Genomic DNA, 57,671 nt, shown 5'->3' with positions numbered 1-57,671 from the left:
CACTTGCGCGAAAAGCTTGCCAGTGCCGCCCAGCGCATCACGCAGTGCTGGTAGTACTTCCCAGATAGATTTACCTGCTTTCGCCAGAATGCTCGGATTAGTGGTCACCCCTTGCAGGGGCAATATACGTGCCAGCCGTTTTACTGCGGCCACATCTGCGGTGTCGAGATAAAGCTCCATAAAAACCTCCGATTTGGATGAGTTAAGCGGCCAGACGGGTCAAGCTAATAACCCAACTGAACGAATAGATTAGTGATAAATCATTAGCCGCAATCATAGACCAATCAGCAATTAATAGTGTGATCCACATCAATTAACCTTCATTCGAAAGTTATATAAACTTCGAACGAAAGAAATTACCCTTTTAGTTAACCCAATATCAGCCACTCGCGGCTTTGTGGTTAGTTTCGCTTTTACCTGAGCAATAGCGCGTATTATCCTTGCTATCTAGGGTATTATTTATCGACACTGAATTGACAAATAAGTGACAGCGTCACTATTTACTCTCTTTATTCCTCTGGAGTGCCATAAGAGTGCCATGAACCCAAGACAGCAGACAATTTTACAATTGGTCAATGAGCGGCAACGGATCAGCGTCAATGAGTTAGCGCAAACCACCCATGTCTCTGAGGTGACCATCCGGCAAGATCTCAACGTGCTGGAAAAACGGGGTTTACTCAAGCGAGTCCACGGTTCAGCGGCGGCGCTGGAGAGTGACGATGTCGATGTGCGCATGATGACCCATTTTGCGATGAAGCAAAAACTGGCTAATTATGCCGCTTCACTGGTCAACGACGGCGAGACAATCTTTATCGAAAGTGGCAGTAGCAATGCCCTGCTGGCGCATCATCTGGCTCAACGACCAGAGATAACCCTGGTGACCGTGAGCGGCTATATTGCGCGCCAATTGAAAGACTCGGCCTGTGAGGTCATCCTGCTCGGCGGCATTTATCAGAAAAAGAGTGACAGCATGGTTGGCCCATTGACGCAACTCTGTCTACAGCATGTGCATTTTAGTAAGGCGTTTATCGGCATTGATGGCTATCAGCTAGATAGCGGTTTCACTGGCCGTGACATATTGCGGGCGGAGGTCATCAACAGTGTGTTAGCGAAAGGCGCGGAAAATATTATTTTGGCCGATGCCTCAAAATTTGGTCTGGTACATCAAAACCCGCTGGCACCGCTAGCGGCGATCAGTCGGGTGATCACTGATAGCCGCCTGCCCGCAGGCTATCAACAGTCGTTGATGGCTGAGGGCATTCAGGTCGATATCCTCAGCGCATAACCCGTGCAACAGTGAGCACGGGTTGCTTGATAGCTCAGCCATTACTGCCCGTAATATGCATTTTTTCCATGTTTGCGAAGATAGTGTTTATCCAGCAACTGCGACTGCATATCGCCTAATTGTGGATTCAATTGGCGGGAGAAGATCCCCATATAGGCCAGCTCTTCCAGCACCACGGCATTGTGTACCGCATTATCAGCACTGCTTCCCCAGGCAAAGGGGCCATGGGAATTCACTAACACCGCAGGTACATCTTGCGGCTGAATGCCCCGCTGCTGGAGTGTCTCGACAATCACCTTGCCGGTCTCCCACTCATAACGGCCCGCAATCTCTTCGGCCGTCATCTGGCGGGTACAGGGGATGGTGCCATAGAAATAGTCCGCGTGCGTGGTGCCCCACGCCGGGAGATCCAGCCCGGCTTGCGCCCAGATGGTGGCATGGCGTGAATGGGTATGCACAATGCCGCCCACTTGCGGAAAATGAAGGTAGAGCACCCGATGTGTATCCGTGTCGGACGAGGGCTTTTTACTGCCCTCCACCACTTTACCGGTTTCCAGCTCCACGACCACCATGTCATCCAGCGTCATCACATCATACTCCACCCCGGAAGGCTTAATGACCAACAAACCACTTTGCCGGTCAACGGCACTGACATTACCCCAAGTGAATGTCACCAGATGATGGCGCGGGAGAGCCAGGTTAGCGGCAAGGACTTGCTGCTTCAGTTCGTTGAGCATCGTCATATCCTGAATAACTGAATTTCACTCATTTTCAGCGCCACAGGTCAGAACAGGTATGGGATAAATGGCTATAAACTGCGTAAGGATCAGCTGGAAAGCGCCGTCTGAGAGACGCGCGGGCAAAAAGTAATATTTTATTTAGCACTGACAATGAGTTAATCGTGCCTTTTACCTCAGATAATGCCTAATTGCCGCGTTTCCCCAGACAAATTAAGACTATTTACCTATCAAATGATTCACGGATATTTATACTAGTTTCTATCGATGACAAAACGACTTTTCAGCATTAATCTCGAATTTAAGCCAATATGGCCATTTTTATTCTAAACACTCACAAATTGAGACGACGGCTAAAATTGATATAATGCCTATAATTAGTAAGGCAACATCAATTTGGCACCGATAGATGCGGAGATAACATTGAAGATTTATCACCTGATCTATCCCTACCAAAAGCTAACGTCAGGAGAATAGTTATGATGAACACTAAACGATTGGCTACTGCAGCATTAGCGCTAACACTCGCCTTTTCACTGTCTGCTTGTTCTAACATGTCCAAACGTGACCGTAATACCGCCATTGGTGCCGGTGCCGGTGCTGTCGGGGGCGCGGTTCTGACCGGTAGTACGCTGGGAACATTAGGTGGTGCCGCTATTGGTGGGGTTATTGGTCATCAGGTCGGCAAATAACTTTATCCTGCGTACTTGACGTTGCAGGGGTGTTAGCTACGTTTACTCACCCGAATCACTTACTTATGTAAGCTCATCGGGGCGTTCACTTGCTGCCTACCTGCAACGCCAATGACTTTGGATAACATTTTATCTAGTTGAAACTGTGCTGATGAGAAAGTGGATAATTGCAGCCCCCTTAGGGGTAATCACTCAGCCAGGCTCCAGGCAATAAATTGGGTTATCAATAACCTCATATTGTATATCAGCCCCCCGCCAGCTTAACTTTCATTCCTTTGGCTTCCAGCAGCTGCTTCAACAGGTCGCGCTTATCGCCCTGAATCTCAATAACGCCCTCTTTAACTGAGCCACCGCAACCACACTTTTTCTTCAACTCCGCCGCGAGTTTTTCTAACTCGACATCACTGACGTCAATACCTGTAATCAGGCTCACGCCTTTTCCTTTGCGGCCACTGGTTTGACGCAAAATGCGCACAGTGCCATCACCTTTAGGTCGTTCAGCCTTAACTTCCGGCTCACTGATGCGGCCAGTGTCAGTGGAGTAAACCAGGCGGCTATTATCACTACTCATTATAATGCCCCCTGACTCAGTGATGCCAGAATGTCACGTAGCGTCTTCTCTGGGTCAGCCGATTGGGTAATCGGACGCCCGATCACCATATAATCGACGCCAGCTACCACCGCCTGCTCAGGTGTCATAATGCGCCGCTGGTCGCCGGCATCGCTGCCCTGCGGGCGGATCCCTGGGGTAACTAGCTTAAAATCAGTGCCACAAACCTGTTTCAAGCGCACCGCTTCATGAGCAGAACAGACCACGCCATCTAAGCCGCAATCCCAGGTCAGTTTCGCCAAGCGCTCGGCGTGTTCAGCCGGGCTGATATTGATGCCGATATCACGCAAATCCTCGCCATCCATGCTGGTTAACACGGTAACGGCAATCAGTAAGGGGGCTTGTGACCCATAGGGCAATAGGGCTTCTTTCGCCGCCGTCATCATGCGCGCGCCACCACTGGCATGGACATTCACCATCCAGACGCCGAGTTCTGCGGCAGCGGCTACGGCGTGAGCGGTGGTATTGGGGATATCGTGGAATTTCAAATCGAGAAAAACGTCGAAACCGCGCTGTTGAAGATCACCAATCAGCTGCGGGCCAAATAGGGTAAACATCTCTTTGCCCACTTTTAATCGGCAATCACGAGGGTTTACACGATCAGCAAAGGCTAACGCAGCGTCTTTATTGGCATAATCCAGTGCGACAACGATGGGGGAAGAGATCGGGCCACTGTTATTAGTTTTAGTTGCAGACGTCATTTTTAAGCCTTTTTCAGTCAAAAAATAGTGATAACGCCGACATTCTACAGGGTGTGTCACTTAAATTACAGCGATCGGGCAGCCCGGCGTTGCCGCCGATGTGTCAGCCTTTGACAGGCTGAGTCAATTTACGTCAAGCGGGCGCCAGCATCATAGCCAGAGTTGCGTAAAATAGTTTCAAGAAGCGTAAATTGTTGATCAAATAATTTGATTTAAATAATCAGATCTTTGTGATTTTCATTCAACAGCAATGCTATATCATTCACTCCATCGCAAGGCATTGATTGTCTGGCAAGCAAATAACTCAAACCTTAACTATACAAATAATATGTAATAAATGGAGTTTCACATGAAAAGCATCAAATACATCGTTCCAGCATTGGCCCTCTCTTTCGCATCATTTGCCAGCATTGCGGCAACGCAAATCCAGCACACACCATCAACTGGATTGAATGAAATTGGCGTAGTCTCAGCCAGCAGCGCCGGTACATTAACTGATTTAGAGAGTGCTTTGGCGAAAAAAGCGGAAGATGCTGGTGCAACATCGTTCCTGATTACTTCAGCGACCGGCAATAACAAACTGCACGGCACAGCGGTTATTTATCGTTAATTCTTACCCCTCATCAGGTTAACTCTGTGTCTACCCGTAAAAGAGCGCTTTGGCGCTCTTTTGCTATTCTCGAATGTGAATTTTTTGTGACAGTCGTGTTATCCCCTAGACAGATCTTCGTCCCTCGCTTAGCTTGGTATTTTCCCTAAATTGAAGGTTATATAATGAGTGAAATATCGACATTAACCATTAAAATCCCTCTGGAATTAAAAGAGAAAATCAAAGCAGCCGCCTTAGAAAAACAGTTTTCTCTCAGTACCGAAGTCTGCGAAAGATTAGAACAAAGTTTTGAGGTTGATGTTAAAAGCACCAAAGGCGGCCGTAAAGAGGCCAAATTGCATCACAGCGAGATTGATAACCAAGGTGTAGAAGAGATTTCAGAACAGCCGCTAAGCCAAAAAGAGTTGAAGAAACTACGCCAATTGCTGAAAGCACCACAAAAGAAAAAATAAGTTTCCATCACCTTATATTGCAATATGACCAATAGATTTCGAGGTGCAGGAAAGCGGCAAACAAGTGCATCCCGATGAGCTGACATCAGTCAGTGATTCGGGTAAACGAGCGCGGCCAACACACCTGCAACTTGAAAGATGACGGGTATCATTGACCATCTAGCCCACGGATAGGCTTAATCGAAGCCCAGGCACGGCATGACGGGCAGTGCCAGTAAAGTGAGTGAGCAGTAAAACCACACTTATGGCAGCGGTAACGAGGTTTAGTCCGGATCTGTTCGCCGACCATATCCCGCAGCAGCAGTAAGCTCTCTTTTGCTCGCCCCTCCTCTGCATCAGCCAAGTGATAATCCATCAAACGATAGAAAACACGCATGGTCGGATGGCGTTGTAATTGGCGGTTAATATAAGTTTGCGCCACATCGCGGCCTTCGTGCTGCTCCAGAATTTCTGCCAGCATCAATTCAGCCGTCGCACCGGTATTATCCTCTACGCAGCGCTTAAGAAAATTAGCCCAGGCCTGGGGTTGCTGTAGGTGTTGGTAGCAATCACTCAGCATCGGCAACGCCTCGCTGACCACCTCTTTATCTTGTTCCAACACCCGTTCTAACGCTTCAACCCCTTTGGCATACTCGCCTCTGGCGATATGTACCCGGCCTTGCATGATGGAGACCCGCGCGCACTGTTTGTCAGCGGAGGCGGCTTTTTTCAGCAACCCCATCGCCTTATCCAAATCATCAATGCCCATCGCTTGCAGGGCCAGTTCGCAATAAAAATGGGCAATTTCCAAACGCTGATTATCTTTGCCCATTTTGACCAGTTTTTCCGCCACTTCAATGGCGTTGTTCCAATCACTGGTGGCCTGATGAATGACGAGTAACTGCTGCAATGCCCCTAGCCGAAAATCTTGCTCCTCAACCAATTGGTTGAACATATCTTCGGCACGATCGTAAAAACCCGCCGCCATGTAATCGCGACCGAGCTGCTGAATAGCCAGCAGCCGTTGTTCGAAAGTCAGGGAGGCGCTCTCCATCAGCGCCTGATGGATGCGGATAGCGCGGTCGACTTCGCCACGTGAACGAAAAAGATTGCCGAGTGTCAGATGTGCTTCAACCGTTGAACTGTCCTCTTTCAACATCTCAAGAAACAGATCAACCGCTTTGTCCTGCTGATTGGAGAGAAGGAAGTTAACCCCTGCCACATATTCACGTGACAAGCGGTTAGCATCCTGCTGCTTATCCTGCTGAGCGCTTCTGCGCCCCATATACCAGCCATAAGCGGCCGCGACGGGCAACAGCAGAAACAGCATTTCTAACATAGAAAATTATTCCTTGCTGACAGCAGCGGTGGGCGGAGTCGCACTGGATGCAATCGGCGGCTCTTGCTGCGATTCAAGACGTTTAATTTTCCGCTCTGCACGACCCAGTAAAATGCGGACTCGCAGATAAAAAAGCCCACAAATAACCCATCCCAGCACTAAACCCGCCGCAAAAAGCGTTGCCAATAGCGTAGATACCCGATATTCGCCCTGAGCCAATAAATAGTTAAAGGTCACAACCTGATCGTTATTCGCCCCTAACGTGACTGAAATCACGAAAATCACCAGCACTAACAAAAAAATCAGCAAATATTTCACGTTTTTTCCTAAAGGCCGAATCAACCTGATGAATTATGCCAAAAATGTGGCGTCGTTACTTGATAAATTAGCACTTCCTTACTCAGCAAAGAACCCTGCCCCAAGATAAAGCGCCGATTCAGCAGCTAATCGATACTATTTTAAACAACCGGATGGCGAATGGCCGCTAGCGGCTTACTCGTCCTTATGCTCTCGTTGTTCGATTTCATGCTGTTCTGGTGGTGCAATGGTGAGCGAACCGAACCAAAGTTGCACCAAACCACAAACCATGGCGACCAATAGTCCACTGATCAACGTCGCTGCCACCAAATCACGCGGCCAGTGCATCCCTAGCACCAAACGGCTCATCATGACCGCTTGCGCCCATAGCATCAGTATGATGACCGTTTTGTAGTGCCGCCGTGGCCATAACAAACCAACGGCTAACAGTGCCCAACTGGCAGCAAAAACCGTATGACCCGATGGGAAAGCAAAACCGGTTTCAAACTGCCAGTGACGGCTTAACCATGGCGGAATAAGAGATTGATTTTCCAATTGTTGTTTGACCAGCGCACTGCGCTCAGCGCGGGGTAACGAATAGAAATAGCTATCTTCAATATGATGCTCAGCTTCTAGCCATACCACAAATGGTCGTGGCGCTTGCACCTGCTCTTTAATCAATGATTTCACCCCCTGGCCGACAATAATGACGCCGCCCAGTATCACCAACAAGCCGATGGCTGGCTTAATCCGAAAGCGCAAGCACCACAAAAACCAGCCACCGAGCAGTGCACTGGTCAGGATCCCCCATGGCGCAGTCACGGTTTCGGTGACCCAGAACAGCCCCTTTAGCCCGCTTTCATTACCCCCAGGCTGCCACTGCCAGCCGGAAAGCCAGATAATCAGGGTTGGCAGCAGCAAGATAACTGTTCCGACACTAATGCGTTTTGCTATATTCCACATCTGAGATCCTCTCTACCCTGTCCACATCCTATCACTGATGGTGATAGCACAATTAACAACTATGCTATAGCGAACGAGTATAAGTTCTGCTATCCATTGATAATATAAACAAAATTTTATGATTATCGAAATAAGTTCCCACCTAACGCCTACTCTTGGCTTATCGCTGTTTTCTTGAACAGCAGTCCGGCGGAAGTTATGGCAATATAGCTAATAATAATCGCAGCGAAACTTTTTATTTAATCCTATCCCTAATGCGAATAGGTATAAGGTAGATCGCTAATCAGAGCGGATATCCACAGTAGGATAGCGACAACTTCCCTAAGGGTCTGAAGTTATAATATGAACAGTAAGATGCAGCTAAAACGTGTAGCAGAAGCCAAATTACCTACCCCTTGGGGTGATTTTTTAATGGTTGGTTTTGAAGAGTTGGCCACCGGCCATGACCATCTGGCCTTAATATTTGGTGATATCAGCGGCGATGAGCCGGTGCTCTCCCGGGTTCATTCTGAGTGCCTGACTGGTGATGCGCTGTTTAGTCTGCGTTGTGATTGTGGTTTTCAGCTAGAAGCGGCACTGGCACATATTGCCGAAGAGGGCCGTGGCGTACTGATCTATCATCGCCAAGAGGGGCGCAATATTGGTTTGCTCAATAAGATCCGCGCTTATGCCTTACAGGATTTAGGGGCGGATACCGTTGAAGCCAACCATCAACTCGGTTTTGCCACTGATGAACGTGATTTCACCCTGTGTTCAGATATGTATAAATTATTGGGCGTCAAGGCGATACGCCTGCTGACGAACAATCCGCAGAAAGTTGAAATTCTTTCTGCGGCGGGAATTAATATCGTCGAACGCGTGCCGTTGATTGTGGGTCGCAATCCGAAAAATGAGCAGTATATGGCCACCAAAGCCGCCAAAATGGGCCATTTATTGACCAAGTAACTGAGCGGCATCGGGAAGAGTAAGGGTGATTTCTCAATCACCCTTAGGTATTGACAAAGTGCCGGTTGCGGAGAGAACAGCTAGATCGTAAAGACGCCGTCAATCCGTCCCTGGAGGCTCGAACCGCGCCATCCCTGGCGCGGACGCTTTACTCTTCTACCCGTCCTCTCCGTTCCAGAGCGCGTCATCGGGGTTTGTCAGCAGTCTGAAGGTGATTTCTCAATCACCCTTTTTTACCGATTTAACTGGATAGTGACAGTGTCACCAAAACTACAACATTTTACGAATCACGTAATGCAAAATGCCGCCATTCTCGAAGTAAACCAATTCATTACCTGTATCGATACGGCAGTGAGTATTGACGGTTTGCTGTCGCCCATCGCCATAGCTTATCGCCACCGGCACGATTTGCCCAGGGGAGAGACTCTGTAAGCCACTGACACTAATGGATTCGTCACCCGTCAGCCCCAGAGTTTTACGGTTTACCCCCACGGGGAACTCAAGCGGCAAAATACCCATCCCGATTAAATTAGAGCGGTGAATACGTTCAAATGATTCGGCAATCACCACCCTCACCCCCAATAATCGCGGCCCTTTGGCTGCCCAGTCGCGACTGGAACCGGAGCCATACTCCTTGCCCGCAATCACCGCCAGTGGGACACTCTCCTGCTGGTAGCGCATCGCAGCATCATAGATAGCCATCTCATTTTGCGACGGAATATGTCGGGTCACCCCCCCTTCAACCCCCGGCACCATCTCATTGCGAATACGGATATTGGCGAATGTGCCGCGCATCATCACCTCATGGTTACCCCGGCGCGAACCGTAGGAGTTGAACTCATTGATTTCAACTCCGCGATCGCGCAAATAGCGACCCGCCGGGCTGTCCAGCTTGATATTACCGGCAGGTGAAATATGGTCGGTGGTCACTGAATCGGCCAAAATCGCCAAAATGCGGGCATGATGGATATCCTGAACCGGCTCCGGTAAGGCTTTCATATCACTAAAGAAAGGTGGCAAGCGAATATAGGTGGAGTCATTTTGCCAGTGGTAAGTTGGCGTACTATCGACTTGAATCGCCTGCCAATCCTGGTCGCCATCAAATACTGCGGCATACTCCTTGCGGAACATCTCAGTTTTGACCTCTTCAACGGCTTTGGCGATCTCAAGCCCGCTCGGCCAGATATCCTTCAGATAGACCGGATTCCCCTCGGGGTCGTCACCTAGCGGGTCTTGGGTCAGATTGACACTCATATTTCCCGCCAGCGCATAGGCGACCACCAGCGGTGGCGAGGCGAGCCAGTTGGTCTTCACCAAGGGGTGAATGCGCCCTTCAAAGTTACGGTTACCCGAGAGCACCGCACCGACGGTTAAATCCCCGACTTTGATGGCTTTTTCTATTGGTTCCGGCAATGGGCCAGAGTTACCTATACAGGTGGTGCAGCCATAGCCCACCAGATTGAAGCCCAAATTATCCAGATAAGGGGTTAGACCCGCAGAATTAAGGTACTCCGTCACCACTTTAGAACCGGGGGCCAGCGAGGTTTTCACCCAAGGCTTGGTTTTCAGCCCCCTCTCTGCCGCTTTCTTGGCTAATAATCCCGCCGCCATCAATACACTAGGGTTGGAGGTGTTGGTGCATGAGGTAATGGCCGCAATCACCACCGCCCCCTGCGCCAGGTTGTGGGTTTTGCCCGCAAGGGTGAAGGAGACCTGGTCAACTTTATCTTTTTGGCTATTGAACTCCAGCTCTTCAAAAGCCTTAAATGCCAAGGGGACTTTTGGCAGCGCCACGCGATCCTGCGGCCGCTTCGGCCCCGCCAGACTGGCTTCTACCGTGCTCAACTCGAGAGATAACTGGCTGGTAAACATCGGTTCATCACCGGGATGACGCCATAAGCCTTGCGCTTTGCTATAGGCCTCAACCAAGGCAATTTGTTCATCACTGCGCCCACTTAAGCGCATATAACCCAGCGTCACCTCATCAACCGGGAAGAAACCGCAGGTGGCACCAAACTCCGGCGACATATTGGCAATAGTGGCACGATCGGCGAGGGGGAGATCCGCCAGACCATCGCCGTAAAACTCGACAAACTTCCCCACCACCCCATGTTTTCTTAGCATCTGTGTGACTGTCAGCACCAGGTCGGTGGCGGTGATCCCTTCGCGCATTTTACCGGTCATTTTGAAGCCGACCACATCGGGGATCAGCATCGAGACCGGCTGGCCCAACATCGCCGCCTCCGCCTCAATCCCACCGACACCCCAGCCGAGTATCCCTAAGCCATTGATCATAGTGGTGTGGGAGTCAGTCCCCACCAGCGTATCGGGATAGGCGACCCGCTTATCGCCCTGCTGTTCGTGCCAAACCGTTTGCCCCAGATACTCCAGGTTAACCTGATGGCAAATACCGGTGCCCGGCGGCACGACGCGAAAGCGGCTAAAGGCTTTCTGCCCCCAGCGCAGGAAGATATAGCGCTCATGGTTACGTTCCATCTCTAAGCGGACGTTTTCACCGAATGCGGCTTTATCACCAAACTCATCGACAGTCACCGAGTGGTCAATGACTAAATCCACCGGTGACAAGGGGTTAACCTGCGCCACATCGCCCCCCAGCCGCGCGACCGCTTCACGCATCGCCGCCAGATCCACTACCGCCGGCACGCCGGTAAAGTCCTGCATCAATACGCGGGCGGGTCGGTAAGCAATCTCTCGATCAGCATGGCCGCTCTGTTGCCAGGCGACAATGGCTTTAAGATCCTCCTCCTTAACCTGCTCACCATCCAGATGGCGCAGCAGATTTTCCAACAGCACTTTCAGTGACTTAGGTAAGCGGTCAATATCCCCCAGCACTGCCGCCAATTGCGGCAGGCTGTAGTAGTGATATTCATTCTTCAGGGCAACCAACCTGGCCATACTCGTTTTCCGCAGATCCAACGACATAGTGCCTCCATTGTTTCTTATTAGTGTCTGAGTCCGCATTCATCTCAGGGTGTATTCCCTTGAAATTATGTGGTCTAGATTAAATATAACACAAAGAAACATTAACATTTTGGCAACAATGGCGATTCCTGCAATAGGTGACCTTAATATCGCTTTAATTAACCGCCCTATTGGCAATTAAGCCATCCAAATATCCATCCCACCTTCCAGATTCATAGATTTTATTCTCATCAATCTCTGCATGCTCTTTAAAACCATCGTCCTCAATATAAAAATCAGGATGATAGTATCCCCCTCCATTGGCGAGATAAGTATTATTTTTTATATTGTACTCTATTGATAGAGTATCTCTATTAATAGAGGGCATTACATTATTGGAAGTAAACTTATTGAGATTAAATAAGGCGACCAACAAATCTAAAAATTTGCGCATTGGCCCCCGCTTATCTAACTCTTGTTTTAGTATTTCAGAACACTGCACGTAAAAATCAAAAAAAATATTCGAATTTTTTTCATCTAATTGACAGTTTTTATCTAAAAGTAACTGACAATTCAATTTAAATAAGCTGCACCCCATATCTTTGTGGATAACAGAGTAATTCATCTTGATACCAGAGTTGCCATCAGCCTCAAATATTAGTGAGTCCTCATAGTCATGAGGTAACCCTGAGTAGATTACCCCTTTGGGATTAAGCACAATTTCTGCCATTGATTTTTCACGTAATGTTGAAATAATATGGTGTAGAGTACTACCCTCAATATTATCTGAAGGCTCTAGCCAACCCTCTCGGACTAATCTTTGATAAATTTCATTAATACTTTCATTTTTATTCGAGCACTCATCTTTAACTTGTACTTCAGTACTTACGGATTTAGAGTAATAGTCATTTAGGTCGCGCACTGTATTATCTAAATTTATATTTGATACTGGGTAGGATATTATTCTCACACTTCCTCCTTGCTAGGATTGTATAATGGTCTTCAATTCGCTCTTCTCATCAATAAAACTATCAGCATGTGTTTTGTTTTACTTTTGAATTATCACTTATTACTTCTTTTTTGGAATTAATATTAGAAACAAAAAGAAAACAAGCTATCGACGTGAGAGTGAAAAATAAAAAATGGAATGACCTATAGGACTAAGGTAATAAAAGTTTTTGAGAGGTATTTAACTTGACCCTGTTACTGGTTTTTAAATAGAGTTAAGTCAACATATAGTCTCTCTTAAGTTATTAAAATGCTATATGGAATACACCCTATATATAATACGAGATAATGATATGACTAATACCAAAAAAACTTCGGCCGCAGTAGCATCACAAGCGGCAAAAATCCTAAAAGATCCTAATGCTTCCGCTATTGAAAAGAGCCTGGCGGGATCAGCACTCTCGCAAACTAGCACTAGTAACCAGACAGGTGCGCATATGGAAGATATTGCATCACAAGTCCTGGCAAGCCCTGAATATAGCGAAAAAACCAAAACCCTGGCAGGCTCGGTACTCGCTCAAGCAAATAAGAAACGCTAAAAAAGGATAAAGCCCCTGTATGGGGGCTTTATTTAGCTAGATATCACTTGGTCGGCAGCTTAATGTCCTTGAACATCGCCTCGATATCTTCGAGTCGCTCCGCACAAGGCTTAGCGGAGTATTGAAAGTATGTACCAACGGAATTACACAGGAATTACACAGGTTTTTCGTCGTCCATCTGGTTTGTATACGTTTTGCAAGCATCATCATGGGGCAGCCATTCACATAACCCTTGGCACTAGAGACTCCTATGAGGCTGCGATAATGTCTCGTAGTTTATTGATGGTTTACTATCAGCATTCCTGCGAACCACTTGAGACAGTACGCCAGAAGCTCTACTCATGCAGAAAACAGCTCCAATTAACTGCTCTGGTGGGTTATGCCGTGCCGCCTTCCCTTCCCCAAACTATGCCAGTTGCAGAGCAACCAGTAAGGGCTATTACACCAAAGCCAAAGAAAGACAAAGAGAAGCGTTTAACACTTTTAGTTGTTCTGGATGATTACTTAAAAAGTAATAAAAATGATTGGAGGGAAAAGACGCTTAAAGTGAATGAGTCACGCTGTCGTTACTTCATCGATTTTTTAGGTAATAGACTGATAACAGAAGTGAGTAAGTCTGATATTTCTGACTTTAAGCAGCACTTAGTCGGTAAAGGATTTAGTCCCAACACCTGCAATGATTACTTTATCAAAGCATCGGGGCTGTTCACATTTGCCTGTAAGCAACGGGATTTCATTACAAGAAGTCCGTTTGATGGGATGGGATTTAAGAAAGTATCAAATGTTACCGATAAGAGAGGGATTCTCCACCTAGAGCACGAGCAAACACTTAAGGGCTTCTCTGAGCATTCACAGAATTGGTGGTTACTCCAGTTGCTTTGGTTCACTGGATGCAGGATAAGCGAGATAACGCAGCTACAGCAAGCCGACTACCGTGTAATTGATGGAGTTGAGTGTATTTCTATAAACGATGAAGGGAATAAAACACTGAAGAATGGTGCCTCTAAGCGAACCATACCTATTCATGAAGACTTGCTAAAACTCGGTGTTTTCACTGATAAACCAACATTCACTTATACCCCTGATAGGGCTTCTCAGCTTGTTTCTTCAATCTATACGGGAGTAGGCGTTACAGCCCACAGTTACCGATACGGTATGAGTGACAGACTTAGAAAATTGAACATTCCTGATTATGTCAGATTTGAAATATTAGGACATGCACACAAGACAACTACCGATAGGATTTATAAATCAGACGATGCAATTATATTATTAAAATCTGCTATAGATTTAACGTAAAAAAGGCGGGGATTAACCCGCCTAACAATATGAATCTATTTATTATTCTTTAGCCATTCTTCAACTTTCTTAGCTGAATGTCCTACAGCAATAACAGCTTTTACTAATTTGGCTTCGGTCACTCCAAATTTCCTTGCCCAGTCACGTTTTTCATAATCTTCTTTAATGCTAATAAGATCTTTGTCTGGGTGCCCTACTTTACTTTTATCATCAGCCATTTATTCGAGTCCAGAAGTACGGGGAAATTCCCATATCCAGCTATACTCTTAGGACATCACTACGTCAAAGACCTTTATCTTTAAATGGTTAATGGATCTGATAATTAAAAAAATTAACGTGCTGAAAATGATGTCATCAAGTCGTTCATCTGACGTTCTTCAAAGCTAGCAATCTTGTTATCTGCTAGTACAGAAAAAACACCCTCTAAACGCCCTACATCTGTACTGATATGCACATCTGCAGGTTTCACAGTTATATGATTAACTGGTGCTTGGTACTGACTGCTAGCTTGATATGGTGTTGGCTGTAGGCTGCTTGCTGTAGGAATCATAGCTTGTGGAGACAGTGAATTAGCATAGGGCTGATAGGCTTTCATTCCATCACGCCCAACTTCTGCAATCCACTGCCTAATTCCACCTTTTGTTAGATTCTCTTCATGATTTTTCAGGCTGTCTGCTCGAATCTCTTCCTGAGTTTTCAAGAATGGCAATTTAGATACAATCCAAGAAATCAATAGGGTAAGTTTACCTACGGCAGTTCCTAGGGCTTCGATTAATGGGGTAAGGTCTTTCAGGCTCTTGCCCACGCCCTCACTACCGCCAACGGCTGACGCCAACGCGATGCTGAACCTATCCCCTAGTGTTTGCCCTGCTTGCCCTACGGCCTGCCCGAACTCCCTAAGCTTTACTAACTGCTCAACCTCAGAAGAAGTTAATAGCTGTCCCTTTCTATCCATATCTTCCCAAGTCCCAACAAGAAGCTTCCCTTGGTCTTTAAAAGCATCCATGAATAAGCTGCCTTCATCAATACTCTCAAGGAAGTAGGTCATCTCAGCATTGGTTTTCTTCAATTGTCTCCCAGAATCCACAACTTGCACCATCAACTCTGTGGGACTCCAATTCTTAATTTGATCCATCGTCACGCCGGTAGGCTTTAGCAATTTTTCATATAGATCAACCATTTCGCCACCAGATTGAATTTCACCAGTGCGGGGATTTACCTTTCCCATTAGTTGTAACTCAGATTTTTTCTCATTGATATCTTTCAACAAGTCGATAGGGTCTTTCGTAATATTGTTCTTCTTTGCATATCTTACCAACGCTTGTGCTTCGAAACTCTCTACGTCCTGCTTCTGCATCTGCTTGATTAACATTGCACGGTCTGTACTGCTCTCGGCTGCTGAATATGCAGCAAAACCGCCGACCATTGCACCTATGCTTGCTATACCTGTACCAGCGGCTAGCCCAAATCTGCCACCCTTAGCTCCTACTGCTGGTTGTCGTGGTTGTTTACGTGCTTGGGCTTCGCTACGAGCAATAGCCTTTGTTGTTTGTAATAATCGTTTAGCTTCAAAATTTAGCTCTTTCATGTCTAAACGTTGTTCTCGGTACTGTTGACTCAAAGCTTTGGCGGCTTGTACCGCTTTGAGTTTTTCACCAGCGCTCAGCTTATCCATTCTTCCAATATCTAAAGCCATGTTCTTTAACTTCATTGTTGCTGTGATATCCCTGTCAGTGGCTTCTTTAAGAGCTTTGCGATATGCCAATCGCTTTTTATCTGCCAGTGCTGCCTCTTTTGCCTGACGGGCGGCTTCTGACTGGGATTTACCCACGCTATTCATTTGTTTCATTTGTGCTGCTGTCACCGCTGCCCAATCCTTGGTTGATTGCGTACCCACCATACCAGTGCCGAAACCTGACTTAACTTTGCTTGCTTGATTGTAGACTTTTGAAATAGCTGCCATCTGTTGATTGGCTACGGCTTTTGCACTTGCTACGGCTTTATTGGCAGAGGCTGGAGAAATGCTTCCTACTGTCCCTATTGATTCTTTCCGAAGCTTTTTAATTTGTTCTTTAACACGTTTCAAGCTTTGGATATCAGTATCATACCTGACGACGTTCCTTAGCGTAGCTGCTGTGATGATCATTGTTTATCTTCCTCTTGTTGTCCGCCTTGCGGATGCTAATAGTTATTAGCACTCACGTTAGTGAGCATTGTTGTTATTATTTCCGTTTGCTCTATTTTTTATAAAAAAATAGCCAGCGGTTTAAGGCTGGCTTATTTGTTAAGTGGTTCTGTAAGGGCGTCCTCAAGTGAATAGCCATTACGAAGGCGATAATGTAGAGTGCTCTCGTTCAAATTAAATACTTTTGCCAACGCTCTAAGATTCAGAATATCTAAGACCTGTGCATTGGTTAATCGCTTAATTACCCGTTGTGAATCACTGCGTTCAAGCGTGACAATCATAATGTTTAACCCTCTATCTTTCTATAAGTTGGATAATTAGTAAAAGGAATATTGGAGGTAAGTAGAATCCAAAATAAAATAATAGTGCAATAAATATAGTGGGATAGAGGGCTCGTAATAGCCCTCTAATATACCTCATTACGCTGTTGTGTTTGTTACCTTCACAATCACGCTCGGTAATTGGCTTACTGGCAGAAGACTATATTCATTATGAACGGATACCATTTGCATTTGGTCACGGGTGGCATAACTAAATACTTTCTGTAGGGCCATTTGTGCTACATCCATATGACGGCTTGCAGGGCCATAGATTGCACGGAATGGGTTAGCCAGTTCTGAGAACTTAGGTACAAAATAACATTCGTCTGCACCTACAGAATACACACTATCATCCGGCACTCTGATAAAGGTCATATCCATAAAGCGGAACATGGAGATACCCGGCATATTCCCAGCCTCACGGTAATTAGTGATAATATTGTTGCCATTATCTGCCGCGCTGGTGAATGTATACAATTCTTTCACAGATGGATGGAATCGAATTTTGGAATAGAAACTACTACCACAGAAAACAAGAGTGTCCGTTTGGCTAACAGCAAGGCTACCCAGTGCACTACGCAGCTTAATCATAACGCTGTCCAAAAACTCAGGCACATCCGTATTAGCATTTGCTAAATCAACAGTATCAACCTGCTGTTGTGAACCAAAAGTATCTTCCCAATTAATATTTGGGTTTCGAGTATTAGTTGCATCTACAGTGTTTTTAAAGAGTGCTTTCGCTAACAAACGTTCTCTAGTTGCGTGATAAGCAATTGAGTGAGCCTCAAGGTAGCTAATGACCACACTATTTGCGTCTAATTCGGCACTGCTACCAAATCGGCGGCGCGATTGGAAAGCTTCTGGTGTCACTTCATCTTGACGATAAAAATGAGGAATTTCAATCTCATAGTTAGTCATGCGTGGCAGGATAGAGGTGTTCATATCCGTACCGTATCGAGTTGTCTCTCGGTCTACATAGTTGTTGGTCTCTACCAAATAATCTAGGGATGTACTACGTGTGGTAGACGGATCAAATGAGAACAGTTTCAAATTCTGCAACAAGTAATTAGGGCTAGGAATCAGATGGAATGAGTTTGACAGGTCTACTACCTGATTAGGGGTCTGGGAGTTCATCGATGAAAGAATTGGCATAGGGTTATTTCCTTATTATTTTTATAATTGTTCGCTCTGCGAATGCTGACAGTTGTCAGCACTTACGGAGTAAGCATATTGTTTGTTATTGTTTTTATTATTGAATTCGTACAAAGCCGCTTGCTTGAAGCAGTTGTTTCGCGTTATCAAGGCCACCAGTTGAAGTGATTAAACTGCCTTCTTTGATAACAGCTAAAACACCTACAGTACGAATCCGTACATTGCTACCTGCTTTTGCATAGTCCAAGCTAACTACAACATCGCCTGTAGTAGCTGCTGCAACCAGTGCAGAGCCATCTGCTTTAACCACACTGCCCGGCTCTAAATCTACTGCAAGAGTAGTGAAAGTATGGAAGCCTTTTGAGAATACATCGTCGCCCTGATACGCGAGGACGTCGCCTTCATTTTTAATTTCTTTAAATGTTGGAATAGTCATTATTATTTCCTTCTATTGTTTGCTCTGCAAATGCTGACAACTGTCAGCACTCACGTTAGTGAGCATTATTGTTGTTGTTTGTATTTTGCTTTGATGGCTCGTAAAAGCTGATCATTACTTTCTTGCCGTGCTGATTTATTAAAATCCTCATGGTCTTCATTCAGTACAACAGCACTGCTTTTCAGGAGATCAGCCTTGCCAAGGGAGTCCGATTTAATATCAAACTGTTTTGCGATGAATGCCATTTTGTTTAGCAGTTCCATATCATCAGAGTAATATGTGATTTTGTACTTCTTACTACTTGTTGCCATATGGTTATTCCTTATATTTGTTATAGCACTTTGAAATTCCCCTTGTCGTTGACTTAATAAGATGTATTAGATTTAGAGAATACAATAATCATGAATAGTCAAATCAACGACAAGAAGCATTTGAAAGTGTATGAAAGTCACTTTGATAGTTACTTTGATAAGTGCATGATTTAATTGCCTGCATTTTACTGTAGTTAGAAGGTAATAAAAAACCCCACTCCAGAAAAGCAGGGTTTCTTACAACACAAACAACAAGGAAGTAAACAATGAAATCAGATTATCAGAGAAATGTACGATGGAGAGCGTATCATTTATTAAATATTCTTTCAGGGTATATATAAGAACACTTAAGAAATGTCACCTTCTGGCAATGTGGTGCTGAATCACAAGGAACTGCCCAGAAGATGATGCATTAGATTACGAAATATTAAGTTGGCACAAAACTTTCGTTAATAATTTAAGGAGAGGAATTCTTATGGCTACTTATTATTCGTGGTAATGAGTTTCAAATTATTCCTCTATATCTATATTATAGCATTTTTCAGGGGTGACTACAATATATTGTGGTGATTATTTGCAGTTATTTCTTATTTATTTTAATATTCTTCTTATGCAAGGATATTGCCCATCCCTGCTAACTCATCTTGGAATTCTTTCATAATTTTTTCTGCGGTTATGAGTGTGATACGGCCAACTAAGTTTGCTCTTGTAATTAGTTCAGGATGATGCTCTATAATAAATTTTTCTATTGGTTCAATACAAGCTGCCATAGTATCTAATTTAGTGTCAGTCCACTGCATAAGTTCGATTAGGTTGATATCACCAGTACCCTCCATGAAATAATCTGGATTAAGGTAGACACTTTCTAATTCAGAAATTACTTTATCGGCTTTCTTCAATAATCTTTTCTGTTTTTGTTTTTTCAAAAAGTACATCATAAGTAGTTTCCTTTTATTATTATTATTGTTGTTCGCTCTGCGAATGCTAACAGTTGTTAGTACCACGTCAGTGGCATTGTTTGTTGTTTTTATATCACCGCATTCTGACGGAGCGAACACGGTGTTTTAATCGAGTTAGGGTATACCCTGTAGGTTAGGGTGTCTTTATAGAGAAGTCTTCTCACAGCTTGCGTTATTGCTTCTGTAGCAAGGGCTAATCAGCATAAACAGGAGTACAGCCATTTCAAATTGACTTGTTATGATTGGTATTAGGTAAATCGGATATAAATATAAAGATACTGCAAAGCATAAAAAAATGGTGAAGAGTAAAATTAGATATTTATTAATCAATTCACCTCCTGTTCAATTCTCTTTGATTCTTGTTGTGCTACCCACACTAAATAACCACTAATTGACCACCCACGAGCATTGCACTGTTTTAGTAGTAGTTGATACTGGTAGCTTTCCAATTCTATAACTAATTTCTTCTTCATTTTATGATCCCTCTATTCGTGAACTGGAACCCATATACCTGCCTGATGTTCGTTTAACTCGTACTGGTCGCGCTTATTGAAATATAACCAGCCTAAATGAGGAATGTTTGCATAGTCTTTTTGATAGTAACCACCCTCAATATAGTCCACAGAGTCTTGAGTGATTTTTAAAGGTTTCTTCCGTTTATTCTTTATGTGCTTTATCTCTGCTGCTGTCAGTGCATAGTACAAGGAGTTTGGTTGTTTTATTTGGTTATTTACACAATCGTTATAGCTCTTAACACGTTCAATATTGCATGTACGAATAACACCCCCTATTTAGAATGGTTCAGGTATATGATCACAATTACCAGATTGATGACCTATATCTGGATAATAGTATTGTTTAGGCTCAGGCTTCTTAACAACTGCAACATACTTATAATCTGACCTTGCAAAATCCGGGAGATCGTCTTCATCTTCATTGTGCTTTGGTGAATAAATTTCTATAGGTTTTTCTTTTATCTGTTCTATTTCTTTAATGGCTATTTCTTCTACTTTTAAGCTTTCGTTCACTGCTTCATTATCAGAGACTTTGTTAGCCTGTGATTTTGCTTCTATAAAGGCACTTACAGGCTTAGGCTGTACCTTTGCATTGGTTAACTGCTTAACCTGCTCTAATGGCTGTTCTGCACGTTCATAGCGTGTGCCTTTTAGCTGGCCTGTCAGGTCTGTTTTGAATCCTACTACTTCATTAATATCTAAAACATAGTAAATGTTTGAAAGGCCTTTCCGAGATTCTTTCTTAACAAGACCGAGTTCCTCAAGTCCTTTTAAATGTTTACTGATTGTTTTGATCCCCGCACCTAAATCCTCTGCTATTCGCTTTTCACTTGGATAAACAGCACCACCAGTATTCTCTTGAAATGTTAATAAGTAGCCATAAAGAAATTTAAGTGACCAGCCGAATAACTTCTTTTCTCCGTTTATAATAATATGTTGAATAGAGCTAACATCAGTATAGTTTTTAGAAAAGGTTCTTACATTATTATTGTTGTTGTTCTCTGTCATTGTTTCCCCTATCGTTGGAGTTATCGTTGTTTGCTTTAGTCATTGCTTGTTTAATCAGATGTTTTATTGCTGCTGGTCTAGATTTATTCGGGTAGTTATCATCTAACCACTGCACCAGCTCTCTAGGCAGTTCAACTTGCATATTCATGCTCCTAATGAGATTAATTATTGTTTAGCTTCTTCTTGCAATTCTTTTAACTTTTGTTCTAACACGTGCATTTTATAAAGTACGATGGCCTGTGAGTACATGTTCCTACGCGAAGCACTAAGACCAGATCTAGGTTGAATGTAAGTTCGAAGTGCTGAGTATGCGAGTTTCCCTGAAAGGATATCCGCTAATGTTTCTTCTGCTGTATTGCGAACTGTTTGTTTAGTTTTCTTCATTATTTTTTTCCTTTATTTCAATGCAAAAAGGCCACCTCTATTGGGTGACCTCAGACGATTAATTTATTTTAATTTGACTATCTTTCTATCTTAGAAACAAACTCTCTTGCTCCTACTATTATAATACATCAGATTTGGAATAATGTCAATATATAAGTCATGTTATTTTTGTTATATATATCCAATATTACAATAACAGAAATAAAATCGTTTTACAAGAGGTCTGGGTAATTAATAGGTAAAACCTTGCACAGCTTATTCTCTCTGTATATCTCTTGTAATTCTCCCTTGTTTTAGCCCTTCATGTAGATAGGCTGTAGGTTAGGGTGTCTTTTAATAGAACTCGTCTTTTAGCCTTTAAAATTGCTTCTCAGTCTTGCCTCTATCCTTGCATATCAGATAAACCATCTGTAAGACTGTCTGTAAGATTATCTATAAGGTTGTCTGTTTCTCTGTTATTTAATAAAAGCCACTACTATAAGAGTAATGGCTGAGAACACTCTAACCAAGTGAGTATCACTTTTTCAGCCATAACAGATAAATGTGTTCCAGTAACGCTGTACCAGCTATACACCCAATCTAACTGGAAAGTATGTAATAGGCTTTTAGAAGAACGTTTTTAATAATAAGAAGAAAGAACAATAATCTTAAGCCTATGTACTAACAAACCTAAACCATGCAAGATATTTAATAATATACATACATTGTGCACCGACGGTAGCTAACAGCTTGCACAGTGTCCATAGTGTAAAGTGATTGGGGATGAAGGTTATAAGATGATAGTTAATAAGTTATAGTCTTATCATAACGTTTAACTGTTCAGATTATTACCTGTCAGTCTTGTTATCGGTGAGCGGTAGCGAGATAACAACAATAGGCACAGACCTATGGACGAAGTGTTAACGTAGTCTATAAGGTCATAATATTATGCTAAGAGACTAACTATACATTCATTAACATTCATTCCTTAGTCAGTCTTAACTGATTTAGTTAAATGATCTAGTATTAATATAGTTATAATCTAGTAGTGGTGATATGGGGGGGGAACCACCTCTCCCCCCGTAGGGATGACTACCTACCCCCATGAGGGGAGAACCGACCTCTCCCTATGGAGGGATGACCCTATATTTATCTAATCTTACTTAGTATCATCGTGCAAGCTCTTGGAATCAACCACACACAATAAAGGAAGGGTACATGCCAATCACTTATGAAATAAAGTTCATTAATGAAAGTTTTGAAACAAAAAAAGTTACTCTTGAGAATGACAGCACCACGCCCTACCTTGATGCTATTGAAGATGTGTTAGTGCAGGACTTTAGATTGGGGGGTACAGGTATTAAGTTAAAGAACCCCACCCCAATTGAAGAAATAGCGAATAAATACAGCATTAAAAGCATAAAAGAAAGCACCGACCTATGCGGCAAAGTAACAGAGCGTTATGTATACCCTATTTAACGTTCAAATAACTACTTTCATTCTGGGGGTTATTGGAACAAGCCTACGTTCAGCCAACAACCGGTAATCCAGCTCGAATCTGTCACTAAGCACGAATTCGTTACCCTCTTCATCTTGGAACTTCCTCATACCATCCCAAAAGACTTTTTTACCATCGATAATAACTAGCCGTTTGGCCCACATAGGAGCATTCATGAAGGAATCCCCTTCCCCACTTAATAGTACCCATTGCATTATCACCACCAAATAAAATGATCTAAAATTGCCTGCTTGATTGCAGGTTAGCCGTAGGCTAAGGCTGGCACACTCCAACCCAACAGAATCAATAAGTTAAAACAATAAAATATTACCCAAGGTAAGGCTAAATAAGATTAAAAGCTAGCTGGTTTAACCGATCGAACTCTCTATAATCGATCGGTTAAATCTATCGCTTATACCTATCATATTTCCTGATTTGATTGTTTGTGCCGATCAAAAACAACAGTTAATATAGGGTTTATATAGCCTTAAATAACCAATAATGATGGGGTAATGATTTGCCTGTTCAGAGTGTGCTCACACAGTGCATAGACATCTGTATGCCTCGATAAGCCCCGCCCTATCTGACCTGCATAATACTGTTGTAATAAACTGACTAAACGGGATTACCTCATAACTCTCAAAACCATGCAAAAATGAACTACAAATGAAAATTTTATTATCTCCTGTTGTTGATATGCATTCTCATGTTTAACACCTAACAAAGAGGTGTTTAGATGTTATTTCTAAGTCACACATTAGTATTCTGTGATATAGAAAACATGCGTAATCATTGACTATCCCATCATTTAGATTAAACTGACTTCATACTAAATATTCTGTGACTTAGAAAACCCAGTAAACAAAAGGAAGTGGCTAGATGAAACTCGTTGATGCAGTAAAAACCAGCGAACAAGCTGAACAGGTGGGCGAATTGCTTCTAAAGCATGGCAATCAAACCTATGCTGACATCTGGAACTTTGGCCTACAGGTAGCCTTACGTATATCTGACCTGCTATCTCTGACTTATGCAGACGTACAAGGGGACAGGTTGGTTATCATTGAAGGGAAGACCAGCAAGCCTCGTCACATCGTGCTAAACAGCAAGGCTAAAGCCATCGTAGAGCGCCGCAAAGCTGAGAACCCTACTCATGTATATCTATTTGAAGTCTCTACTAATAGAGCTAAAGGGAAGCCTATAAGCAGGGAGAACGTCTCTAGAAAGTTCAAAGAGATAGGTGAGATTATAGGTATTGCTTTAGGCACTCACAGCATGAGGAAGACGAGAGGATGGGTGATGTACAACTCAGGGATAAACATAGAAACAATTGCCAAGGTTCTTAACCACAGTAGCCCTGCTATCACTATGCGTTATATTGGATTAGACCAACAGACAGTTGATAATACTTACACTTCCTTCATCATCTAATCACACCATGCTAGCGCCCTGCTAACCATTGCATTTAGCCCCCTTGCGGGGCTTAGTCATACATACCCACAGCCTAACTCCATCGTTGCTCTATAAGCTTTCTATGTGGCTGTAAACAGCTTGAATATTTCAAAATCATAAATGCTGATAATTTGACTGATATTGATTTGCTTAGAAGGTCAGCCACTGAGACAGGATATTTTTAAGATAGGAAAGATAGGGAAGTAGCCCCTTTTAAAAGAGGCCAAAATGGGAGTGGGTTATCCTAAAAGCCAAGTTACCACGTAATTATACTTTTATTATGCAAACTTCTGTCGTGGATAAGGCTGTTGCGCTGCGCTCTAATGAAATGTGAAACAGAGGGGGTTGATCCCCTCCTCTGTTGAGTCTAAGCTCACGGCGGAAAGTTACACATAACTTACACGCAATTCACACATAGTGAGCGACCACGATTTTTAGAGGCAGATGTAAGCTATTGATTTAGATATCATTTCGTCGGCAGCTTAATGTCTTTAAACATCGCCTCGATATCTTCATTGGAGCGCAGAGCAACTGCTTTATCCACCACATCACGGGTGAGGTGTGGTGCAAAGCGCAGAATAAAATCGTACATATAACTGCGCAAGAAAGTGCTGCGACGAAAACCTATCTTGGTGGTGCTGTAGGTAAAGATATCACGGGCATCGACCGTGACCAGATCAGGGTCCTGAATCGGATCAACCGCCATACTGGCAATCACCCCCACTCCCAGTCCTAAGCGCACGTAAGTTTTAATCACATCGGCATCGGTCGCCGTAAAGACGATGCGCGGTGTCAGACCGGCGCGGTTGAACGCGGTGTCCAGCTCCGAACGACCCGTAAAACCAAAGGTGTAAGTGACGATAGGATAGGCGGCCAGCTCTTCAATGCTAACATGGGTTTTACCTGCCAGTGGATGATCAGGCTTCACCACTACCGCGCGATTCCAGTGATAGCACGGCAACATAATCAGATCGTCATATAGATGTAGCGCTTCGGTAGCAATAGCAAAATCTGCACTGCCCTTAGAAACGGCTTCCGCGATTTGGGTCGGCGACCCCTGATGCATATGTAGCGACACACGCGGATAGCGCTCGATAAAGCCTTTAATCACATTAGGCAATGCATAACGCGCCTGAGTATGGGTGGTCGCGACATACAAAGAGCCTTTATCCGGATAGGTGTGTTCACCGGCAACCGCTTTAATAGCATCCACTTTTGACAATACTTCGCGGGCGATGCGAATAATTTCCAGCCCTGCGGGGGTCACCTGCGTCAAATGTTTACCACTACGGGCAAAAATCTGGATTCCCAGCTCATCCTCCAGCATTCTAACCTGTTTACTGATCCCCGGTTGCGAGGTGTACAGACCTTCGGCGGTGGACGATACATTAAGGTTATGATTAACCACCTCAACAATATAACGGAGCTGCTGCAATTTCATAGCTATACCATCCTAGGTTAAACACTGTGAGAAGCCCACAGTTTGGTATATCGGAATCACCCGGTATGCCGCGAAGTTATTAACTGAAACCCATAACTGCTTAATGCCAAGCTGGTCAGTAGTGACCTTATAATAACTATAGGTGATAAGAAAATATTTTATATAACCAAATTACTATATCATTTCATCCATGCTTGTATACACCCTGAGTTATCAAGGGATGACATCAGCATAAAAATAGTTTTTTTGGATCATGCAGATGGCAGCCAAAGATGGGCGCGCCGACGGATTGACTAAGACTATAAAGCACTTGGGTAGATTAGCCCAATAAAAAACCAGCCATAAAGGCTGGTTTTCAGTTGCGGCAGAGAGTATTTCATATGGAAGCATTTTTCTGCATAAAAGCCTTTTAGAGACTTAGGCGCTTATTTTTTTGCTTCCACCCATTTGCCATCAATATAGAAAGCAGACCAACCTGTGGCTTTGCCCTCTTTCTCGGATGAAACATACTGCTGCTTAGTCTTACGACTAAAGCGCACCATGGTTTTGTTACCCTCTTTATCCGTGACTGGCGCATCAGCTAAATAGCGTAATTTTTCAGGTAGGCGATCTTTAAAGCGCACCAGCTCCTCTACCAATGGCGCACGGGTTTCGCGCGATTTAGGGAAAGTATTGGCCGCCAGGAACACGCCAGCCGCACCATCTCGCAACACAAAATAGGCATCTGACTTCTCACAAGGCAGCTCTGGCAGCGGCACCGGATCTTCCTTCGGTGGTGCAACTTCACCACTGCGCAAGATTTTACGGGTATTTTTACACTCATCATTGGTGCAACCCATGTACTTACCAAAACGCCCCATTTTCAGGTGCATTTCAGAACCACACTTCTCGCACTCAACAATCGGGCCTTCATACCCTTTAATGCGGAATTCGCCCTGCTCAATCTCATAACCATCACACGCTGGGTTATTACCACAGACGTGCAATTTACGCTGATTATCGATTAGATAGCTATCCATTGCCGTGCCACATTTCTGACAGCGACGACGGGCGCGCAATGCGTTAGTCTCCGCATCATCGCCCTCCAGAATATTCAGAATCTCCGCTTCTGGCACCAGATTAATGGTGGTTTTGCAGCGCTCTTTCGGCGGCAATGCATAGCCCGAACAGCCAAGGAACACCCCGGTGCTGGCGGTACGTATCCCCATCTGGCGACCACAAGTTGGGCAGTCGATGCTGGTCATGACCATCTGGTTCGGGCGCATACCGCCCTCTTCCGGATCTTTCTCAGCTTTTTCAAGTTGTTGGCTAAATTCTGCGAAGAAGCCATCCAGCACTGCTTTCCACTCAGCCTGATTGTTGGCCACCTGATCGAGACCACTCTCCATGCGCGCGGTGAAATCGTAATTCATCAACTCACGGAAATTCTCTTCCAGCCGATCAGTGACGATTTCGCCCATTTTCTCAGCATAGAAGCGGCGGTTCTCTACCCGCACATAGCCACGATCCTGAATAGTCGAAATAATCGATGCATAGGTGGATGGACGGCCAATCCCGCGTTTTTCCAGCTCTTTAACCAGAGAGGCTTCGCTGTAACGCGCCGGCGGCTTGGTGAAGTGCTGGCTTGGGATCAGTTTCTGTAGATCCAGCTCACTGCCGACTTCAATCACTGGCAAGGTTCTATCTTCATCGCCTTTACGCAGTGCGGGCATCACCTTAGTCCAACCATCAAACCGCAAAGTGCGGCCTTTGGCGCGCAGTTGGAAATCACCCGCCTGCACGGTTAGCGTGGTGGAGTCATACTTGGCCGGTGTCATCTGGCAGGCCACAAACTGACGCCAAATCAGCTGATACAGCTTCTGGGCGTCGGCTTCCATATCTTTTAACTGCTCAGCCAGCACATTCACATCCGATGGACGAATGGCTTCATGGGCTTCTTGCGAGTTCTCTTTGCTGCTGTATTGATTCGGCGCAGGTGGCAGATACTTATCGCCGAAATTATCGCCGATATAGTCGCGCACCATGGTCAATGCATCCTGACTCAAGTTGGTGGAGTCAGTACGCATATAGGTGATATGACCCGCTTCATACAGACGTTGCGCCATCATCATGGTTTTCTTCACCCCAAAGCTCAGGCGGGTACTGGCGGCCTGCTGCAAGGTGGAGGTGATGAAGGGGGCGCCTGGCTTGCTGCTGGTCGGTTTATCTTCACGATCCAGCACCTTATAGCGGGCATTTTCCAGCAAATTCAGGGCAGCATGTGTCTGCTCACGATTGACCGGCTTAAACGGCTTATTGTGAGCATGGGTGACTTCCATCTGAATCGGAACTTCACCTTTTGCCAGCAAGTCAGCATGCAGTTCCCAGTACTCTTCAGGAACGAATGCTTTGATATCGCGCTCGCGCTCCACCACCAACCGCACGGCGACAGACTGCACGCGCCCTGCGGACAAGCCACGGGCAATCTTTTTCCACAGCAGTGGCGAAACCATATACCCCACCACCCGATCCATAAAACGGCGGGCTTGTTGGGCATTAACTCGATCGATATTCAATTCACCGGGTTGATTAAACGCCTGCTGAATCGCGTTTTTGGTGATTTCGTTAAATACCACACGGCTAAAACGCTTATCGTCACCGCCAATCACCTCCCGCAAATGCCAGGCAATAGCCTCTCCTTCGCGGTCAAGGTCGGTTGCGAGATAGATGTGGTCAGCGTTTTCAGCTAATGCTTTCAGCTCGGCAACCACTTTCTCTTTGCCGGGCAAAATTTCATACTGCGCTTTCCAGCCATGGTAAGGGTCGACACCCATGCGATTGACCAAGGCAACTTTTTCGTCTTTCTTTACTTTGGTTTTGGGTTTGTCAGCGGCTTTCTTGGCTTTATCTTCGGTTGAGTTCGCGCTCTTCTTACTGGCTGAGCCACTGGTCGGCAAATCACGAATGTGACCGACACTGGACTTAACCACGTAGTTATTCCCTAAATATTTATTAATAGTTTTGGCTTTTGCCGGGGACTCAACTATTACTAGAGCTTTACCCATAATTACCTTTACCTAAATTATTTCTTCTAAAAGAAGGTTTTTATCTTGCCGTACCGCGGCATTCTGTATCTCTTTTTTATATTGCGGTACTTTTTCAGGAGATCAACCTGTTTTTTTGATCGGGCAACAAAATAGCGTTCCGAATCTTAGCGGGTGAGCTCTCAAAAATTTTGCCTGCGCCCAGTGCTATCGCAGTGAATTCTGCCTTGTGGCGTCAACAAAACCTTCCACCTAATAGTATAAAATCCCACACTGTACCTGATAAAAAGCACTACGCAACCTAATTAGCCAGTAATCTCTATTTATCCAATAGTCGCAGCAAAACGGCGTAAGGCTCGAATAAACCTTAGCCTGTTTGCGAACAAATGCTAACCCGCAGTACAATAGTGAGAGTAATTGCCTTGTAATGAGGAGAGATAATCGTCGTGAGGAGATATAATGTTCGGAAACACCGTACCAATTGAGCGTAATAAATTATTGGCAGAAGCCAATGAGATTATTCGTCAGCATGAAGATTATATGCAGGGTATGCAGGCAACTGAGGTTGAGCAAAAAGGCCCGGTATTGGTCTTTCGCGGGGAGTTTTTCCTCGATGCAGATGGCCTGCCGACGGCGAAGACAACCGCGGTATTTAATATGTTCAAACATCTGGCACACGTCTTGTCAGCCAAATATCATTTGGTTGATTGAGAGGCGACTAACACAGTGCCGGTTGGGGAGAGAACAGATCGCGCCACCGGGTTTGTCACTCCGAAACTGGCAGGGCGACTGCACCGACGGCTCACGCCGTTACGACCCATTCGGCACATTTCCCCGCTTATCAACTTTGTCAGCACGCTGAGGGGGCTTAGCCCCCTGTTTTATTGGCTATCAATGACGTTACGCCCGTTTATAGCAGGGGTTTCTCACCACGTTGCCACCAACGAAGCAGGAGACGATCAGCACTTTCTGCTGCGCTGCCGGTAAAGCGATCCATCAGACGTTTACGACGAGCATAACGTACACCAATAACCTCATGGTTATCCATTTCAGCAATCAGTAAATCATCACTGGTGCCAATGGCATCAACCAACCCCTTCTCTTTAGCTTGAGTACCAAACCAATGTTCACCGGTCGCGACCGCATCGATATCTAACGATGGACGTTGTTGCTGGACGAACTGCTTGAATAGCAGGTGGGTTTCATTCAGATCTTCGCGGAACTTCTCGCGCCCTTGCTCGGTATTTTCGCCAAACAGCGTTAGGGTGCGCTTAAACTCACCGGCGGTATGCAGCTCGACATCAATATCATTCTTTTTGAGCAAGCGGTGGAAGTTCGGAATTTGTGCCACCACGCCAATCGAGCCGATAATGGCGAAAGGCGCACTGATGATACGATCAGCCACACAGGCCATCATATAACCCCCACTGGCCGCCACTTTATCTACCGCCACCGTCAGGCGAATACCTTTGTGACGCAGACGTTCGAGCTGTGATGCCGCCAGACCATAGCCATGTACCACACCACCAGGGCTTTCCAGCCGCAGCAACACTTCATCCTGAGCGGTAGCCACCGCCAGTACTGCCGAGATCTCTTCACGTAACGAAGTGACTTCATGCGCATCAATGCTGCCTTTGAAATCAATCACATACAGACAGGGCTTTATTGCAGCCACGGCACCCGCTTTTGCGCGCTGCTTTTTCAACTTTTGATCTGCTTTTTGTTGCTTTTTAAACTCTTTACTCCAGGTTTTTTGCTCCCCATGGCTCATGCGCGCCAGTCGCATTTCGCGCTGCATTTCCTTATATTGCTCACCCAGATCAACCAGGTTCAGCTCTCCCCGTCGCCCTTGTTTCCTCACTCCTTGGCTGACAACCAGTAAAACTACCGCACCAATCGCAACCACTATGGTGACCACTTTTGCCAGAAACAGTCCGTACAGAGAAATCAACTCCACAAATACCGCCTTTATTCATCTGCTATTAGAGAGATACTTGCATTCTAGCGAACCACTGCGCCGCCGTCTTGCGCAAATGAAAAATTGCATTGGTTTCGCTTAAATATAAGAATGTAAGAGATATCGCGGCATGCTTGGGTAGAATGCCCGCCGCCAGTGAGAGGAATAATTATGCATTATCAGCCTAAAGATAACCTGCTCGATAACCACTCTATTTTAGTGACGGGCGCAGGTGATGGCATTGGTCGTGAAGCCGCGTTGACCTATGCGCGTTTTGGTGCCCGCGTGATTTTAGTTGGCCGCACCGAAAGTAAATTAATTGCCGTGCAACAGCAGATTGCTGCCAATGGCTTAGCGGCATTGGTAATAACCTTGGATCTACTGCACGCAACCGCGCAAGATTGCCAACAGTTAGCGAATACCTTAAGTCAACAGATTCCCCATTTGGATGGTGTCTTACACAATGCGGGCTTGTTGGGTGATATCGCGCCGATGTCTGAGCAGAACATCGCCGTCTGGCAAGATGTGATGCAAGTGAATGTTAATGCGACTTTTATGCTTACTCAGGCACTACTCCCTTTATTGCTGAAAGCCCCCAGTGCCTCGTTAGTTTTCACCAGTTCCAGCGTCGGTCGCCAGGGACGCGCTGGCTGGGGAGCCTATGCCGTATCCAAATTTGCTACAGAAGGCATGATGCAGGTGCTGGCACAAGAGTATAAACAGAGCCATCTACGGGTTAATTGTATCAATCCAGGGGGCACCAAAACTCAAATGCGGGCCACCGCCTTCCCTGATGAAGATACCAACAAATTAAAAACACCGGCTGATATTATGCCACTGTATCTCTACCTAATGGGCGATGATAGCCGGAGAAAAACCGGTATCAGCTTTGATGCACAACCTGGCCGCAAACCCGGCCCCGCCGAGTAAAAGGAACCTTTAATGTCTGAAGAACGCCACCAGCAGCGCCAACAAAAAATAAAAGAAAAGGTTGAATCACGGGTTGCCGCCGCCCAGGAGACTCGCGGCATCATGATTGTTTTTACCGGTAACGGCAAAGGCAAAACTACCGCCGCTTTTGGTACTGTCACCCGGGCGGTGGGTCATGGATTAACCGCGGGCGTCATTCAGTTCATCAAGGGCGAATGGCCGAACGGCGAGAAAAATTTGTTGCAGCAACATGGGGTTGAGTTTCAGGTCATGGCCACCGGCTTTACCTGGAATACCCAGAACAGAGAAACAGATACCGCCGCCTGTCTGGGAGTTTGGCAGCACGCTTTGCGTATGTTGGCTGATCCGGCATTAGATTTAGTGGTGCTGGATGAGCTGACTTATATGGTCGCTTATGACTACCTGCCACTGGATGAGGTGGTTAATGCCCTTCAACAGCGCCCTGCTCATCAAACAGTGATTATTACTGGCCGTGGTTGCCATCGTGACTTACTGGAGATGGCTGATACCGTCAGTGAGTTACGGCCGGTAAAACACGCTTTTGATGCCGGAATTAAGGCACAGCAAGGTATTGATTGGTAATTTAGCGCAACTTTGCCCCCCTATATATCCGCAAATATCCGCCAATAAATATCCTCCGGCATAGCCGGAGGTTTTTCATATGCGCCTATAAGGCTCTCTTACCTGCCGCGCCCTAACAGGCGCATCGCGATCTGACATTTGCATCACAATTCGTTACTTACGGCCCGTAAACGGGCTACCCGGATAGGGGATCGACAACTGCTCACCCATTTTATCCTCTTCCAGTTGGTGTTTTATGTATTCTTGTATCCTGGCTGTATTTTTACCCACCGTATCAACGTAATACCCTCGACACCAAAACTCCCGGTTACGATATTTGAACTTCAAATCGCCAAACTGCTCATAAAGCATCAGGCTACTCTTTCCCTTTAGGTATCCCATAAAGCCCGACACACTCATCTTGGGTGGGATTTCCAGAAGCATATGGATGTGATCCACACAACATTCCGCTTCCAGAATATTCACGTTCTTCCATTCGCACAGCTTTCTTAAAATACTGCCAATCGCTTTGCGCTTTTCCCCGTAGAACACCTGTCTTCGGTACTTCGGCGCAAATACTATGTGATATTTACAGTTCCATCGCGTGTGCGCTAAGCTCTTTTCGTCCCTCATAGGGACCCCCTTTTGATTTCTTGTTGAACGTTTGCAGTTGCCAGACCGCAAACTGTTTTAACAAATCAAAAGGGGTTTTTATAACTGACTCAAAGCTGAAAGCTTTACGGAACCCCCAGCCTAGCTGGGGGTTTTCTGTGCACAATAAAAAGCCGCAGTTCACATTCTGCGGCTTCTATTTGCCTTTTAGCTGGCTACCGCCAACTCATATTGGCTAATACTCGAATGCGACTGACTAAACTCACTTCTCCAGCGGAATCATTGGGATATGCGAGGGTGTCAAGATGCCCATAGCTGGCGTAAGGGTTGCCGGTGTCATTTGGCTCGCGGGTTGCGACTGATGCTGCGTCCCGCCAAAATAGCAGAGCGTTTTCCAAGGTTCCGAAAGCGGACTACAGGTCTTTTCGCAATTATCACTATAATGCGAGTGAGGGCCGCTACAAGCATAAGTTAGAGTAGAAAACCCAGTCCCGACAACAAATAAGATAGCCGTGCTGGTCATTAACAGAGATTTTTTCATGTTGATGCTCCTTAGATTCTAAACCCAATGGGGTATCCCCCAAGCACTATGTAGCCACTCAAAATATCTCAAAGCCAGCGGGAATTGATGGCGGTTGATAGACTGTATATGCTGCAAAACCATTTATTATAGCAAGTTTATTTTTCTTAAAGAATTCACGGCAGTTTTTTATGCTACTGGCAGAGCGAGGATAATCTGAGAGGGAGAGTGAAAATTGCTGTGAGTGGTAAATTGCTGTGAATAATGGGAAGAGACGCCTCTCTTCCCATCGATGAATTATCCGCGCTTATTCGATCCGCGACGCCCGGCAGTAGCGGCCGGTGCGGCATTACCCACATTTTGGCGGGTAGAACCTTTACGGGCGGAGCCTTGGCGGCCAGCAACCTGACGACCAGCAACTTCCGTATGGCGTTTAACCGCGCGACGAATTTGGTTAGCTTTCACTCGGCGACGATCTTTTTCCACCGGCAGTTTGCTGACGGTTTCAGAATCCAGCTCAACCAATTCACGCAGGTAGTTGGTTGCTTTCAGATCCAACTCAGTCCAACCACCACGTGGCAGACCTTTCGGCAGATTAATATCACCGTAACGCACACGAATCAGACGGCTAACCTGCACGCCAACCGCTTCCCACAAGCGGCGAACTTCACGGTTGCGCCCTTCGGTCAAGGTGACGTTGTACCACTGGTTAAGCCCTTCTCCGCCCTGGAAGCTAATGGTGCGGAATGCCGCAGGACCATCTTCCAATTGCACGCCACGACTCAGTTGCTTGATCTTTTCATCATCAATTTGACCAAACACCCGCACCGCATATTCGCGCTCAACTTCACGGCTTGGATGCATCAGGCGATTGGCAAGTTCACCATCAGTGGTGAACAGCAATAGACCTGAGGTATTGACGTCCAAACGGCCTACCGCAACCCAACGCGAACCACGCAGTTTAGGCAGACGATCAAATACCGTCGGGCGACCTTCAGGGTCATTACGGGTACAAAGTTCGCCTTCCGGCTTGTAATATGCCAGAACACGGCACACGGCCTCTTCAGATTCTGTAATAGAAAGAAGGTGGCCATCAAGGCGGATTTTAGTGGCTTGGGTCACTTCAACACGATCACCCAGCGTGGATATTTTACCATCTACGCTGACACGACCCTGCTGAATAATAGCTTCGATCTCCCGACGAGAACCATGACCGGCTCGAGCCAAGACTTTCTGTAATTTTTCACCCACAATTTTAGCGCCCTGCGGTTTAGGGCTTTGTGGCTTTGAGTTTGGTAATTTCTGGTCTTCTGACTTCTCGCTCATTGAGCAACCTCTAATGTCGCCTTCACAGGCGTCGTGTTATATATTGTAATCAATAAGTTAAGCTCACAATCAAGCAGAACTCATTGATTGTAATACATTTTGAAACTCAGCATGGTGCGCTAAAAATCACGCAGAAGGCCCTACCAGCTGGTTCGTGACCGAGCATATTACACTAATTTCACAGGCAAGGATTCAAAAAGTGTCTCATCACCCTTTTCGCTATATGAAACCTTCACTTTGCGGTAGCAAGAATCAGCAAAATGTACCCATCCCCTCATTACCATACTGAGCGGCGGCACATTAGACGTCAGTGGTGAAGTCACCCAATCATATTTAGAGCTACAGGTAATAATCAACACCTGTTGAATTTCAGAATCAATATAAGAACTCATCATCAACACCTTGGGGTGTAAGTAAAGTTCTGAGTATCTCGTTGATCGTTTTAACGCCTAATTTATTATATATATTTCGTCGGTGAGCACTGGCTGTTTTGCTTTTCATATTCAGTCGCCTTGAAATATCAGTATTTCTTAGCCCGAGCAATATGCATTCAAGCACTTCATTCTCCCGCAGAGTTAACTGCGATTTTATTTTACTCGTCAGATCATGTCGATCAAAGCCCTTAGGGGGTTTGCATGAACATATTAATTTAATTATCATAGACTTAACCTTGTCTACAGAGGCTGTCTTACATAAAATTCCGTCCGCTAAGATTGCGAGATAAGTAAAATCCTCTGTCTCTTCATGTTTTCTGCAAAAAACCATCACGAAAGAGCAAGGGTTTGATTCTCTTATTTGACTAATAGTATAAAACACCTTAGATGGCGCAATATTATCAACATCTAGAATAACCACACTTTGCTCGTCTGATTTAATATAGATGCTCTCATCATCGACTGAATAACTTTTCTCAATGTTGATATCTATTGCTTTATCCGCCACTTTCTTTATTTCTTTGACGATGATTTCGAATGAAAATATTGTTAAGTTACAATTACTCACCACCATGACTCTCATGACGTTGCATCGTTCCTTTTCCGCGAGCTTATTCTGAATGAGACAGTTTGGATTGGATGCAAATAAATAACGGTGCCGAAGCACCGTTATTATCAGATCTCACCAAGATTAGAAGTTGTATTTCACTCCTAACATCACTGCGGTATCGCTGTAACCTTTGTCGCCGAGTTGCTGGCCCACATTACCCCAGACATTCAATTGCTTATTCAATTGCCCCTCAACGCCCAGTTTCAGTTCACCGATATTCTTCGCGCCAGCCTGCTTCACTGCAACTGCGTTCATATTGGTGCCAAAATCTTTGGTGTTGTGGATCCAGTTAGCTTCCACAAAGGGTTGGAACTCGCGATCCTTGCCATTATCACTTTCGTGGTGGCCCAACATATAAGAGCGCAGGCCCAGACGAGTCTGAATATTGCCGTCGCCCTGCCCACTCACTTGTGTGCCGTTAGCTTCACGATGTTCATCGGCCTTAACCCCCATCCACGTGATTTGGGCTTTTGGCTGGATAAAGTAGCTTTCGTTCTTCGACTTATTCTCACCGATCTTAAAGGTATAGCCGCTCTCTACCGAGGCGGTGATCCCTTTGGATTTGTACTCTTCAGTCGCCAGCCCTTCACCCTTCACGCTGTTGTTAAACCAGCTGTACTGCGCCCAACCATCAACATACAAGCCAGACTTATCTTCGTCGTTGGCATACCAGGTACTGTAAACACCGGTGCTGTAACCATCAACCGAGCCGGTTGACTTATAACCAGTGCGCGCATTGGTGTCGCTTTTGCTATTCCCGTAACCGGCCATTACCCCAAGATGTAAGCGGTTCAGGCCATTGTTGCTCCACTGAGCAATATCGCCACCCAGTTGCATCACATAACGGTTGCTTTGCGTTTTCAACTGACCACTAGTATCACGTGAACGGTTATGACCGCCTTCGTTACGCAACCACATGCTGGTCACTTTCTGCTCGCCAGTCAGGGCGTCGATATACTGTGTTTCGCCCAAACGATCGTGCAGGCGCGTCACAAACATAGTGTTGGCTGCGGCCAGGTTCGCGGTGTAGCTGCCGGCTTCAGGACGTTTAGTTTCCTCGCCTGGACCCGCCGGGTTTTCCGGGTCGACCGGATTTTCTGGATCAACCGGCAAATTGCTCAAGCTGGTCAGATACCAATTACTGGCATTGGTTCCTACCCCCCGTGCCAGAGAGTAATCATACGCACCTGCCACAATACGGCCGCTTTGCACAAAATTACCGTCTGACTGGCCGTTCACCTGGATCAGTTCAATACCGTTCAGGGTCTTGGCACCCAGACCACCGGCATTGTCCACACTAACATTGGTGGTGCCGCTGGTGTTGCCGTTCACAATCATGCTGTCGGTGGCAGAGCTGTCGTCGCCCAGCGCGGTGTTGAAGTGCAGCAGACCGTTGTTGCCAATATAGTTACCGTTGACCACTAATTGGTTACCGGTGGTGCCGGAGCCGTCACTGGTTTTGTTACCGATAAATACCGTGCCGCTGTTGGTTAAGTCGGTGCCAACGGTGAAGATATTGCTGGCCGGGGCCAGACGGCTCAAGAGTGATGTGATAGGTGCCGTTGGGTTGCCGACAAACAGCACGCCCTTGTTATCAACCGCTCCCGCTACGCCACCAAAACCGCCCATAAAGGCACCATCAGCAATATTGACCTGCTGGCTGGCCAGCGTCATCGGATCGGCGCTGCTACCTAAGATCAGGCCACCCACATTGATATCGGTCTGCCCGGTGTAGGCCGCAGTTTGCGTCAATGACACTGTTCCGCTGCCGTTTTTAGTCAGACTACCGCTGCCGGTAATACTGTTTGCCAGCAACCAGTCACTGGCGCTATTAAGCACTAATGAACCGTCGTTGGTGACCGCAGCGGTGCCCAGATACTCTGCCTGAGAGGCGGTTAACTGACTGCCGCTGGTAATATCAAACAGGCCGCTGAACAGAGTGTTATCACCGGTTAGCGTGATATCGCTGTTATCTTCCAGCACCACACTACCCGCATCACTGATGGCGTTCGCCAACTGACCCGCAGCACCTTTCAGTGTCAGTAAACCAGCGTTGACGATATTGCCACTGCCCAGGCCAACTGCGCTGTTCAGCAAAGCTTGTGCGCCACTGGCAATGTTGGTGGTCGCCGTCAAGGTACTGTTCGCACCGTTAACCGTTAATGTATCAGCAGCAATGGTTAACTCACCGCTGCCGGTCAGTTCACCATCAGACACACCGCCCTGACTCAAGGTTAAGCTGCCACCACTGAGATTGACCGATGAACCCGCACTACTGCGCAGCTCACCGACAGTTTGGCTGTGGCCGTTCATATTAAAGGCGGTATCTGCTGCCAAAGAGAGCAGTGAGGTGCTCCCCAGCACATTGTCATTTAGCATCTGCAAGCTGCCGCTGCGCACCTCGGTAATACCAGTGTAATCGTTGTTCAGGTTAGAGAGTGACACACTGCTGCCCGCTCCCGTATCAATCGCCAAATCACCACTGCCGGTCACTCTGGCACTCAAATCGGCCGCATTGCCGGTCTTATTAGTGGCATACAGTGATAACGCATCACTGCCGCTACCCAGCAGCTCCACTTCAGTCAAGCCGTAGCCGACATACAAACCGTCATTATTCACCCCACTGGTCAGGCGATAGTCGTAAGTCCCTTTCGCCACTGTGGTGCCGCCCTGAGCAATATCGGCTGTGGTGGCATCGGTAATCACATTGCCATTTTGGTCTTGTAGCACTAAATTGCCGCCGTTACCCACCACTGTGGCGTCACTAATGGCCAGTTGCAACTGGGTATTGGTGTCATCCTGTTCGAGGATTGGCAGCAGAGGATTGACCTGATTCTGGCTGTTATCAATGCTGCCGATATTCACTTCTACCGTACCCGCGCCGCGCAGATCCATCTCATTGGTGGTGTGAATGATGCCTTTCGCGACAGTCTCCCCCGGGGTTCCGGTGTCAAATTTCACCAAACCGCCATCAAACACTAATCCACCGATAGTTTGTATACCGTCACCAACCGTGGTGATGCTGTCCGCACCCAATTTCAGGGTGGCATTAACTAATGCTGCCGTGTTATCTGCTGCCAGTTCAAAGGTGGTATGACCCAGTGCCAGTACCCCGTTAAAGGCGTTTTGCGCCGCATTGGCGGTAAAATCGAATGCATTTCCGGCGGTGTTAACTGCCATGGTGCCAAGGCCACTCAACTTGCTGTTAAAACTCACTGCATTCAGGTTGTTGAGCTGCAACAGGCTACCGTCACCCAAGTTAAAACCGGTGTTCACGTTGTCATCCTGGCTATCGCCCAGCGCCAGCAAGATATTTTCCAGTGTAAATGTGGAGTTATTAATCAGGTCGATATAATCCATATTACTGATAGCAGCAGCGTCACTCAGGGTATAAACCGAGTTATCAAAGCGCAGGGTATCCGCGCCCGTGCCGCCGTTCAGTGAACTAAACACGCCAGTATCGGCTAATGTCAGATCTTTCAAAATAAACAGGTCGTCACCCGTGCCGGTGGTGAAATCAGTGCCTTCACTGCCTTGCATCAGGGTCACGGTGTTGTTGCCCGCTAACAGATCCACCTTACCGACAATCTTGCCATCAGTAGCATTGGTAAAGGCTACACCATTACCGCTAGTGGTGATCACCGCTTGTTGTGCCGCGCTGTTGGCCTGAATGGTGCCGCTGTTGACGAAGCTGTTGACAAAACCATTATCGATATCGACAACAGGGCTGCTCAGTGACTCAGATATCAGGTTACCGGACTGTTCAACTTGCGCTGTGGTGCCGCCAACAATTAGCGCGGCACCGCCTGCTGCATTGTGAACATTCACGCTAGCGCCGGTTTTCAGATTCTGGCTGGAGTTGGTCACAATCCCTTTACCATCGGCCGAATTAACGTTAATCACCAAACCTGCCGAGTCGGACATATCCAGCGTATTGTTGGTCAGCGTATCGCCAGTATTGGCGAACAGAATACCTGTGCCGCTACCATTGACATTAATTACGCCCGAGTTGGTCGCCGCCATCGAGGCTCCAGTACGCACACCGGCACCATTGCCGACGGTCAGCGTGGTATCTTTTAACTGAATACCCGCAATTTCCGCTTTATTTTCAATAGCATTACCGCTACCGCCGGCCGTCATGCTAATAGTTGCGCCATCAACAGTCAGGGCGATAGCATCGGTATCGAGCAGTACGCCATGGGCAGTGCCGCCCGCTTTGGTTTCGCCGTTACCGGATAGCGTCAGACTCGCACCTGCCCCCAGCAGATAAGCGGCGGTGCCGTCAGTGGCGTTGACAATACCACTGTTATTGACAGTCGAATCCGCGCCCTGAATGTTCACCGCAGTACCATTTACGGTGATCAGATTTTCGTTAGTCAGAATCCCGCCATCTACCAGCACGCCAGTACTGCCGGCCTGGGTGAAATCGATAGTGCCTTTATGAATCAGTTCACCGCCATTACGAGCGATATAGCCATAAGCGCCGGACGCTGTGTTACCGGTACTCAGAACTGCCGAACTGGTCAGCACAGATTTACCGGTGGCACCGGTGGCAAGACCATTCAAGCCGTAATAGTTACCATCGACGATGCCCGCCGTCGCGCCGTCGCCTCTTAATTCCAAACTGGCGTTGGCGGTGATAGTGCCGGTTGCGCCCCCCTCAACTTTCACCCCAGTAGAACCCTCACCCAAGAGCACCATATCTAAAGCGCCGGAGTTAAATGTACTGCCAGCCCCCGTGACCTGGATCAGGGCGGAGTCTTTACCGGTGGCATTCATGGTCGAGGCCGTGGTTCCAGCGAAAGAGGCCCCTTTATCAACGCGATATAGGGTAGAACCTTCGGTTAAAACGGTTTCATCACCACTGGCAATGTTATTGATGCTAGAACCCGTACCGTAAATCAGGTAGCCCACCTGATTTATGCCGGAGACAAACTCAACCTGACCGGTACCGGTGACATTAATAGTCCCTTTATCTTCAGCCACCACCCCGATTGCGCCATCGCCCATTAAATTGACCTGACCGGAGAGATTCGCCACCGCGCCCACACCGATAGCCTGAATACCGTAGTTTGCCAAATTGGTAGCGGGATCAAGCCCGTTATTCACATAGATATGGCCTCTATTAGTGGCTGAACTATTGGTCAGCACTTTAATTCCGACGCTATTGATGCCATTAATGACGATATCGCCATTGTTGAAAATATTGGTGGCATTAACACTAGAGGAGATACCGATATTCTGCGCTGCATTTTGTCCTGGTGTCGCACCAGCACCGTTGAGTTCAATGGTGCCGTTCTGATTGACCGCAACTCTCTCCCCTTGCGCATCTATGGCGATAGAGTTTTCAGTTTTGCTACCAATCACAATTTTGCCGGTCGTACTATTGGTAAAGGTGGCAATATTGGTCAAATTTACTGTGTCTTGCACTAATTTGACGGCATAAGATTGGGTCTTAATTGCCAGGTCGGTGACCACATCTGTTAGTGTGCGTTGGGCCTGGCGGCCGACATAGACTGTGCCATTGTTTTCAAAGGTAGAACCTTTCTGAACACTGACCCCTTCGTTGACATATCCGGCAGGAGGCGACAAATCGACACTGGCTGCAATATTAATTGCGCCGTTATTGACGAAAATAGAGTTGCCATCAATGATGGCCGCGCGGGTATAAGAACTCGCCCCACGTGAAGCGGTATTAATAATACCGTTGTTAATCACTGACGAACTGCCATTTGCCAAAATCGCGGTATGGCTGCCGCTGGCGATATACAGAGGTAATACGGCGGTCGGTGTGGATTTGAAATCCAACATTTCAGGGTTAGTCCCTGCATCCAGCACACCGGTCGCTTCATTAATGACATGACTGTCCGTGGCAAAGATAATATTCGTTCCCCGCACACTGGCGGCGACTGAACCTAAGGTGCCGGCATTATTCAGGGTTGCACCATCATTCAAACGAACCACTGAAATGTCAGTGTTGAAAGCCTGAATGTTGGCATCAGTGCCAATATTCACAATGGCATTTTGTCCATCACCATGAATAAAGGCGACCCGACTAGAGTCAACAATGTGGTTGACGGCATCATTGGGGCCAATACCCATATCAATATAAATAGGGGTGACTTTGGGTGAAGTATTGGAGCCGTTAGTGATGTATGCCCGTGACAACTCAGCTTGATAGCCCTTACTGTCCAGAACAATCGCACCACTCTTTATACCAGCGATCAAATCATTATTATATTGTTGGAAATCTGCAAAATTTTGAACATTCTGCGCACCTAAATAGGGGCTGGTGAAGCTACCGGTAAAGTCATCAAGTACAGCATTAGCCACTGAGGTGCTGCTATCACGAATGTTATTGCTGTTATTACCCAGATTCACCACGGTCTTGGCGTTATAATTTAAGACGGTATCCTGAGCGGAAACACTGTTTGATTCGACATAAAATGCCGAGGATGTTGTTACCGCTGGCTCACTTTTCAAGCCACCTTTAAGAATGGCACTAAAATAGTTATCGCTATTATTGACCCAACCTGCGGCAGTACTGCCTACATTAACATTCAGGTCACTTCCATCTTCTAGATGGAATAAGTTACGATTAACATACTGACCATTTTCGCCGACCGCATAGGATATTGGCACCACAAACTCGGACAACGGCTTAATTGACATGCCATTGCTGCTATACACATTAATAGTGATTAATGCGCCAGTGCCTTTGGGATCAAGGAAGGTTTCGGTAACCGTATCACCTAGGTTGAAAATGTTCTTACTAATCAGATTCTCTGCACCATAAAGGAAATTACCTGCTGGAATATCGCCTAATTTGCTGTTTTTAAAACCAGCATCACCACGGGCAATATTGCTAAAGCTCCCCGCTAAGGTATTACCTGTGCCAGTAAAGGTCTGTGTAAAGTCAACTTCAGGCGTAAAAACAGGCACATCTATATCGGCAGCAAATGCTGAGCCGGCACCTAACGTCAATATCAACGTCATCGCAATTTGGCTTAAACGCGCAGGTGCCGCTACAGAGGAAGTTAGGCCGACAGTTCCTGAACAGAATGACTTAGTTTTTTTACCCGACTTGGAAAACTCTGATGCAACATCATAGCGACCTAAGGCACTATTCCAAATGACTTTAAATACTTGATTCATAGAACTCTCGACTTTCTCTGTATAATTATGGGTTGTGGTTAGCGAGCAGCATTTTTCTTAATTAATGCATGCATAATTAATCTGACTAACTTTCACTGGTGGGTGGATTAAGACTTATAATAATTCATTGGTATCGATAATAAACTCTCACAGTCAATCAGATATATAGGAGTAAGTAACGAAATCAGTAGGACGCATCCTACACCTCACGTGGAAATATCACATTATCCATATAAATCAATAGATAAGTAATTAAGAATAAGCAAGAATATTCTCAATTTAGATATAATCCAGGAATAAGAATAATTTTACAGCAGCCCAATCAGACCATTAAGAATAAATATTTAACAGCAGCACCGGATAGCGGCTTAAATACTGTTCTGAAAAGAAATGTAAATAAACTTCTTAAGAGAAGCTTTTATTTCATATGAGATTATTTCTTTTTAATACCTTTTTTATCCCATCGACTTAAAAAACACGTCGAGTATACATAAAAAACATAATTATTGGTTTTTATAGTCTTAATTTACATTAAAACGGTATTTTACTCTGCAACCGTTGGATTTACGATCTATTGTGAAACTTTATTCTGTTAGTTGGATTAATTCCTAGAATAAAAGATCGTCTAATGAAATTGAAAGTATCTTTATTATATTTACAATTAAAATCTCATTGGATCTGTCTTAAAAAGATAATTTATTAAAAGTAAGTGGCTAAGCAATAGAATATATAGATAATTATCGATGTGAAATTAGTTTTACATTTTAATAGTTTATTTAAATTGCTGAATTATGGCTATTTCATAAAAATCAAAACCAGCAGCACAGCCATCAAACCGTAATTACTACATATATTTCAATTAGATACACTGAAATGGTCGTTTTTTTTCACACCATAAAAACAGAAAATTGTTAATGTAAAATAGAAGGTTTTTAATATAACCAAGCCACTGCCGGAATAACTGCAATGCATGAAAATACAAAATGTGTGATTTATTAAGCAATATCGAGTGGGTTGGCATTTCTGGGTGATGGTTAAGCGGGGGAGTATCGCGCAATCAAAGGATCAAAAAGTAGATGGGAACATCAGTGCCACGAGGAGAAAATAGGCCGCAGCAAAAGCCGGTTGGATACGACACGTTGAAATCACCCTGCCTCACACGGCAGCATGTTTGTTCAACAACCCAATCCTATCCAACAACGGCTAATTTTAACCAACGTAGTCACAACCAACAGCTGTGCGTGTTAGCGGAATGGTGTGGTGTCACCCGCGCCTTCACGGATAACCGCCACAGAAGAGTCAGTGAGATCAATTACCGTGGTCGGTTGCTGGCCCAGTGAGCCGCCGTGGATGATTAAATCCACTTGTTTGCCCAGATGCTCTTTAATCTCTTCCGGATCAGATTCGGCAAAGTCATTGCCTGGCAGCATCAAGGTGGTCGACATCAACGGCTCACCCAAGACATCCAGCAAAGCCAGCGCTATCGGGTTAGAGGGCACACGCAAACCAATGGTTTTACGTTTATCATTCATCAAACGCCGAGGCACCTCTTTTGTCGCTTTTAAAATAAAGGTGTAGTTACCGGGCGTATTGTTTTTGATCAGTCGAAATGCCGAGTTATCGACATACGCGTAAGTCGATAGCTCAGATAGATCACGGCACACCAGTGTGAAGTTATGATTGCCATCCAACTGACGAATACGGCAGATACGTTCCATTGCCGTCTTATCCTCTAAACGGCAACCAAGGGCGTAACCCGAATCTGTTGGATAAACCACCACACCGCCTTTGCGCAGAACATCAACACTCTGGTTGATTAAGCGCGGTTGCGGATTTTCCGGGTGAATATAAAAAAATTGACTCATGACTCTACCTCATCATTCAAACTACGATCGGCATTGGCTGGCTCTACAGGCCAATCACGCCATACCGGTTCCACCCCAGCGGGCAGCCACAATTTGCGGCCCAACTCAATCCAGGAACATGGTTGATGGAAATCAGACCCCTGGGATGCAAGTAAATTATAGTCGCGGGCATATTGTGCCAGTTGCGCCCTTTCGTGGGGAGCTTGCTGGCACTGGGCAACTTCCATGGCGTCACCACCATGTTCCGCAAAGTGCGCTAACAAGCGCTTTAGCCACTTAGCGGTTAAATCATAGCGACCGGGGTGCGCCAATACAGCTTGCCCGCCAGATTGCACAATGGCATCAATGGCTTGCTCTATTGTACACCATTGTGCGGGAACATAACCGGTCTTGCCCTTGGCTAAGTACTTTTTAAACACCTGCCCGACATTACTCGCCAGCCCCAGCTCCACCAGATAGCGGGCAAAATGCCCCCGGGTGACCTGACCGCCCTGCGCCAATCGATTAGCCCCTTCCCAGGCACCAGGGATGCGCGCTTTTGCCAGACGGGCACTGATCTCCTGCGCCCGCACATAGCGGTGATCAGACTGTTCGCGCAACAGTTTACAGATGCTGGCATGGTTAACATCAATACCTAGCCCCACAATATGGATCTCGTGGTTTTCCCATAAAGTGGAGATCTCTACGCCAGAAATTAGCTGTAATGCCAGTTTTTCCTGCGCAATAGTCGCGGCTGCTTCCGCCAATCCCGCTGTGGTGTCGTGATCGGTGATCGCCAACACACTAACACGCATCTGCGCGGCTCTTATCACCAACGCCGCAGGGGTGAGTGAGCCATCAGACGCCGTGGTATGGCTATGGAGATCATAGAGCCTAAAGGCCGTTGAGGCCGCAGCCGTATCAGATAAGGTGGAGTTATCAGTCAAAACAAAAGTCCAGAAAAAGCGTGGCTGACTATCATACCCGCGAATAAGAGAGTTAGGTTAATCAATCTTACAGCGCCATTGACACTGTCAGTGCGCTCAACGCCAAAACTCCGCCATTCAGAGCATGATAAAAAAACCGTCATTCAGGGGTTGACATTCATCTCGCGAACCAGTTAACTAGTACACAAGTTCACGAGGCATTTAGTTGATGTCCAAGATAGTGAGCAGCACCATTAAACTGAATGTAATCATAGGATAAGCAATGAAAACCACTCTGATCTCCCTACTGCGTTGGTGGCACATCTCCCTCTCTCGGGCGGTGTAATCGCGCATACCAGTCATCAGACAGTGCAGATTGCTTCAGCCCGCTAATAGCGGGTTTTTTTATGGACAGATTTCGGCGTAACCGCTTTTTCAGGATCACTTTTCGAGACCAATAAAATGATGCAGACTTCGCGCCCCACTCTACAGTTACTGACCGCCACGGCCTGTTACCGCGATGATCCCACCGCGCTGTTTCACCAGTTATGCGGCGCTCGTCCAGCCACCTTGTTACTTGAGTCAGCGGAAGTCACCAGTAAACAGAACCTGAAAAGCCTGCTGATTATTGACAGTGCGCTGCGTATCACCGCACTGGCACAAACCGTCACCATCGAAGCGCTGACACCTAATGGTGCCTCTTTATTACCGTTGCTGGACACGGCACTACCGCCACAGGTTGAGATTCAACTGCGCCCGAATGGCCGCGAATTAACTTTCCCGCTAATTGATGAGGTGCAGGATGAAGACTCGCGCTTACAGTCATTATCGGTTTTTGATGCATTGCGTCTGCTGCTGCAACTGGTTGAGACGCCAGTAGCTGAGCGGGAAGCGATGTTTATCGGCGGCCTGTTCGCCTACGATTTGGTAGCGGGTTTTGAAAATTTACCGCCACTACGCCATGACCAAAATTGCCCCGATTTCTGTTTCTATCTCGCCGAAACCTTACTGATTTTGGATCATCAGCATCGTTCGACGCAGTTACAAGCCAGCCTGTTCACGCCGAATAGCGATGAACATCAGCGCCTGAGCGGTCGTTTAGAGCAGCTTGGCCACCAGCTACAGCAAACCGCCCAACCTATTCCTGCCCCATCGGTGCCCGAGATGGCGTTACAGTGTAACCAGTCAGATGAGGAGTATGGCGCAGTAGTCAGTGAGTTACAGCAAGCGATCCGCGAAGGCGAAATTTTCCAGGTGGTGCCATCGCGCCGCTTCTCTCTGCCTTGCCCCTCGCCGCTGGCGGCTTACCAAACGCTAAAAGAGCACAATCCCAGCCCCTACATGTTCTTTATGCAGGATAACCAATTCGCCCTGTTCGGCGCATCGCCTGAAAGCGCGCTGAAGTACGACGCCAGCAATCGCCAAATTGAGATCTACCCGATTGCCGGTACTCGCCCCCGTGGGCGGCGGGCCAACGGCGAATTGGATGCTGATTTAGACAGCCGAATTGAGCTGGAGATGCGCACTGACCATAAAGAGCTGGCTGAACACTTGATGCTCGTGGATTTGGCCCGCAATGATCTGGCCCGGATTTGTGAACCGGGCAGCCGTTATGTCGCTGATTTAACAAAAGTTGACCGCTACTCATTCGTGATGCATCTGGTTTCCCGCGTCGTCGGCACCCTGCGCCATGATTTGGATGTGCTACATGCTTATCAGGCGTGCATGAACATGGGCACCCTAAGTGGTGCGCCAAAAGTCCGCGCCATGCAATTGATAGCCGAGCGCGAAGGCTCACGTCGCGGCAGTTACGGCGGCGCCGTGGGCTATTTTACCGCCCATGGCGATCTGGATACCTGCATTGTGATCCGCTCGGCCTATGTCGAACAGGGTATCGCCACTGTTCAAGCCGGTGCGGGGGTGGTTCTCGACTCAATTCCACAGGCGGAAGCCGATGAAACCCGCAATAAGGCCCGTGCTGTACTGCGGGCGATTGCGACCGCACACCATGCCAGGGAGCTTTTCTGATGGCTGATCTCTTACTGCTCGATAATATCGACTCCTTTACCTACAACCTGGTGGACCAACTGCGCGCCAGTGGTCATCGCGTGGTGATTTACCGCAATCAGATTGCCGCTGACACTATTATTGAGCGCTTGCAGCAGTTGGAACAGCCGGTGCTGATGCTGTCACCCGGCCCCGGCACCCCCGCTCAAGCCGGTTGCATGCCCGAGTTATTGCAGCGCTTGCGCGGTCAGTTACCCATTATCGGCATCTGTCTTGGTCATCAAGCCATCATTGAGGCCTATGGTGGCCATGTCGGCCAGGCTGGCGAAATATTGCATGGCAAAGCCTCGGCCATTGATCACGATGGGCAAGGTATGTTCGCTGGTATGCCCAACCCCTTGCCGGTGGCCCGCTATCACTCATTGGTCGGTAGCAATATCCCCACAGAATTAACCGTTAACGCCCGTTTCGGCGAGATGGTCATGGCGGTGCGTCATGATGCTCACCGTGTTTGTGGCTATCAATTCCATCCGGAATCGATTTTAACCACTCAGGGCGCTCGTTTGTTGGAACAGACACTGGCCTGGGTCTTATCCCCTGCGGATTTGAAGCCACCGCGGCGTTAGCAGCACGCCAGGTGCTTTGGGGATAGAATATTTAAGGAATTTATGATGCAAATATTATTAGAAAAATTATTCCGCGCCGAGTCATTGAGCCAGCAACAGAGCCAACAGCTGTTTGCCGCTATCGTGCGCGGTGAACTGGAAGCCAGCCAACTGGCGGCAGCCTTGATCAGCATGAAAGTGCGGGGTGAAACACCGGATGAAATCGCCGGTGCGGCACAAGCGCTGTTAGCGGATGCACAACCCTTCCCGCGCCCTGACTACCTGTTCGCGGATATCGTCGGCACCGGCGGCGATGGCACCAACAGCATTAATATCTCCACCGCCAGCGCCTTTGTGGCCGCCAGTTGTGGGGTAAAAGTGGCGAAACACGGCAACCGCAGTGTCTCCAGCCGCTCTGGCTCATCCGATTTACTGGCCGCCTTTGGTATTCGTCTGGATATGAGCGCCGAGCAGTCACGACTCGCCTTGGATGAGTTAGGGGTCTGTTTCCTGTTTGCGCCGCAGTATCACAGCGGTTTTCGTCATGCGATGCCAGTGCGCCAACAGTTGAAAACCCGCACCCTGTTTAATGTGCTGGGGCCATTGATAAACCCGGCCCGTCCGCCACTGGCGCTGATTGGTGTCTACAGCCCTGAGTTGGTGTTGCCCATCGCACAGACACTCAAAGTGCTGGGCTATCAACGTGCCGCAGTGGTGCATGGTGGAGGGATGGATGAAGTGGCGATCCATGCTCCAACACAGGTCGCAGAGCTGAATAACGGCAATATCGAAAGTTATGAGGTAGCGCCAGAAGATTTTGGTCTGGGCCGCTACCCACTAAGTGCGCTACAAGGTGGCGCGCCGGAAGAAAACCGTGACATTTTAGCACGCTTGTTACAAGGTAAAGGCGAAGCGGCACAGGCCGCAGCCGTCGCCGCTAACGTGGCGTTATTGCTGAAATTACATGGCCAGGAAAATTTGCGTCATAACGCGCAGCAAGCATTGGAAATGATTCACAGCGGTCAGGCATTTGATCGTGTTACTGCTCTGGCAGCAAGGAGATAGATGATGCAGGAAACCGTACTTCACAGCATAGTGCGCGATAAGGAAGTCTGGGTTGCCGCGCGGAAAGTGCAACAGCCGCTGGCCCGTTTTCAACACGAAATTACCCCGAGCCAGCGCGACTTTTATCAAGCACTGCAAAGCAATAAGAGCGTGTTTATCCTGGAGTGTAAAAAGGCATCCCCCTCCAAGGGCGTCATCCGCGATAATTTTAATCCAGCCGACATTGCGGCGGTTTATCGGGATTATGCTTCGGCTATCTCGGTATTAACTGACGAAAAGTACTTTCAGGGCAGCTTTGATTTCTTGCCGCAAGTCAGTGCAGTCGTGACGCAGCCGGTGTTGTGCAAAGACTTTATTATCGACGCCTATCAGGTACAACTGGCCCGTTTTTATCAGGCGGATGCCATCTTACTGATGTTATCGGTGCTGGATGATGACAGCTATCGCCAACTGGCCGCGCTAGCACATAGCCTGAAGATGGGCGTGTTGACGGAGGCCAGCAATGCCGAAGAGCTGGAGCGCGCCATTGCATTAGGTGCCAAAGTGGTGGGCATCAATAACCGTGATTTACGTGATCTCTCCATCGACTTAAATCGCACCCGTGAACTGGCACCGCGCCTGCCCGCCGGTGTAACTATCATCAGCGAATCGGGTATCAACGATTACCGCCAGGTGCGCGAATTGAGCGAGGTTGCCCACGGCTTCCTGATTGGCAGCGCGCTGATGTCTGAAGCCAACCTCCATGCCGCTGTGCGCCGCGTATTAGTGGGTGAAAATAAAGTGTGTGGCCTGACTCGCGCTCAAGATGCCGCTGCCGCCTATCACGCCGGCGCCCTGTATGGCGGGTTGATTTTTGTTGGCAGCTCACCGCGCAATGTGGATATTGCTCAGGCCCGAGTGGTGATCAGTGGCGCGCCGCTGAAATACGTTGGCGTGTTCCGTGATGCCCAAATAGAGACCATCCAACCCATCGCCGAGCGCTTAGCACTGGCGGCCGTGCAGTTGCATGGGCAAGAAGATCAAACTTATATCGATCAATTACGTCAAGTTTTACCTGCCAATTGCCAGATCTGGAAGGCGCTGAGTGTCAGCGACACCCTGCCTGCCCGCAACTTGCAGCATGTCGAACGTTATGTCCTGGATAATGGTCAGGGTGGCAGCGGCCAACATTTTGACTGGTCACTGTTGGCCGGCGAGTCACTGGATAACGTCCTGCTGGCCGGTGGTTTGAGTGCCGACAACTGTGCGGCCGCGGCACAACTTGGCTGCGCGGGACTGGATTTCAACTCCGGTGTCGAAAGCGCCCCCGGCATTAAAGATCCACAGTTGATCACCGCTGCATTCAATGCATTGCGGACTTATTGATTTCATTTATAGCCACACATTGATAGCCATATATTGGTTAATCCTAGAAAGGACAAAAAATGACCACACTTAATCCCTATTTTGGCGAGTTCGGTGGCATGTATGTGCCACAGATCCTGATGCCAGCACTGAAGCAACTGGAAGAGGCTTTTGTCAGCGCTCAACTGGACCCTGAATTTCAGGCGGCATTTCAGGATTTGTTGAAGAACTACGCCGGTCGCCCGACAGCGCTAACGCTATGTCAAAACCTGACCGCAGGGACGAAAACCAAGTTATATCTGAAACGTGAAGACTTGCTACACGGCGGCGCGCACAAAACCAATCAGGTTTTGGGGCAAGCTTTATTAGCAAAACGTATGGGTAAGACTGAAATCATTGCTGAAACTGGGGCCGGTCAACATGGCGTGGCGTCAGCACTGGCTTGCGCCCTGCTGGGCTTGAAGTGCCGCATCTACATGGGGGCGAAAGACATTGAGCGTCAGTCACCGAACGTGTTCCGGATGCGCCTGATGGGGGCCGAAGTGATCCCGGTGCACAGTGGATCGTCAACACTGAAAGATGCTTGTAACGAAGCGCTGCGCGACTGGTCTGGTAGCTACGAAACGGCTCACTATATGCTGGGAACGGCCGCAGGCCCGCACCCTTACCCGACCATTGTGCGTGAGTTCCAACGTATGATTGGCGAAGAGACCAAAGCGCAGATGTTAGCCCGCGAAGGCCGTCTGCCCGATGCCGTACTGGCGTGTGTCGGGGGCGGCTCCAACGCCATCGGCATGTTTGCTGACTTTATTGATGAGCCGAACGTGGGGTTAATTGGGGTCGAACCCGCAGGACTTGGCATCGAAACCGGTCAACATGGCGCACCACTTAAGCACGGTAAAGTGGGCATCTACTTCGGTATGAAATCGCCAATGATGCAGACCAGTGATGGTCAAATCGAAGAGTCTTACTCCATCTCTGCCGGGCTGGATTTCCCATCGGTCGGGCCACAACATGCCTATTTGAACAGCATCGGTCGCGCCGATTATGTTTCGGTGACCGATGATGAAGCGCTGGACGCCTTTAAAGCACTGTCATGCCAAGAGGGGATCATCCCCGCGTTGGAGTCCTCCCATGCGCTGGCCCATGCCTTGAAAATGATTAAAGCGTCGCCGGAGAAAGAGCAGATATTGGTGGTCAATCTGTCCGGTCGTGGTGATAAAGATATTTTCACCGTTCACGATATTCTGAAAGCTCGGGGAGAGATTTAATGGAGCGTTATCAACAGCTTTTTCAACAATTAGCCGCCAAAAAAGAGGGGGCGTTTGTACCTTTTGTACAGTTAGGCGATCCCTCACCCGCGCTATCGTTAGAGATTATTGACACCTTGATTGCTGCCGGTGCCGATGCGTTGGAGTTGGGCATCCCTTTCTCTGACCCGCTGGCCGATGGCCCGACGATTCAAAATGCCGCGCTACGTGCCTTTGCCGCCGGGGTCACACCGGCTATCTGTTTTGAGATGCTGGCGGAAATTCGCAAAAAACATCCGGCGATCCCAATTGGCCTGCTGATGTATGCGAACTTGGTATTCCACAACGGAATTGATAATTTCTATCAACGTTGCGCTGAGGTGGGGGTGGACTCGGTGCTGATCGCCGACGTGCCATTTGAAGAGTCAGCCCCCTTCCGCGCGGCGGCACTACGCCACAACATTGCGCCGATCTTTATCTGTCCACCGAACGCAGATGATGATTTGCTGCGGGAAATTGCCTCCCATGGCCGTGGCTATACCTATCTGCTCTCCCGCGCGGGTGTGACGGGGGCGGAGAATCACGGCCATCTACCGCTGAATCATCTGATCGATACATTGCGGGAGTATCATGCCGCACCCGCACTGCAAGGTTTTGGCATTTCAGAACCTGAACAGGTGAAAAGCAGTTTAGCGGCAGGGGCGGCAGGCGCTATTTCAGGTTCCGCAATTGTAAAAATCATTGAAAACAATGTCTCGCAGCCCGCAGTGATGCTGGCACAACTGACCCGTTTTGTGACTGAGATGAAAGCCGCAACACGTCGTTAATTAGCCAATAAGCGCCTGATGGCTTGCTCAGCTCCGGCGCTTTACTCTCTTTTTTCAATGTCTTCCTCACTTCAAATTCACCGTGAATTTGAATAAAAGCCATCCATCACTAATAATCATGTAACACACTAAGCATTTTTTTACATTTATGGTGCCCTGTATGGGCTATAGCACTGTGTAAAGTATGCATTAATGCCACATTGAATCAGTGTTTAGTGTTTAACCCAGTCCCCCTTGTGACATCAATAACATGGAGAGTCATTTATGAAGCTTTTTAAGACCCTTTCAGCCTTATGCATTGCGGTTATTATGGCAATGGCCGTATCAGCTTGTGCGCCAACAGCAAAATCAGAAGGAACCGGTGGTTATATTGATGACACCGTCGTCACCACTAAGGTTAAGTCCGCACTGCTAGGTGAGAAGAATTTAAAATCGACTGAGATCAGTGTTGAAACGTTCAAAGGGCGGGTTCAGTTGAGTGGCTTCGTTAGCTCACGTCAGGATGCAAACCGTGCGGTGCAGATCACCCGCTCCGTACCCGGGGTGAAATCTGTCAGTGATCAAATGCTGATCCGCTAGTGTTATGTTTGGAGGCGCATCTCTGCGCCTCCATTGCAAAGCCCCCTCTGCAATCTTAAGTTCTCAAGTCAGTGATTCGGGTGCGCGAGTGCCGCTAACACCGCTGTCGTGCCAAGAAGCAACTATTACCCAAAGTCATTGGGGCGACAGCAAGGCAGCAAACGAGCAAATCCCGATGAGCTTACTCAAGTAAGTGATTCGGGTGCACGAGTGCCGCTAACACCGCTGTCGTGCCAAGAAGCAACTATTACCCAAAGTCATTGGGGCGACAGCAAGGCAGCAAACGAGCAAATCCCGATGAGCTTACTCAAGTAAGTGATTCGGGTGCGCGAGTGCCGCTAACACCGCTGTCGTGCCAAGGACGAAGGGTAATTAGAAACGGTAACCCGCGCCAAACATAAACACCCATGGATCAAGACGAGTGCTAATACTCTGCTCTACCCCACCCGCTTTGAATTTCACGTCTGACTCGATATTCATCCACCAGACGGACATATTTAGCATCCAGTTTTCACTGACCATGTAGTCCATACCGGCTTGACCGGCAATACCCCATGAATCTTTCACGCTCAGGTCGGTTAGACCCGCAGCAGTACCGGTGCTGTTGAATTTTTCATCAAAGAAAGTGGTGTAGTTTAAGCCTATACCGAGATATGGGCGCAGTTTGTCTTGCTTGTCGCGGAAATAGTATTGCGCCATTAAGGTTGGCGGTAATTGCTTAACTTCGGCAATATCACCGGTTGGCCCGAGGCCTATTTTATGACGAAACGGCGTGGCGGCCAGCAATTCTACCCCGATATTATCCGTAATCAGATAACTGAAGGTCAGACCCAGTTGGGTATTATTATCCGCTTTGAAGGAACCATAACCTAATACGTCATCAGAGCCGGTATTTGGCCTGACAGTTGCTGTCCCTGCCCGGAAAATATAATCGCCTGCTTGATGCGCGCTTGCCGCAGTTGGTGCCAGAGCTGCTACAGCTAACAATGCCAAAGTGATTTTTTTCATTATCCATTCCATTTGTAGGTATATTCGCGAACAGAATATACCTACAAATGATTATTTATGATCCACTCGAGATCACATCTTTTGCAACAACTTAAATAAATCCTATTTTATGTAGGGTTATTTAATTCCTTAATTATATTGAAATTGATCTGGATCATAAAAGCCATTTTGGCGAAAATCGTGCTGCCCTTGATGGATGAAAAATGGAACTGCGGGGGATGCTGCCATGCTTGGATGTTGTCTGTGTGAAATCGTAATCGCCAGCAATTTGAGCGCTCAGGCGAAGGCGATAGCCATAATCCATCCTGCGATCGCGCCCGCGTGCACTATGGGTTGCCACCGTTACCTATTGATAACGTCAAGGTAATTAGATTAGAAGAAATCAGTCGTCGGCCAATCTCAGTGTCCCATCGCGCGCCATAACAAGGTATAATCATTAGCTAAGCACTATTTTTTCGACCCCAAGGAGCTTTCATGCCTATCACGGCTAACACTTTATACCGTGACAGTTTTAACTTTTTACGTAATCAGCTGCCAGCGATCCTGTTACTGGCCCTACTGACTGCGTTCATTACCGTCATGTTAAATCAGGCTTTTATCCCTGATACTGAACAACTGAATCTGTTAAATACCACGGAAAGCGATATTACCTCATCGGCAACTGTCAGCATCAGTGAGATAGTCTCGCAAATGACACCTGAGCAGCAGATGGTACTGCTTAAGGTCTCTGCAGCGGCAACCTTCTCCGCATTAGTCGGTAACGTATTATTAGTGGGTGGAATGTTAACGCTAATCTCGATGGTCTCTCAGGGCCGCCGGGTGAGTGCACTACAGGCGATTGGGATTTCTGTCCCTATTCTGCCTCGCTTACTGCTGCTGATGTTTATCGGCACCTTGTTGATTCAGCTAGGGTTGACGATGTTTATCGTGCCCGGTGTGGTTATTGCCGTCGCGCTGTCGTTGTCGCCGGTGATTGTAACCACTGAGAAGATGGGTGTTTTTGCCGCAATCAAAGCCAGCACTAAATTGGCCTTCGCCAATGTCCGGTTGATTGTCCCGGCCATGATGTTGTGGATAGCAGCCAAATTGATTTTGCTGTATCTGGTAAGCCACCTAACGGCTCTGCCAACCCCTATTGCGACAGTTGTTTTAAGTGCACTGAGCAATCTGGTCTCTGCACTGTTACTGGTCTATCTGTTCCGCTTATATATGTTGTTGCGGCCAACAGATGTTACCGCGTAAATATCGCTACAGATAAAGTGACAAAAGGAGGTTGTTGACAAACCTATTTTGTCACTCCGCAACAGGCGGGGCGACTGCACCGATGGGCGCTCCGACGGCTCACGCCGTTACGACCCATTCGGCACATTTCCCCGCTTATCAACTTTGTCAGCAGTCTGCAAAAGGGCCATTACGGCCCTTTTTTACGGTTTAACCCCTGTTAACACGCCCCTGGCTCAACCGGCTAACTGATTTCAGGCTCTGGATCAGCTGCTGATTCGTGCTTCTCGGCGACCCGCTGTTTACTCTGAATGAGCTTCAGTGCCAGATAGAGATCCGGCACCAAAATCAGGTCATCGTCATGACTTTTCAGCCGATTAATACGGAACCAGCGGGTCAGTTCGGTGCGTCGACCCGCCAATATCAACTTAATATTGCGCTGTTTCAGATCACGTTTAAGCTCATCGATCGCCGCCAGAACACTGATGTCGGCATAGGTGAAACTGGCCACCGCATCAATGACCACCCAATCCGCCGGATGAGGGGTGCTATCGACCAAATTTAGAATACGCCGCTTAAAATAGGCCACGTTAAAATAGGTCAGTGGTGAGTTAAAACGATAAATCATCACCCCAGGTACAGGTTTAATGCCATTTCCGCTGCGCATTGAATGAATCATACCATCGGCATTCACCCCTAATAGCTGCTCTGTCGGGCGGAATACGGTGCGTAAGAATTGTAATAAACCCAATAATACCGCTAAACCGATGCCACTAATTACCCCGACCAATACCACACTGACAAAGGTAAAAATCGCCAGATAGAAAGCCTGGGTATTACGTTTCCGCAACTGCCATAAACTGCGAAATCCCAGTAGTGACCAGGCGGCATAAATCAGCACGACACCCAGTGCCGCGATGGGAATAAATTGCAGTGGGCGGGTTAAAAACAGCAGCACCATCGCAATGACCAGCGCGGCAATAATCGACACCAGTTGGCTCTTACCATTATTAGCATCATTCACCGCAGTGCGGGTACTGGCGCCACTGATAGCAAAACCTTGGGATAACGCGGAGACAATATTGCTAATACCCAAGGCGCGCAGCTCTACATCCGCATCCACCTCATAGCCATTTTTGGCGGCAAAGCTGCGGGCAGTCAGCATCATGCTAACAAAACTGACCACCGCAAGGTTCAGGGCCGGAATAACCATGTCGCGCAACAAACCCGGTTGGAAATCAGGCCAATGTACCATCGGCAGTCCGCCGTCAAATCCACCGACCACCGCGACGCCAAATTGCGCCATATTGGCAGCCCAGGAGACGAAGGTCGCGATAACAATCGCCAGCAACGGCGCAGGCCAGTTGGGTCGTAACCATTTGACGCCATACAGCACCACAAAAGTCAGCAACGAAATGGCGACCGTGGGCAGATGGCTGTTATACAAATTATGGGGGAGCGCCAAAACCCGCTCAATCAGTTGTGGCGGGCGGGTCATAAAACCAAAGACCTTACCCAACTGATCGACAATAATGGTAATTGCCACACCATTTAGTAAGCCGGTCAGGATGGGGCGCGATAATAGATCAGCCAATGCCCCCAGCTTGAAGCGGCTGGCCACCAGACACCATGTCCCCATCATTAGTGTCATCATGATGGTTAACTGCCAGTGAACCTCGCTGCTCCCTGCCGCCAGAGGGGCCACTACGGCGGCTATCACCGCACAAGTCGCGGCATCTGGCCCAACAATCAATTGCCGTGATGAACCAAAAAATGCGTACGCAATCATCGGCAAAATACATGAATATAAGCCGACGGCGGCACTGACACC

48 protein-coding genes, 1 pseudogene and 1 other annotated feature (2 of these 50 running past the window's edge) are annotated in these 57,671 nt (G+C 47.1%); of the genes and pseudogenes, 20 read left to right on the top strand and 29 right to left on the bottom strand.

Translation table 11 applies throughout. From position 1 onward, the window contains the following. Nucleotides 1-180, bottom strand: partial view of a fructose-6-phosphate aldolase gene (gene fsa, locus HRK25_RS15680; RefSeq protein WP_005279070.1) — the 5' portion only. 486 nt of this gene lie to the left of the window's left edge; only the first 180 of its 666 coding nucleotides appear in the window; the start codon lies at nucleotides 178-180; its stop codon lies beyond the left edge, outside the window. 358 nt (nucleotides 181-538) lie between these two features. On the opposite strand from fsa, the gene HRK25_RS15675 reads away from it, so the two are divergent. After that, nucleotides 539-1,285 carry a DeoR/GlpR family DNA-binding transcription regulator gene (locus tag HRK25_RS15675; protein ID WP_032898935.1) on the top strand — a complete coding sequence of 249 codons (747 nt, stop codon included), beginning with the start codon at nucleotides 539-541 and terminating at the stop codon, nucleotides 1,283-1,285. Nucleotides 1,286-1,326: 41 nt separating this feature from the next. Here the strand turns inward: HRK25_RS15675 and araD are convergent, their stop codons facing one another. Then, on the bottom strand, nucleotides 1,327-2,022 hold the full coding sequence (araD, locus tag HRK25_RS15670) for an L-ribulose-5-phosphate 4-epimerase (RefSeq protein WP_005279074.1): 696 nt from the start codon (nucleotides 2,020-2,022) through the stop codon (nucleotides 1,327-1,329). 479 nt (nucleotides 2,023-2,501) lie between these two features. Between araD and osmB the strand changes: the two genes are divergently transcribed. Further along, entirely contained in the window at nucleotides 2,502-2,714 is a 213-nt protein-coding gene (gene osmB, locus HRK25_RS15665) for an osmotically-inducible lipoprotein OsmB (protein ID WP_032898937.1), read from the top strand. Between the two features lie 244 nt (nucleotides 2,715-2,958). Here the strand turns inward: osmB and yciH are convergent, their stop codons facing one another. Both yciH and pyrF read right to left on the bottom strand, forming a co-directional pair. Continuing rightward, nucleotides 2,959-3,285 (bottom strand): stress response translation initiation inhibitor YciH, encoded by a 327-nt coding sequence (gene yciH, locus HRK25_RS15660; protein ID WP_032898939.1) that lies wholly within the window; start codon nucleotides 3,283-3,285, stop codon nucleotides 2,959-2,961. Next, nucleotides 3,285-4,025: an orotidine-5'-phosphate decarboxylase gene (gene pyrF / locus HRK25_RS15655; protein ID WP_032898941.1), complete on the bottom strand. Its 741-nt coding sequence runs from the start codon at nucleotides 4,023-4,025 to the stop codon at nucleotides 3,285-3,287. The genes yciH and pyrF overlap by 1 nt, the downstream gene beginning before the upstream one ends. A gap of 349 nt (nucleotides 4,026-4,374) precedes the next feature. On the opposite strand from pyrF, the gene bhsA reads away from it, so the two are divergent. Together bhsA and HRK25_RS15645 are read left to right on the top strand one after the other, a co-directional pair. Further along, the gene (bhsA, locus tag HRK25_RS15650; protein ID WP_005279080.1) at nucleotides 4,375-4,635 is read left to right on the top strand and encodes a multiple stress resistance protein BhsA; all 261 of its coding nucleotides are present in this window, start codon (nucleotides 4,375-4,377) and stop codon (nucleotides 4,633-4,635) included. 164 nt (nucleotides 4,636-4,799) lie between these two features. Further along, nucleotides 4,800-5,087 (top strand): hypothetical protein, encoded by a 288-nt coding sequence (locus HRK25_RS15645; RefSeq protein WP_005279081.1) that lies wholly within the window; start codon nucleotides 4,800-4,802, stop codon nucleotides 5,085-5,087. A 148-nt stretch (nucleotides 5,088-5,235) separates the two neighbouring features. On the opposite strand, the gene lapB is transcribed toward HRK25_RS15645, so the two are convergent. The 3 genes from lapB to pgpB form a co-directional block, all read right to left on the bottom strand. After that, nucleotides 5,236-6,405: a lipopolysaccharide assembly protein LapB gene (gene lapB / locus HRK25_RS15640; protein ID WP_005279082.1), complete on the bottom strand. Its 1,170-nt coding sequence runs from the start codon at nucleotides 6,403-6,405 to the stop codon at nucleotides 5,236-5,238. Between the two features lie 6 nt (nucleotides 6,406-6,411). Then, the gene (locus HRK25_RS15635) at nucleotides 6,412-6,723 is read right to left on the bottom strand and encodes a LapA family protein (RefSeq protein WP_005279083.1); all 312 of its coding nucleotides are present in this window, start codon (nucleotides 6,721-6,723) and stop codon (nucleotides 6,412-6,414) included. 174 nt (nucleotides 6,724-6,897) lie between these two features. Then, nucleotides 6,898-7,665, bottom strand: a complete 768-nt coding sequence (pgpB, locus tag HRK25_RS15630; protein WP_005279084.1) for a phosphatidylglycerophosphatase B — start codon at nucleotides 7,663-7,665, stop codon at nucleotides 6,898-6,900. 354 nt (nucleotides 7,666-8,019) lie between these two features. Here pgpB and ribA point away from each other — a divergent pair, with 354 nt between their 5' ends. Further along, on the top strand, nucleotides 8,020-8,610 hold the full coding sequence (ribA, locus tag HRK25_RS15625) for a GTP cyclohydrolase II (protein WP_005279085.1): 591 nt from the start codon (nucleotides 8,020-8,022) through the stop codon (nucleotides 8,608-8,610). A 270-nt stretch (nucleotides 8,611-8,880) separates the two neighbouring features. Here ribA and acnA read toward each other — a convergent pair whose 3' ends face one another. Together acnA and HRK25_RS15615 are read right to left on the bottom strand one after the other, a co-directional pair. Next, the gene (gene acnA, locus HRK25_RS15620; RefSeq protein WP_099460604.1) at nucleotides 8,881-11,553 is read right to left on the bottom strand and encodes an aconitate hydratase AcnA; all 2,673 of its coding nucleotides are present in this window, start codon (nucleotides 11,551-11,553) and stop codon (nucleotides 8,881-8,883) included. A gap of 154 nt (nucleotides 11,554-11,707) precedes the next feature. Next, nucleotides 11,708-12,502, bottom strand: coding sequence for a hypothetical protein (locus tag HRK25_RS15615; RefSeq protein ID WP_032898702.1), 795 nt, complete (start codon nucleotides 12,500-12,502; stop codon nucleotides 11,708-11,710). Between the two features lie 331 nt (nucleotides 12,503-12,833). On the opposite strand from HRK25_RS15615, the gene HRK25_RS15610 reads away from it, so the two are divergent. Both HRK25_RS15610 and HRK25_RS15605 read left to right on the top strand, forming a co-directional pair. Continuing rightward, the gene (locus HRK25_RS15610; protein ID WP_032898703.1) at nucleotides 12,834-13,079 is read left to right on the top strand and encodes a hypothetical protein; all 246 of its coding nucleotides are present in this window, start codon (nucleotides 12,834-12,836) and stop codon (nucleotides 13,077-13,079) included. Nucleotides 13,080-13,343: 264 nt separating this feature from the next. Beyond that, nucleotides 13,344-14,378: a site-specific integrase gene (locus HRK25_RS15605; protein WP_145571850.1), complete on the top strand. Its 1,035-nt coding sequence runs from the start codon at nucleotides 13,344-13,346 to the stop codon at nucleotides 14,376-14,378. Between the two features lie 35 nt (nucleotides 14,379-14,413). Here the strand turns inward: HRK25_RS15605 and HRK25_RS15600 are convergent, their stop codons facing one another. The 9 genes from HRK25_RS15600 to HRK25_RS15560 all read right to left on the bottom strand — a co-directional run bounded on the left by HRK25_RS15600 (nucleotide 14,414) and on the right by HRK25_RS15560 (nucleotide 21,648). Continuing rightward, on the bottom strand, nucleotides 14,414-14,596 hold the full coding sequence (locus tag HRK25_RS15600) for a DUF3606 domain-containing protein (RefSeq protein WP_005278263.1): 183 nt from the start codon (nucleotides 14,594-14,596) through the stop codon (nucleotides 14,414-14,416). 113 nt (nucleotides 14,597-14,709) lie between these two features. Beyond that, nucleotides 14,710-16,524, bottom strand: coding sequence for a hypothetical protein (locus HRK25_RS15595; protein ID WP_032898705.1), 1,815 nt, complete (start codon nucleotides 16,522-16,524; stop codon nucleotides 14,710-14,712). A 458-nt stretch (nucleotides 16,525-16,982) separates the two neighbouring features. After that, a complete protein-coding gene (locus HRK25_RS15590; protein ID WP_071984946.1) occupies nucleotides 16,983-18,017 on the bottom strand; it encodes a major capsid protein in 1,035 nt (344 codons plus the stop codon). Nucleotides 18,018-18,132: 115 nt separating this feature from the next. Continuing rightward, nucleotides 18,133-18,471: a hypothetical protein gene (locus HRK25_RS15585; RefSeq protein ID WP_005278268.1), complete on the bottom strand. Its 339-nt coding sequence runs from the start codon at nucleotides 18,469-18,471 to the stop codon at nucleotides 18,133-18,135. Nucleotides 18,472-18,536: 65 nt separating this feature from the next. Then, nucleotides 18,537-18,782 carry a hypothetical protein gene (locus HRK25_RS15580; RefSeq protein WP_032898706.1) on the bottom strand — a complete coding sequence of 82 codons (246 nt, stop codon included), beginning with the start codon at nucleotides 18,780-18,782 and terminating at the stop codon, nucleotides 18,537-18,539. Nucleotides 18,783-19,390: 608 nt separating this feature from the next. Further along, nucleotides 19,391-19,720 carry a hypothetical protein gene (locus tag HRK25_RS15575; RefSeq protein ID WP_173361774.1) on the bottom strand — a complete coding sequence of 110 codons (330 nt, stop codon included), beginning with the start codon at nucleotides 19,718-19,720 and terminating at the stop codon, nucleotides 19,391-19,393. An 812-nt stretch (nucleotides 19,721-20,532) separates the two neighbouring features. After that, complete coding sequence (locus HRK25_RS15570; protein ID WP_005278275.1) at nucleotides 20,533-21,264, bottom strand: helix-turn-helix domain-containing protein; 732 nt, start codon at nucleotides 21,262-21,264, stop codon at nucleotides 20,533-20,535. Next, nucleotides 21,242-21,406, bottom strand: coding sequence for a hypothetical protein (locus HRK25_RS15565; protein WP_153802297.1), 165 nt, complete (start codon nucleotides 21,404-21,406; stop codon nucleotides 21,242-21,244). The genes HRK25_RS15570 and HRK25_RS15565 overlap by 23 nt, the downstream gene beginning before the upstream one ends. Before the next feature lie 23 nt (nucleotides 21,407-21,429). Further along, a complete protein-coding gene (locus tag HRK25_RS15560) occupies nucleotides 21,430-21,648 on the bottom strand; it encodes a hypothetical protein (RefSeq protein ID WP_019210090.1) in 219 nt (72 codons plus the stop codon). Nucleotides 21,649-22,845: 1,197 nt separating this feature from the next. Between HRK25_RS15560 and HRK25_RS15555 the strand changes: the two genes are divergently transcribed. Together HRK25_RS15555 and HRK25_RS15550 are read left to right on the top strand one after the other, a co-directional pair. Beyond that, nucleotides 22,846-23,106, top strand: coding sequence for a hypothetical protein (locus tag HRK25_RS15555; protein WP_005278290.1), 261 nt, complete (start codon nucleotides 22,846-22,848; stop codon nucleotides 23,104-23,106). Between the two features lie 898 nt (nucleotides 23,107-24,004). Continuing rightward, nucleotides 24,005-24,553, top strand: coding sequence for a tyrosine-type recombinase/integrase (locus HRK25_RS15550; protein WP_005278293.1), 549 nt, complete (start codon nucleotides 24,005-24,007; stop codon nucleotides 24,551-24,553). Nucleotides 24,554-25,040: 487 nt separating this feature from the next. Here HRK25_RS15550 and cysB read toward each other — a convergent pair whose 3' ends face one another. Together cysB and topA are read right to left on the bottom strand one after the other, a co-directional pair. Further along, complete coding sequence (cysB, locus tag HRK25_RS15545) at nucleotides 25,041-26,015, bottom strand: HTH-type transcriptional regulator CysB (RefSeq protein ID WP_005278296.1); 975 nt, start codon at nucleotides 26,013-26,015, stop codon at nucleotides 25,041-25,043. Nucleotides 26,016-26,440: 425 nt separating this feature from the next. After that, entirely contained in the window at nucleotides 26,441-29,059 is a 2,619-nt protein-coding gene (topA, locus tag HRK25_RS15540; RefSeq protein WP_005278299.1) for a type I DNA topoisomerase, read from the bottom strand. Nucleotides 29,060-29,497: 438 nt separating this feature from the next. On the opposite strand from topA, the gene HRK25_RS15535 reads away from it, so the two are divergent. After that, on the top strand, nucleotides 29,498-29,749 hold the full coding sequence (locus tag HRK25_RS15535; protein WP_005278302.1) for a YciN family protein: 252 nt from the start codon (nucleotides 29,498-29,500) through the stop codon (nucleotides 29,747-29,749). Between the two features lie 199 nt (nucleotides 29,750-29,948). Here HRK25_RS15535 and sohB read toward each other — a convergent pair whose 3' ends face one another. Next, complete coding sequence (sohB, locus tag HRK25_RS15530; protein ID WP_049600447.1) at nucleotides 29,949-30,995, bottom strand: protease SohB; 1,047 nt, start codon at nucleotides 30,993-30,995, stop codon at nucleotides 29,949-29,951. Between the two features lie 171 nt (nucleotides 30,996-31,166). Between sohB and HRK25_RS15525 the strand changes: the two genes are divergently transcribed. Together HRK25_RS15525 and cobO are read left to right on the top strand one after the other, a co-directional pair. Continuing rightward, nucleotides 31,167-31,925 (top strand): YciK family oxidoreductase, encoded by a 759-nt coding sequence (locus HRK25_RS15525; protein WP_005278309.1) that lies wholly within the window; start codon nucleotides 31,167-31,169, stop codon nucleotides 31,923-31,925. Nucleotides 31,926-31,937: 12 nt separating this feature from the next. Further along, nucleotides 31,938-32,528, top strand: coding sequence for a cob(I)yrinic acid a,c-diamide adenosyltransferase (gene cobO, locus HRK25_RS15520; protein ID WP_005278311.1), 591 nt, complete (start codon nucleotides 31,938-31,940; stop codon nucleotides 32,526-32,528). A gap of 153 nt (nucleotides 32,529-32,681) precedes the next feature. Here cobO and tnpA read toward each other — a convergent pair whose 3' ends face one another. The 6 genes from tnpA to rnm form a co-directional block, all read right to left on the bottom strand. Further along, nucleotides 32,682-33,140 carry an IS200/IS605-like element IS1541B family transposase gene (tnpA, locus tag HRK25_RS15515; protein ID WP_032899290.1) on the bottom strand — a complete coding sequence of 153 codons (459 nt, stop codon included), beginning with the start codon at nucleotides 33,138-33,140 and terminating at the stop codon, nucleotides 32,682-32,684. Nucleotides 33,141-33,936: 796 nt separating this feature from the next. Then, nucleotides 33,937-34,965 carry a 23S rRNA pseudouridine(2605) synthase RluB gene (gene rluB / locus HRK25_RS15510; RefSeq protein ID WP_005279211.1) on the bottom strand — a complete coding sequence of 343 codons (1,029 nt, stop codon included), beginning with the start codon at nucleotides 34,963-34,965 and terminating at the stop codon, nucleotides 33,937-33,939. Nucleotides 34,966-35,340: 375 nt separating this feature from the next. Then, nucleotides 35,341-35,982 carry a helix-turn-helix domain-containing protein gene (locus HRK25_RS15505; RefSeq protein ID WP_032898980.1) on the bottom strand — a complete coding sequence of 214 codons (642 nt, stop codon included), beginning with the start codon at nucleotides 35,980-35,982 and terminating at the stop codon, nucleotides 35,341-35,343. A gap of 108 nt (nucleotides 35,983-36,090) precedes the next feature. Next, nucleotides 36,091-43,164 carry an autotransporter outer membrane beta-barrel domain-containing protein gene (locus HRK25_RS15500; RefSeq protein ID WP_005279207.1) on the bottom strand — a complete coding sequence of 2,358 codons (7,074 nt, stop codon included), beginning with the start codon at nucleotides 43,162-43,164 and terminating at the stop codon, nucleotides 36,091-36,093. Nucleotides 43,165-44,408: 1,244 nt separating this feature from the next. Continuing rightward, nucleotides 44,409-45,029, bottom strand: coding sequence for an L-threonylcarbamoyladenylate synthase (locus HRK25_RS15495; protein WP_032898978.1), 621 nt, complete (start codon nucleotides 45,027-45,029; stop codon nucleotides 44,409-44,411). Next, nucleotides 45,026-45,955, bottom strand: coding sequence for an RNase RNM (gene rnm, locus HRK25_RS15490; RefSeq protein WP_005279202.1), 930 nt, complete (start codon nucleotides 45,953-45,955; stop codon nucleotides 45,026-45,028). The genes HRK25_RS15495 and rnm overlap by 4 nt, the downstream gene beginning before the upstream one ends. A 262-nt stretch (nucleotides 45,956-46,217) precedes the next feature. Between rnm and trpL the strand changes: the two genes are divergently transcribed. The 7 genes and pseudogenes from trpL (at nucleotide 46,218) to HRK25_RS15450 (ending at nucleotide 53,611) form a co-directional block, all read left to right on the top strand. Beyond that, nucleotides 46,218-46,280, top strand: a complete 63-nt coding sequence (gene trpL, locus HRK25_RS15485) for a trp operon leader peptide (RefSeq protein ID WP_099460641.1) — start codon at nucleotides 46,218-46,220, stop codon at nucleotides 46,278-46,280. Next, nucleotides 46,242-46,343: a sequence feature (Trp leader region), on the top strand. It overlaps the preceding gene by 39 nt. 56 nt (nucleotides 46,344-46,399) lie before the next feature. After that, nucleotides 46,400-47,962, top strand: coding sequence for an anthranilate synthase component 1 (locus HRK25_RS15480; protein ID WP_032898986.1), 1,563 nt, complete (start codon nucleotides 46,400-46,402; stop codon nucleotides 47,960-47,962). Next, a pseudogene (gene trpD, locus HRK25_RS20485) lies at nucleotides 47,962-49,611 on the top strand (bifunctional anthranilate synthase glutamate amidotransferase component TrpG/anthranilate phosphoribosyltransferase TrpD). Before HRK25_RS15480 ends, trpD begins: the two are co-directional and overlap by 1 nt. Next, nucleotides 49,612-50,976: a bifunctional indole-3-glycerol-phosphate synthase TrpC/phosphoribosylanthranilate isomerase TrpF gene (trpCF, locus tag HRK25_RS15465; RefSeq protein ID WP_005279875.1), complete on the top strand. Its 1,365-nt coding sequence runs from the start codon at nucleotides 49,612-49,614 to the stop codon at nucleotides 50,974-50,976. Nucleotides 50,977-51,035: 59 nt separating this feature from the next. Beyond that, on the top strand, nucleotides 51,036-52,226 hold the full coding sequence (trpB, locus tag HRK25_RS15460; RefSeq protein ID WP_005279877.1) for a tryptophan synthase subunit beta: 1,191 nt from the start codon (nucleotides 51,036-51,038) through the stop codon (nucleotides 52,224-52,226). Further along, nucleotides 52,226-53,032 (top strand): tryptophan synthase subunit alpha, encoded by an 807-nt coding sequence (gene trpA, locus HRK25_RS15455; protein WP_032899179.1) that lies wholly within the window; start codon nucleotides 52,226-52,228, stop codon nucleotides 53,030-53,032. The genes trpB and trpA overlap by 1 nt, the downstream gene beginning before the upstream one ends. A gap of 264 nt (nucleotides 53,033-53,296) precedes the next feature. Beyond that, the gene (locus tag HRK25_RS15450) at nucleotides 53,297-53,611 is read left to right on the top strand and encodes a BON domain-containing protein (protein ID WP_032899181.1); all 315 of its coding nucleotides are present in this window, start codon (nucleotides 53,297-53,299) and stop codon (nucleotides 53,609-53,611) included. 372 nt (nucleotides 53,612-53,983) lie between these two features. Here HRK25_RS15450 and ompW read toward each other — a convergent pair whose 3' ends face one another. Beyond that, entirely contained in the window at nucleotides 53,984-54,619 is a 636-nt protein-coding gene (ompW, locus tag HRK25_RS15445) for an outer membrane protein OmpW (protein ID WP_072083752.1), read from the bottom strand. Between the two features lie 474 nt (nucleotides 54,620-55,093). On the opposite strand from ompW, the gene HRK25_RS15440 reads away from it, so the two are divergent. After that, nucleotides 55,094-55,861: a YciC family protein gene (locus HRK25_RS15440; protein ID WP_005279985.1), complete on the top strand. Its 768-nt coding sequence runs from the start codon at nucleotides 55,094-55,096 to the stop codon at nucleotides 55,859-55,861. Nucleotides 55,862-56,084: 223 nt separating this feature from the next. Here HRK25_RS15440 and HRK25_RS15435 read toward each other — a convergent pair whose 3' ends face one another. After that, on the bottom strand, nucleotides 56,085-57,671 hold the 3' portion of the coding sequence (locus tag HRK25_RS15435) for a SulP family inorganic anion transporter (RefSeq protein WP_032898555.1). 147 nt of this gene lie beyond the right edge of the window; 1,587 of the gene's 1,734 nt are visible here — the last part of the coding sequence; its start codon lies off the right edge, out of view; the stop codon is at nucleotides 56,085-56,087.

This window comes from Yersinia bercovieri ATCC 43970 (genome assembly GCF_013282745.1).
GTDB classification, from domain to species: Bacteria; Pseudomonadota; Gammaproteobacteria; order Enterobacterales; family Enterobacteriaceae; genus Yersinia; species Yersinia bercovieri.
The sequence above is the reverse complement of the archived record's forward strand: the minus strand, read 5'-3'. Positions and strand labels throughout refer to the sequence as shown.

Excerpts from the sequence above, each read along its gene's own strand:
- HRK25_RS15675 (WP_032898935.1), top strand. The coding sequence starts at position 539 with ATGAACCCAAGACAGCAGACAATTTTACAATTGGTCAATGAGCGGCAA.
- araD (WP_005279074.1), bottom strand. The coding sequence starts at position 2,022 with ATGCTCAACGAACTGAAGCAGCAAGTCCTTGCCGCTAACCTGGCTCTC.
- osmB (WP_032898937.1), top strand. The coding sequence starts at position 2,502 with ATGATGAACACTAAACGATTGGCTACTGCAGCATTAGCGCTAACACTC.
- yciH (WP_032898939.1), bottom strand. The coding sequence starts at position 3,285 with ATGAGTAGTGATAATAGCCGCCTGGTTTACTCCACTGACACTGGCCGC.
- pyrF (WP_032898941.1), bottom strand. The coding sequence starts at position 4,025 with ATGACGTCTGCAACTAAAACTAATAACAGTGGCCCGATCTCTTCCCCC.
- bhsA (WP_005279080.1), top strand. The coding sequence starts at position 4,375 with ATGAAAAGCATCAAATACATCGTTCCAGCATTGGCCCTCTCTTTCGCA.
- HRK25_RS15645 (WP_005279081.1), top strand. The coding sequence starts at position 4,800 with ATGAGTGAAATATCGACATTAACCATTAAAATCCCTCTGGAATTAAAA.
- lapB (WP_005279082.1), bottom strand. The coding sequence starts at position 6,405 with ATGTTAGAAATGCTGTTTCTGCTGTTGCCCGTCGCGGCCGCTTATGGC.
- pgpB (WP_005279084.1), bottom strand. The coding sequence starts at position 7,665 with ATGTGGAATATAGCAAAACGCATTAGTGTCGGAACAGTTATCTTGCTG.
- ribA (WP_005279085.1), top strand. The coding sequence starts at position 8,020 with ATGCAGCTAAAACGTGTAGCAGAAGCCAAATTACCTACCCCTTGGGGT.
- acnA (WP_099460604.1), bottom strand. The coding sequence starts at position 11,553 with ATGTCGTTGGATCTGCGGAAAACGAGTATGGCCAGGTTGGTTGCCCTG.
- HRK25_RS15610 (WP_032898703.1), top strand. The coding sequence starts at position 12,834 with ATGACTAATACCAAAAAAACTTCGGCCGCAGTAGCATCACAAGCGGCA.
- HRK25_RS15605 (WP_145571850.1), top strand. The coding sequence starts at position 13,344 with ATGTCTCGTAGTTTATTGATGGTTTACTATCAGCATTCCTGCGAACCA.
- HRK25_RS15600 (WP_005278263.1), bottom strand. The coding sequence starts at position 14,596 with ATGGCTGATGATAAAAGTAAAGTAGGGCACCCAGACAAAGATCTTATT.
- HRK25_RS15595 (WP_032898705.1), bottom strand. The coding sequence starts at position 16,524 with ATGATCATCACAGCAGCTACGCTAAGGAACGTCGTCAGGTATGATACT.
- HRK25_RS15590 (WP_071984946.1), bottom strand. The coding sequence starts at position 18,017 with ATGAACTCCCAGACCCCTAATCAGGTAGTAGACCTGTCAAACTCATTC.
- HRK25_RS15585 (WP_005278268.1), bottom strand. The coding sequence starts at position 18,471 with ATGACTATTCCAACATTTAAAGAAATTAAAAATGAAGGCGACGTCCTC.
- HRK25_RS15580 (WP_032898706.1), bottom strand. The coding sequence starts at position 18,782 with ATGGCAACAAGTAGTAAGAAGTACAAAATCACATATTACTCTGATGAT.
- HRK25_RS15575 (WP_173361774.1), bottom strand. The coding sequence starts at position 19,720 with ATGATGTACTTTTTGAAAAAACAAAAACAGAAAAGATTATTGAAGAAA.
- HRK25_RS15570 (WP_005278275.1), bottom strand. The coding sequence starts at position 21,264 with ATGACAGAGAACAACAACAATAATAATGTAAGAACCTTTTCTAAAAAC.
- HRK25_RS15565 (WP_153802297.1), bottom strand. The coding sequence starts at position 21,406 with ATGCAAGTTGAACTGCCTAGAGAGCTGGTGCAGTGGTTAGATGATAAC.
- HRK25_RS15560 (WP_019210090.1), bottom strand. The coding sequence starts at position 21,648 with ATGAAGAAAACTAAACAAACAGTTCGCAATACAGCAGAAGAAACATTA.
- HRK25_RS15555 (WP_005278290.1), top strand. The coding sequence starts at position 22,846 with ATGCCAATCACTTATGAAATAAAGTTCATTAATGAAAGTTTTGAAACA.
- HRK25_RS15550 (WP_005278293.1), top strand. The coding sequence starts at position 24,005 with ATGAAACTCGTTGATGCAGTAAAAACCAGCGAACAAGCTGAACAGGTG.
- cysB (WP_005278296.1), bottom strand. The coding sequence starts at position 26,015 with ATGAAATTGCAGCAGCTCCGTTATATTGTTGAGGTGGTTAATCATAAC.
- topA (WP_005278299.1), bottom strand. The coding sequence starts at position 29,059 with ATGGGTAAAGCTCTAGTAATAGTTGAGTCCCCGGCAAAAGCCAAAACT.
- HRK25_RS15535 (WP_005278302.1), top strand. The coding sequence starts at position 29,498 with ATGTTCGGAAACACCGTACCAATTGAGCGTAATAAATTATTGGCAGAA.
- HRK25_RS15525 (WP_005278309.1), top strand. The coding sequence starts at position 31,167 with ATGCATTATCAGCCTAAAGATAACCTGCTCGATAACCACTCTATTTTA.
- cobO (WP_005278311.1), top strand. The coding sequence starts at position 31,938 with ATGTCTGAAGAACGCCACCAGCAGCGCCAACAAAAAATAAAAGAAAAG.
- tnpA (WP_032899290.1), bottom strand. The coding sequence starts at position 33,140 with ATGAGGGACGAAAAGAGCTTAGCGCACACGCGATGGAACTGTAAATAT.
- rluB (WP_005279211.1), bottom strand. The coding sequence starts at position 34,965 with ATGAGCGAGAAGTCAGAAGACCAGAAATTACCAAACTCAAAGCCACAA.
- HRK25_RS15505 (WP_032898980.1), bottom strand. The coding sequence starts at position 35,982 with ATGAGAGTCATGGTGGTGAGTAATTGTAACTTAACAATATTTTCATTC.
- HRK25_RS15500 (WP_005279207.1), bottom strand. The coding sequence starts at position 43,164 with ATGAATCAAGTATTTAAAGTCATTTGGAATAGTGCCTTAGGTCGCTAT.
- HRK25_RS15495 (WP_032898978.1), bottom strand. The coding sequence starts at position 45,029 with ATGAGTCAATTTTTTTATATTCACCCGGAAAATCCGCAACCGCGCTTA.
- HRK25_RS15480 (WP_032898986.1), top strand. The coding sequence starts at position 46,400 with ATGCAGACTTCGCGCCCCACTCTACAGTTACTGACCGCCACGGCCTGT.
- trpCF (WP_005279875.1), top strand. The coding sequence starts at position 49,612 with ATGATGCAGGAAACCGTACTTCACAGCATAGTGCGCGATAAGGAAGTC.
- trpB (WP_005279877.1), top strand. The coding sequence starts at position 51,036 with ATGACCACACTTAATCCCTATTTTGGCGAGTTCGGTGGCATGTATGTG.
- trpA (WP_032899179.1), top strand. The coding sequence starts at position 52,226 with ATGGAGCGTTATCAACAGCTTTTTCAACAATTAGCCGCCAAAAAAGAG.
- HRK25_RS15450 (WP_032899181.1), top strand. The coding sequence starts at position 53,297 with ATGAAGCTTTTTAAGACCCTTTCAGCCTTATGCATTGCGGTTATTATG.
- ompW (WP_072083752.1), bottom strand. The coding sequence starts at position 54,619 with ATGAAAAAAATCACTTTGGCATTGTTAGCTGTAGCAGCTCTGGCACCA.
- HRK25_RS15440 (WP_005279985.1), top strand. The coding sequence starts at position 55,094 with ATGCCTATCACGGCTAACACTTTATACCGTGACAGTTTTAACTTTTTA.